The organism is Arthrospira sp. PCC 9901 (assembly GCF_059013425.1).
This window is the reverse complement of sequence record NZ_CP102296.1, coordinates 3,594,433-3,652,103: the sequence shown is the minus strand read 5'-3', so window position 1 is coordinate 3,652,103 and position 57,671 is coordinate 3,594,433. Positions and strand designations below refer to the sequence as shown.

At 43.8% G+C, this 57,671-nt stretch carries 46 protein-coding genes, 4 pseudogenes and 1 other annotated feature (2 of these 51 only partly in view); of the genes and pseudogenes, 28 read left to right on the top strand and 22 right to left on the bottom strand.

The features are described 5' to 3' along the window. The 5 genes from nusG to rplL all read left to right on the top strand — a co-directional run. A protein-coding gene (gene nusG / locus NLZ44_RS16030) for a transcription termination/antitermination protein NusG (protein WP_493750450.1) crosses the window boundary here: on the top strand, positions 1-108 show its final stretch. The gene continues 564 nt to the left of window position 1, outside the view; the window shows 108 of its 672 coding nt (coding positions 565-672); its start codon lies beyond the left edge, outside the window; it ends in the stop codon at positions 106-108. Between the two features lie 3 nt (positions 109-111). After that, on the top strand, positions 112-537 hold the full coding sequence (gene rplK / locus NLZ44_RS16025; RefSeq protein WP_006622643.1) for a 50S ribosomal protein L11: 426 nt from the start codon (positions 112-114) through the stop codon (positions 535-537). 96 nt (positions 538-633) lie between these two features. Beyond that, positions 634-1,350: a 50S ribosomal protein L1 gene (rplA, locus tag NLZ44_RS16020; RefSeq protein WP_111892340.1), complete on the top strand. Its 717-nt coding sequence runs from the start codon at positions 634-636 to the stop codon at positions 1,348-1,350. Positions 1,351-1,536: 186 nt separating this feature from the next. Next, positions 1,537-1,709 (top strand) — a sequence feature (ribosomal protein L10 leader region). Positions 1,710-1,769: 60 nt separating this feature from the next. Continuing rightward, positions 1,770-2,339, top strand: a complete 570-nt coding sequence (gene rplJ, locus NLZ44_RS16015) for a 50S ribosomal protein L10 (RefSeq protein WP_493750449.1) — start codon at positions 1,770-1,772, stop codon at positions 2,337-2,339. A 47-nt stretch (positions 2,340-2,386) separates the two neighbouring features. After that, the gene (gene rplL / locus NLZ44_RS16010; protein ID WP_493750448.1) at positions 2,387-2,791 is read left to right on the top strand and encodes a 50S ribosomal protein L7/L12; all 405 of its coding nucleotides are present in this window, start codon (positions 2,387-2,389) and stop codon (positions 2,789-2,791) included. Between the two features lie 27 nt (positions 2,792-2,818). On the opposite strand, the gene NLZ44_RS16005 is transcribed toward rplL, so the two are convergent. From NLZ44_RS16005 to gcvP, 3 genes are all read right to left on the bottom strand, one after another. Continuing rightward, positions 2,819-3,802: a serine hydrolase gene (locus NLZ44_RS16005; RefSeq protein ID WP_493750447.1), complete on the bottom strand. Its 984-nt coding sequence runs from the start codon at positions 3,800-3,802 to the stop codon at positions 2,819-2,821. Positions 3,803-4,357: 555 nt separating this feature from the next. Beyond that, the gene (locus NLZ44_RS16000) at positions 4,358-5,530 is read right to left on the bottom strand and encodes a WecB/TagA/CpsF family glycosyltransferase (protein WP_493750446.1); all 1,173 of its coding nucleotides are present in this window, start codon (positions 5,528-5,530) and stop codon (positions 4,358-4,360) included. 515 nt (positions 5,531-6,045) lie between these two features. Then, positions 6,046-8,985: an aminomethyl-transferring glycine dehydrogenase gene (gcvP, locus tag NLZ44_RS15995; protein WP_493750445.1), complete on the bottom strand. Its 2,940-nt coding sequence runs from the start codon at positions 8,983-8,985 to the stop codon at positions 6,046-6,048. 89 nt (positions 8,986-9,074) lie between these two features. On the opposite strand from gcvP, the gene mtnA reads away from it, so the two are divergent. Then, entirely contained in the window at positions 9,075-10,181 is a 1,107-nt protein-coding gene (gene mtnA / locus NLZ44_RS15990; RefSeq protein WP_008056181.1) for an S-methyl-5-thioribose-1-phosphate isomerase, read from the top strand. A gap of 4 nt (positions 10,182-10,185) precedes the next feature. On the opposite strand, the gene NLZ44_RS15985 is transcribed toward mtnA, so the two are convergent. Then, a complete protein-coding gene (locus NLZ44_RS15985; RefSeq protein WP_493750444.1) occupies positions 10,186-10,569 on the bottom strand; it encodes a sll0565 family protein in 384 nt (127 codons plus the stop codon). Positions 10,570-10,610: 41 nt separating this feature from the next. Here NLZ44_RS15985 and NLZ44_RS15980 point away from each other — a divergent pair. Beyond that, positions 10,611-10,876 (top strand): annotated as a pseudogene (locus tag NLZ44_RS15980) (DUF6439 family protein). A gap of 42 nt (positions 10,877-10,918) precedes the next feature. Here NLZ44_RS15980 and NLZ44_RS15975 read toward each other — a convergent pair. From NLZ44_RS15975 to NLZ44_RS15950, 6 genes are all read right to left on the bottom strand, one after another. Then, positions 10,919-11,398: an ATP-binding protein gene (locus tag NLZ44_RS15975; RefSeq protein ID WP_493750443.1), complete on the bottom strand. Its 480-nt coding sequence runs from the start codon at positions 11,396-11,398 to the stop codon at positions 10,919-10,921. A 631-nt stretch (positions 11,399-12,029) separates the two neighbouring features. Further along, positions 12,030-12,974 (bottom strand): DNA cytosine methyltransferase, encoded by a 945-nt coding sequence (locus NLZ44_RS15970; protein ID WP_008056173.1) that lies wholly within the window; start codon positions 12,972-12,974, stop codon positions 12,030-12,032. A 17-nt stretch (positions 12,975-12,991) separates the two neighbouring features. Next, positions 12,992-14,065, bottom strand: a complete 1,074-nt coding sequence (locus tag NLZ44_RS15965; RefSeq protein WP_493750442.1) for a HindVP family restriction endonuclease — start codon at positions 14,063-14,065, stop codon at positions 12,992-12,994. A gap of 85 nt (positions 14,066-14,150) precedes the next feature. After that, complete coding sequence (gene recO / locus NLZ44_RS15960) at positions 14,151-15,047, bottom strand: DNA repair protein RecO (protein ID WP_493750441.1); 897 nt, start codon at positions 15,045-15,047, stop codon at positions 14,151-14,153. Then, positions 15,047-15,739: a deoxyribose-phosphate aldolase gene (deoC, locus tag NLZ44_RS15955; RefSeq protein WP_008056169.1), complete on the bottom strand. Its 693-nt coding sequence runs from the start codon at positions 15,737-15,739 to the stop codon at positions 15,047-15,049. Before deoC ends, recO begins: the two co-directional genes overlap by 1 nt. A gap of 84 nt (positions 15,740-15,823) precedes the next feature. Next, positions 15,824-17,413 (bottom strand): B12-binding domain-containing radical SAM protein, encoded by a 1,590-nt coding sequence (locus NLZ44_RS15950; protein ID WP_046318911.1) that lies wholly within the window; start codon positions 17,411-17,413, stop codon positions 15,824-15,826. A gap of 189 nt (positions 17,414-17,602) precedes the next feature. Between NLZ44_RS15950 and NLZ44_RS15945 the strand changes: the two genes are divergently transcribed. Together NLZ44_RS15945 and NLZ44_RS15940 are read left to right on the top strand one after the other, a co-directional pair. Further along, the gene (locus NLZ44_RS15945; protein ID WP_006622625.1) at positions 17,603-18,064 is read left to right on the top strand and encodes a peroxiredoxin; all 462 of its coding nucleotides are present in this window, start codon (positions 17,603-17,605) and stop codon (positions 18,062-18,064) included. A 124-nt stretch (positions 18,065-18,188) separates the two neighbouring features. Further along, complete coding sequence (locus NLZ44_RS15940; protein ID WP_493750440.1) at positions 18,189-19,358, top strand: AbrB family transcriptional regulator; 1,170 nt, start codon at positions 18,189-18,191, stop codon at positions 19,356-19,358. 367 nt (positions 19,359-19,725) lie between these two features. Here the strand turns inward: NLZ44_RS15940 and NLZ44_RS15935 are convergent, their stop codons facing one another. Beyond that, positions 19,726-21,711 (bottom strand): 4-Cys prefix domain-containing protein, encoded by a 1,986-nt coding sequence (locus tag NLZ44_RS15935; protein WP_493750439.1) that lies wholly within the window; start codon positions 21,709-21,711, stop codon positions 19,726-19,728. A 145-nt stretch (positions 21,712-21,856) separates the two neighbouring features. On the opposite strand from NLZ44_RS15935, the pseudogene NLZ44_RS15930 reads away from it, so the two are divergent. The 3 genes and pseudogenes from NLZ44_RS15930 (at position 21,857) to NLZ44_RS15920 (ending at position 24,371) form a co-directional block, all read left to right on the top strand. Next, positions 21,857-22,286 (top strand): annotated as a pseudogene (locus NLZ44_RS15930) (NfeD family protein). A gap of 81 nt (positions 22,287-22,367) precedes the next feature. After that, complete coding sequence (locus tag NLZ44_RS15925; protein WP_493750438.1) at positions 22,368-23,291, top strand: SPFH domain-containing protein; 924 nt, start codon at positions 22,368-22,370, stop codon at positions 23,289-23,291. 405 nt (positions 23,292-23,696) lie between these two features. Then, a complete protein-coding gene (locus NLZ44_RS15920; RefSeq protein WP_006622617.1) occupies positions 23,697-24,371 on the top strand; it encodes an SDR family oxidoreductase in 675 nt (224 codons plus the stop codon). Between the two features lie 13 nt (positions 24,372-24,384). On the opposite strand, the gene NLZ44_RS15915 is transcribed toward NLZ44_RS15920, so the two are convergent. The 3 genes from NLZ44_RS15915 to glgA form a co-directional block, all read right to left on the bottom strand. Further along, positions 24,385-25,530 (bottom strand): ATP-binding protein, encoded by a 1,146-nt coding sequence (locus NLZ44_RS15915; RefSeq protein WP_493750437.1) that lies wholly within the window; start codon positions 25,528-25,530, stop codon positions 24,385-24,387. Positions 25,531-25,689: 159 nt separating this feature from the next. After that, the gene (locus tag NLZ44_RS15910) at positions 25,690-26,493 is read right to left on the bottom strand and encodes a sulfotransferase domain-containing protein (RefSeq protein WP_493750436.1); all 804 of its coding nucleotides are present in this window, start codon (positions 26,491-26,493) and stop codon (positions 25,690-25,692) included. A 114-nt stretch (positions 26,494-26,607) separates the two neighbouring features. Continuing rightward, entirely contained in the window at positions 26,608-28,083 is a 1,476-nt protein-coding gene (glgA, locus tag NLZ44_RS15905; RefSeq protein WP_493750435.1) for a glycogen synthase GlgA, read from the bottom strand. Between the two features lie 459 nt (positions 28,084-28,542). Here glgA and NLZ44_RS15900 point away from each other — a divergent pair, with 459 nt between their 5' ends. The 4 genes from NLZ44_RS15900 to NLZ44_RS15885 all read left to right on the top strand — a co-directional run bounded on the left by NLZ44_RS15900 (position 28,543) and on the right by NLZ44_RS15885 (position 36,620). Beyond that, positions 28,543-28,944 (top strand): hypothetical protein, encoded by a 402-nt coding sequence (locus NLZ44_RS15900; RefSeq protein ID WP_493750434.1) that lies wholly within the window; start codon positions 28,543-28,545, stop codon positions 28,942-28,944. Between the two features lie 376 nt (positions 28,945-29,320). Continuing rightward, entirely contained in the window at positions 29,321-31,411 is a 2,091-nt protein-coding gene (locus NLZ44_RS15895) for a GAF domain-containing sensor histidine kinase (protein WP_493750433.1), read from the top strand. 18 nt (positions 31,412-31,429) lie between these two features. Beyond that, positions 31,430-35,563 carry a PAS domain S-box protein gene (locus NLZ44_RS15890; RefSeq protein WP_493750432.1) on the top strand — a complete coding sequence of 1,378 codons (4,134 nt, stop codon included), beginning with the start codon at positions 31,430-31,432 and terminating at the stop codon, positions 35,561-35,563. A gap of 112 nt (positions 35,564-35,675) precedes the next feature. Beyond that, a complete protein-coding gene (locus tag NLZ44_RS15885; protein ID WP_493750431.1) occupies positions 35,676-36,620 on the top strand; it encodes a GGDEF domain-containing response regulator in 945 nt (314 codons plus the stop codon). Here the strand turns inward: NLZ44_RS15885 and NLZ44_RS15880 are convergent. After that, on the bottom strand, positions 36,617-38,104 hold the full coding sequence (locus NLZ44_RS15880; RefSeq protein WP_493750430.1) for an adenylate/guanylate cyclase domain-containing protein: 1,488 nt from the start codon (positions 38,102-38,104) through the stop codon (positions 36,617-36,619). The genes NLZ44_RS15885 and NLZ44_RS15880 overlap by 4 nt on opposite strands. Before the next feature lie 592 nt (positions 38,105-38,696). Between NLZ44_RS15880 and NLZ44_RS15875 the strand changes: the two genes are divergently transcribed. Then, positions 38,697-39,995 carry a pentapeptide repeat-containing protein gene (locus NLZ44_RS15875; RefSeq protein ID WP_006670267.1) on the top strand — a complete coding sequence of 433 codons (1,299 nt, stop codon included), beginning with the start codon at positions 38,697-38,699 and terminating at the stop codon, positions 39,993-39,995. Positions 39,996-40,016: 21 nt separating this feature from the next. Next, positions 40,017-41,408, top strand: a complete 1,392-nt coding sequence (locus NLZ44_RS15870; protein WP_493750429.1) for a DUF1800 domain-containing protein — start codon at positions 40,017-40,019, stop codon at positions 41,406-41,408. Between the two features lie 2 nt (positions 41,409-41,410). Here the strand turns inward: NLZ44_RS15870 and modB are convergent, their stop codons facing one another. Further along, positions 41,411-43,345 carry a molybdate ABC transporter permease subunit gene (gene modB, locus NLZ44_RS15865; protein WP_493750428.1) on the bottom strand — a complete coding sequence of 645 codons (1,935 nt, stop codon included), beginning with the start codon at positions 43,343-43,345 and terminating at the stop codon, positions 41,411-41,413. Positions 43,346-43,475: 130 nt separating this feature from the next. Here modB and ndk point away from each other — a divergent pair, with 130 nt between their 5' ends. The 3 genes from ndk to NLZ44_RS15850 all read left to right on the top strand — a co-directional run bounded on the left by ndk (position 43,476) and on the right by NLZ44_RS15850 (position 44,938). After that, complete coding sequence (ndk, locus tag NLZ44_RS15860) at positions 43,476-43,925, top strand: nucleoside-diphosphate kinase (protein WP_006622600.1); 450 nt, start codon at positions 43,476-43,478, stop codon at positions 43,923-43,925. 192 nt (positions 43,926-44,117) lie between these two features. Next, positions 44,118-44,213 carry a photosystem I reaction center subunit XII gene (gene psaM / locus NLZ44_RS15855; RefSeq protein ID WP_006618726.1) on the top strand — a complete coding sequence of 32 codons (96 nt, stop codon included), beginning with the start codon at positions 44,118-44,120 and terminating at the stop codon, positions 44,211-44,213. A 275-nt stretch (positions 44,214-44,488) separates the two neighbouring features. Continuing rightward, complete coding sequence (locus NLZ44_RS15850) at positions 44,489-44,938, top strand: slr1601 family putative cell division protein (protein WP_493750427.1); 450 nt, start codon at positions 44,489-44,491, stop codon at positions 44,936-44,938. Positions 44,939-45,217: 279 nt separating this feature from the next. On the opposite strand, the gene NLZ44_RS15845 is transcribed toward NLZ44_RS15850, so the two are convergent. Beyond that, positions 45,218-45,565 (bottom strand): Mo-dependent nitrogenase C-terminal domain-containing protein, encoded by a 348-nt coding sequence (locus NLZ44_RS15845; RefSeq protein WP_006618724.1) that lies wholly within the window; start codon positions 45,563-45,565, stop codon positions 45,218-45,220. Between the two features lie 533 nt (positions 45,566-46,098). On the opposite strand from NLZ44_RS15845, the gene NLZ44_RS15840 reads away from it, so the two are divergent. The 4 genes and pseudogenes from NLZ44_RS15840 to NLZ44_RS15825 all read left to right on the top strand — a co-directional run bounded on the left by NLZ44_RS15840 (position 46,099) and on the right by NLZ44_RS15825 (position 50,020). After that, positions 46,099-47,844: a tetratricopeptide repeat protein gene (locus tag NLZ44_RS15840; RefSeq protein WP_493750426.1), complete on the top strand. Its 1,746-nt coding sequence runs from the start codon at positions 46,099-46,101 to the stop codon at positions 47,842-47,844. Between the two features lie 19 nt (positions 47,845-47,863). Continuing rightward, positions 47,864-48,229 (top strand): annotated as a pseudogene (locus NLZ44_RS15835) (type II secretion system F family protein); the annotation flags it as partial. A 279-nt stretch (positions 48,230-48,508) separates the two neighbouring features. Beyond that, positions 48,509-48,808, top strand: a pseudogene (locus NLZ44_RS15830) (type II secretion system F family protein); the annotation flags it as partial. Positions 48,809-49,270: 462 nt separating this feature from the next. Continuing rightward, positions 49,271-50,020: an alpha/beta hydrolase gene (locus tag NLZ44_RS15825; protein ID WP_493750425.1), complete on the top strand. Its 750-nt coding sequence runs from the start codon at positions 49,271-49,273 to the stop codon at positions 50,018-50,020. Positions 50,021-50,049: 29 nt separating this feature from the next. Here NLZ44_RS15825 and sipA read toward each other — a convergent pair whose 3' ends face one another. Then, positions 50,050-50,304 (bottom strand): regulatory protein SipA, encoded by a 255-nt coding sequence (gene sipA, locus NLZ44_RS15820; protein WP_006670270.1) that lies wholly within the window; start codon positions 50,302-50,304, stop codon positions 50,050-50,052. 935 nt (positions 50,305-51,239) lie between these two features. On the opposite strand from sipA, the gene NLZ44_RS15815 reads away from it, so the two are divergent. The 3 genes from NLZ44_RS15815 to NLZ44_RS15805 are packed head-to-tail and all read left to right on the top strand — an operon-like array spanning position 51,240 to position 53,217. Further along, entirely contained in the window at positions 51,240-51,851 is a 612-nt protein-coding gene (locus NLZ44_RS15815) for an IS607 family transposase (protein ID WP_493753014.1), read from the top strand. Further along, positions 51,808-52,923 (top strand): RNA-guided endonuclease InsQ/TnpB family protein, encoded by a 1,116-nt coding sequence (locus tag NLZ44_RS15810; RefSeq protein WP_493753013.1) that lies wholly within the window; start codon positions 51,808-51,810, stop codon positions 52,921-52,923. The genes NLZ44_RS15815 and NLZ44_RS15810 overlap by 44 nt, the downstream gene beginning before the upstream one ends. Continuing rightward, on the top strand, positions 52,924-53,217 hold the full coding sequence (locus NLZ44_RS15805) for a hypothetical protein (protein ID WP_493750424.1): 294 nt from the start codon (positions 52,924-52,926) through the stop codon (positions 53,215-53,217). A gap of 49 nt (positions 53,218-53,266) precedes the next feature. On the opposite strand, the gene NLZ44_RS15800 is transcribed toward NLZ44_RS15805, so the two are convergent. From NLZ44_RS15800 to glgB, 4 genes are all read right to left on the bottom strand, one after another. Continuing rightward, positions 53,267-54,382 carry an RNA-guided endonuclease InsQ/TnpB family protein gene (locus NLZ44_RS15800; RefSeq protein WP_493753012.1) on the bottom strand — a complete coding sequence of 372 codons (1,116 nt, stop codon included), beginning with the start codon at positions 54,380-54,382 and terminating at the stop codon, positions 53,267-53,269. A gap of 117 nt (positions 54,383-54,499) precedes the next feature. Further along, the gene (locus tag NLZ44_RS15795) at positions 54,500-56,818 is read right to left on the bottom strand and encodes a GUN4 domain-containing protein (RefSeq protein ID WP_493750423.1); all 2,319 of its coding nucleotides are present in this window, start codon (positions 56,816-56,818) and stop codon (positions 54,500-54,502) included. A 76-nt stretch (positions 56,819-56,894) separates the two neighbouring features. Further along, a complete protein-coding gene (locus tag NLZ44_RS15790) occupies positions 56,895-57,038 on the bottom strand; it encodes a hypothetical protein (protein ID WP_493750422.1) in 144 nt (47 codons plus the stop codon). A 16-nt stretch (positions 57,039-57,054) separates the two neighbouring features. Beyond that, a protein-coding gene (gene glgB / locus NLZ44_RS15785) for a 1,4-alpha-glucan branching enzyme (RefSeq protein ID WP_493753011.1) crosses the window boundary here: on the bottom strand, positions 57,055-57,671 show its final stretch. 1,690 nt of this gene lie beyond the right edge of the window; only the last 617 of its 2,307 coding nucleotides appear in the window; its start codon lies off the right edge, out of view — the gene reads right to left on this strand; its stop codon occupies positions 57,055-57,057.

Genomic DNA, 57,671 nt, shown 5'->3' with positions numbered 1-57,671 from the left:
GTCATTGAAGTGAGCCCGGAACGTAATAAGCTCAAGGCCTTACTGTCGATTTTTGGACGAGACACGCCAGTGGAATTGGAGTTCAATCAGGTTGAAAAGCAGGGCTAACAAATGGCAAAGAAAGTTGTAGCAGTTATCAAGTTAGCAATTAACGCGGGAAAAGCAAACCCGGCTCCCCCCATCGGCCCAGCTTTGGGTCAGCATGGGGTGAACATCATGATGTTTTGCAAGGAGTATAACGCCAAAACTGCGGATAAGGTGGGTTTGGTGATTCCGGTAGAGATTTCGGTTTATGAAGATCGAAGTTTTACTTTTGTCCTCAAAACTCCGCCAGCGTCAGTGCTGATTAAGAAAGCGGCCGGAATTGAAAAAGGTTCAGGTGAACCGAACCGGGTTCGAGTGGGAACAATTAACCGCAGCCAGTTGCGAGAAATCGCAGAGGTGAAAATGCCGGACCTGAATGCGAATGATTTGGAAGCTGCCATGAAAATTGTGGAAGGGACAGCCCGTAATATGGGTATTGCTGTCGCGGATTAATTTAGGTAGCTAAGAAAAAAATTTGAGCCAACCCAATTGTTGAATTGACATATTGGGGGAGAAGTTTAACTTCGTTATTGACCCCAGGAGGAAATCATGCCAAAAAAAGTATCGCGTCGATTAAAAGAACTTCAACAAAAGGTTGAAGATAGACTTTATGAACCCCTAGAGGGCCTGCAACTACTCAAGGAAACGGCAACGGCTAAGTTCTCGGAGTCGGTAGAAGCCCACATTCGTCTTGGTATTGACCCGAAATATACGGATCAGCAACTGAGAACAACGGTGACACTGCCGAAAGGAACGGGACAAGAGGTGCGGGTGGCTGTTCTGGCTAAAGGTGATAAGGTGGCTGAAGCCCAAAGCGCCGGGGCGGACTTGGTGGGGTCAGATGATCTGATCGCAGAAATTCAGAAAGGAATGCTGGATTTTGACAAGTTAATCGCTACACCGGATATGATGCCCCAGGTGGCTAAGTTGGGTCGTTTGTTGGGTCCAAAGGGTTTGATGCCTTCCCCGAAGGGTGGTACGGTGACTATGGATTTAACTCAGGCGATCGCTGAATTTAAGGCAGGAAAACTGGAGTTTCGGAGCGATCGCACCGGGATTGTCCACGTGATGTTTGGAAAGGTATCTTTCTCAGCGGAAGACCTGCTGGTTAACCTGTCGGCGTTACAAGAATGTATTGACCGTAACCGTCCCTCTGGGGCTAAGGGTCGCTATTGGCGGAGTGTTTATGTCTGTAGCACTATGGGTCCAGCGATTCAGTTAGATATCAATGCTTTGCGGGATCTGAAAATCGCGGAAGCTGCATAGGGAAAGGGAATCTGTAGGCTACAGAAACTCCGGGCGAGAAGTGGACAGGGAGGAGGGTTGGTACTCAAATATACTCATCCCTGCTCCCTGCTGCTGATTTCCCCGAAAATAACTTTTTGCTTGACAACATACACGAATAGTGTAATAATGTTTAATTGTGCAATTAAGCACTGTAGCCCACTTATAATTCTAAAGATCTGATAACCGAAGACAGCAGGCGCAACTGGCTTAATATCCTGCCGAGGTTAAGGTATTAAAGATTTTAACGGTGAATTAAAGGCTAATTATGCCTTGAGTTCTAACGGATAATTTTTATTCCTTTACCCGGCTTGGTGAGTTCCGGGTTTTTTAATGCCAATTTGTCTTCTGTTTGACCCATTAGGGATTGGGCGTTCATCAAATACGGAGGTTCAACAGGAATGGGAAGAACCTTAGCCCAAAAGGAAAACATTGTTGTAGATATCCAGAAGCAGTTAAGCTCCGCTCAACTGACTTTGGTGATTGACTACACTGGGCTGTCTGTTTCCCAAATTACTGACTTGCGGAACCGCCTTCGGGAAACGGGTAGTGTCTGCAAAGTCACGAAAAACACCTTGATGCAGAAAGCGGTTGAAGGGGATGAAAACTGGAAACCGATGGAGAAATTCCTCAACGGTAGTTCAGCGTTTATCTTCATTCAAGACGATTTTGGTACTGCGATTAAAGCGTATCAGGCTTTTCAAAAGGAAAGCAAAAAAACTGAGCTACGCGGCGGGGTGATGGAAGGTCGGGCTTTGAGTCCTGATGACATCAAAGCTATTACAGAACTTCCCACCAAGGAAGAACTCATGGCTCGTATCGCGGGAGCGATCAACTCTATTCCTACCAAGGTGGCGGTTGGAGTCAATGCAGTTCCCACGAAGCTGGCGGTTGGTATCAAAGAGGTTCCGGCTTCTCTGGTGCGCGCTATCAAGGCTGTATCCGAAAAAGACGATTCCCAGGCGGCTTAAATCGCTTTTCAATTGTTTGTTATTTATTACTTGTTGAGGGTTAACCCATGTCTGAAAAAACTGATCAAATTTTAGAACAACTCAAATCTTTGAGCCTGTTAGAAGCATCTGAGTTGGTTAAGCAAATTGAGGAGGCTTTTGGCGTTGATGCTTCGGCTTCTGCTGGCGGCGGTATGATGATGATGGCTGCTCCTGGTATGGCGGCTCCTGGTGCGGAAGCGGCGGCGGAAGAAGAAAAAACTGAGTTTGATGTGATTCTGAGTGAGTTCCCCGCTGATAAGAAAATCGCGGTTCTGAAAGTAGTTCGTAGCATTACCGGTTTGGGTCTGAAGGAAGCTAAAGACTTGGTAGAAAGTGCTCCTAAAGCTATTAAGGAAGCTACCACCAAAGAAGATGCGGAAAGCATTAAGAAACAACTAGAAGAAGCTGGCGCTAAAGTGGAAGTTAAGTAATTCTCTGAATGCGAACAGGACCCTCCCCTAATTCAGGGAGGGTTTTTTTAGTTGACTGGGTTCGGTGGTGGAGTTAAAAACGCTGACTTCTTTGGGGGTCAGGTTTTGGGAGGCTCTATTGAGGCGATCGAAAATGTGGCGGGACATTTGAGGAAAGATGTCTTGATCTTGAGAGTAGGCGGGATCATTGGCGAAAATTGCCAGAATATAAATGGTCTGATCATCTAGGGTTCTTACAAAAATCACTTCTTGGCGTGAGTGGCTGGTATAACCAACTTTGGAACCAAAATAAATGTCTGTGGGTAATGATTGACCTAAAAATCCTTCGATAAAGTGGCGATCGCTTTCATCCCAAGTCTCGGAATTTAGATCTCGGGTGAGAAGGTAAGCCATTTTGGTGCTGGCTATGGGAGAAACGGCTTGCTGGGTGTAAATTTCATACATTAGCCGCGCCGCCTGGTCTGTGGTGATCTGGTTTCCATTAACTAGGTCTCGAGTTTGCTTTAATTGCAGATCTCTACCTGTGGGTGTTTCTTGTGAGTTGTCGATGGGATAATTTTTCATGCTGAGAATAATTCCAGCATAACCCGCTTGTTCAAAGAATTTGTTAATCTGACTCCGTTGGTTTAGCCAGGTTGTTAAGTCTTTTCCGGTTAAGGCTTCCCCGGAAGTGCTTTGGGTAATAGCATCTACAATTTCACTGGCTGATTGATTATCGGAAATGCGAATCATTTGGTTGAGGTGGTCATGAAATTTAGATTCATCCCTAATTGACCCACGTTCAACTTGATCAAAAAAGCCGACTAACCAAAATAGTTTGGCAACGCTGGCGGGAAACCTTAAAATTTGGTTGTTGTATCCAGCTTTGTAGTGCTTGCCGGAATCGCTAACATCTACTAAGGTGATCGACAGTGCTTCGGTGGGGAATCCTTTGTTTTTGGCGATCGCTACTGTTTCATTGACGATCGCCTGTAGTTGTGCTTTACTATCCCAGTTGGGTGCTGACTGCACATTATACCCGGTTTTTATTGGTTCTGTTGATGAGATTTGATCTACTTTGGCGGTTGAGAGTTTCAACACTAGGGACCTGACTATCGACAGCATACCCCACCCCAAAGCGATCGTTACTATCATTAGCAATAACAGCCGATCATACCGTAACCTTGGCAGAGGCTTTACATTACCCATAATCCGATTTTTTTTATAGGAGTGTCCCCGTCGGCGAATATAAACCATTTTCTCAGCATTGACCTGCATACATACCATACCTTAACCCAAGGCGATCGCTACCATAGAAAAAGAAAATTCTAAGTTGATTTTTTCATCAATTTTAAAAAATGGCCCTCGTAATTTAGCGTCGAGGGTTGACAAGTCCTGGGAACTCATGATACTATTAAGGTAGTAAGTTATATAATCGGAATCTTTGCAACAAATTTAAAATTATCACTATTCCCATTATATAAAATTATACCACAAGCTCCCGCGAAACGCAACCCCCCTCCCGCAGAAGAAATTTTTTGTAACATTTCTTAACTTTTCGTTACAAAACTTAACATTGGGGTAGATTCAAAGCAGCATTTCGGTCTGTGGGCGGGTGAGATAGGACAAAATAGAATCAACAGTTTGTTGCTTGAGCCATTTTTTCTGGACGGCAAGTTCGCCAAACCTGAGATGTTTTTGCTGTTGTTCAAGCAAAATCAAGTTAATTTGTTGATCATCCAAAAGCATAGCCTGTTTGAGGTAATAACCCAAAGGTTGCCTTTGTTGACTCCCCCCAATTTGAGGTAGCTGCTCGGCAAAAAAGTCCACAGTTTCTTGACGTAGCCAACCCAAATCTGTGACAATTTCACCAAAGCGGAGATTGTGTCTTTGCTCTTGAATTTGAAGCACCCGTTGCACCTGGAGTGCATCTAATAAACCTGCATCCTCAAGCATTTGTCCCAATAAAGGCATTTGCCAATGAGGGATAGCCATGTCTCCCAAAGAGCTAAAGGGGGAATGATAAAGGTTAAGTTTTTGTTGCATGAGTAGCATGAAAAACGGCATATCTTCAATGAGATAGCGCTTCCAGAGGCGCTGTGGTTCAGATACGAGTCTGTGTAACCACTCCAGACCTGCTTCACTTATCCACTGAGGTGAACGGGGTTTTTCTCCTGCTTCAAAATCAATAGTCGCGCCAATAGCTAAGAAGATTTTGGCATGGGTGAGTTTATCCTTATGTTTCATAATCCACTTTTCTTGTTTAGGAGCGCCGACCCCAACAGCAAGAACAGAGGCTTTTGAGTGATTAATGCGATCGACAATGCGTTGACATTCCAGCTCGTCTTTTTCAAAACCAAAGGGTGGAGAGTAGCAGTCAACGACCATTTCACGACCGACTTTTTCGTTGATTTTAACTTTCGCCCTAGCGGCTACACCTTCAGCAGCACCGAGCAAAAATATCTGAATCGCTTCACAATCTCGGTAGTAATTATAGAAGGCGGGAAATAGGTCAGAGCCGGATATTTTTTCAGCAATAGGCTGGTTTAAAAGCCGAGAAGCATAGTAGACAATCTGACTATCGCAGACGCGGTAATCCGACTTACTATAGATATCGTAAAAATCTTTGTCTTTCTGCAATCGCATCAAGTGATCGACATTAGGAGTGAAAACAATACCGCCACGTCTCCCAAGTTCTTCTAGGAGTTGTTCGGTGGTAATATTGTCAATACATATATTGAATAACTTAACTTCGTTCATGATAGATGTACCGTGTTTTTACAGTTGTACGAAAAACCAGATAATAGATGGTTGTGATGGAGTTTTTGTTAAGTGTCAGTGAGCTGACTTGTCTGTAACACTTAATGAATTAAACTCAGCACGAATACCTCGGCATATTTTGGTCAACTAAGTTGCACTGAACTACTGCGAATTTTGATTTTGCTAAAAAGAAGGATATAGTAGGAAAATGGCTGGTTTAGTGAAAAGTAAATCAAACTATCATGGGGATTTCACGCTGGAGGTGAAACGATAAAAACCACCCAGCAGCCAGTGCGGTGCTAAAACCGAATCCCTTGGCTGAGGCAGTCAACCACATCATAAGGGTGAATGGCTGGGAAAATCAATAAAATTATGTAAAGAATTAACAAACCATTGTAAAGGATCAGTTAAGACGGAGGGTAAAATTTCGATCGCTTTTAATTTAATAACACAGAAGCAGGGGCTGTATCAGGTAGATAAGCCCCATGACTGAATGGGAGAGAGAGGGTTATGGCTTAATCCTGATAAGCGGTCATAGGCGCACAGGAACAGACAAAATTGCGATCGCCAAAGGCATTATCAATGCGACCCACAGGCGGCCAATATTTATAGTCGCGAGTCCAAGCGGCGGGATAAGCGGCTACTTCCCGGGAGTAGGGACGATTCCACTCACCCACAATCAGAGATTCTGCGGTGTGGGGGGCTTGTTTAAGGGGGTTATTTTCCCGGTCAAACTCCCCGGACTCAATGGCAGCAATTTCCTGACGAATAGCAATCATAGAGGCACAGAAACGATCCAACTCATCGAGGGACTCACTTTCTGTAGGTTCCACCATCATAGTCCCCGCCACTGGCCAAGAAATAGTAGGGGCGTGGAAACCGTAATCCATGAGTCGTTTAGCGATATCATCCACATCAATATTAGCAGACTTTTTGAGCGATCGCAGATCCAAAATACACTCATGGGCAACTGTACCATTGTTACCCTTGTAGAGAATCGGATAAACCCCCTGTAGACGACGCGCCATATAATTAGCATTGAGAATGGCGACCTCGGTAGCTTTTTTCAAGCCAGAAGCCCCCATCATAGCAATATACATCCAGGAGATGACCAGAATACTAGCGCTACCCCAAGGCGCAGCCGAAACCGCGCCGCCTGAGTAAGTTTCCCCCATATCCACGACACAATGACCGGGTAAAAACGGTAATAGGTGTGGCATCACCCCAATGGGACCCATTCCCGGACCCCCGCCGCCGTGGGGTATACAGAAAGTTTTGTGCAAATTCAGGTGGCAGACATCAGCGCCAAAATCTCCGGGACGACATAACCCTACCTGTGCATTCATATTAGCACCATCCATATAGACCTGACCCCCGCAGCGGTGGATGATGTCACAAATATGGCGAATACCGTCTTCAAACACGCCATGAGTGGAGGGATAAGTTACCATCAAAGCAGCGAGTTGGTCTTGATGCTGTTCAGCTTTTTGCTGCAAATCATCAATATCAATATTACCCTGGCTGTCACATTTAACAGGTACAACTTTCATGCCACACATAACGGCACTAGCGGGATTAGTACCGTGTGCAGATTCAGGAATTAGACAAATATGGCGTTGATTTTCTCCTCGGCTTTGATGATAACCACGAATTGCTAATAAACCAGCATATTCCCCTTGAGAACCTGCATTAGGCTGTAGAGAAATGCCAGCAAATCCGGTAATTTCTGCCAACCATTCCTCAAGTTGTTGAAACAATACCTGATAACCTTGAGTTTGAGATTTGGGTGCGAAGGGGTGCAACTTACCAAACTCCGGCCAAGTGACGGGAATCATCTCGGCGGTAGCGTTAAGTTTCATGGTACAGGAACCCAGAGGAATCATAGAGGTAGTCAGGGATAAATCCCGACTTTCTAAGCGGTGTAAATACCGCAATAATTCGGTTTCTGAGTGATGGCTATTAAAAACGGGGTGAGTGAGGTAAGCAGAAGTGCGAGTTAAATGGGGGGGAATGGCGGATTTGATGGCAAGTTCTTCTAAGCCAAAGTTGAGGGGTTTACCCAGGGCAAAAATTTCCAGCAGATTAATAATATCTGCGGTGGTGGTAGTTTCATCTAGGCTGATACCAATAGAGTTATCGGCTATTGGTCGTAGGTTAATCTGGCGGAGTTGGGCGAGGGAGATAATTTCTGATGAGGATATATGACCCAATTCAACTTGTAGGGTATCAAAAAAGTGATGATTGGCGATCGCATATCCCAACTTTTGCAAACCCGTAGCCAACATCATAGTTAACTCGTGGATATTCTCAGCAATCTGTTTTAAGCCTTGTGGTCCATGATACACCCCATACATACTAGCAATGACAGCTAACAGAACCTGGGCGGTACAGATATTACTGGTAGCCTTATCGCGGCGAATATGTTGTTCTCTGGTTTGGAGGGCGAGTCGGAGGGCGGGTTGACCCTGGCTATCAATGGAAACCCCGACCATACGACCAGGACAGGAGCGTTTAAAGGCTTCCCTGGTGGCAAAATAAGCCGCGTGGGGTCCCCCATAACCTAGGGGAACACCGAGGCGCTGGGTGCTTCCTACGGCGATATCAGCGCCTAATTCTCCTGGGGGTGTCAGTAGGGTAAGGCTGAGGATATCTGCAGCCATGGTAATAATGGCTTTATGGTTATGGGCGGTTTGGATAAATTCCCGATAGTCGTAAATTGCGCCATTAGTGGCGGGGTATTGCAATAAAGCCCCAAAAATTGGATCGCTAAAGTCGAAGGTGCGGAAATCTCCAATAATGATTTCAATACCTAGGGGTTTAGCCCTAGTTTGTAGGACCTCTATGGTTTGAGGGTGACAGTCTTGGGAGACAAAAAAGTGATGGGCTTTGGCTTTGCTAATTCCATAACTCATGGTCATGGCTTCGGCGGCGGCGGTCCCTTCATCAAGAAGGGAGGCGTTAGCGATTTCTAGCCCGGTTAGGTCGATAACGAGTGTTTGAAAGTTTAGTAGGGCTTCCAAGCGTCCCTGGGCGATTTCGGCTTGGTAGGGAGTATATGCGGTGTACCATCCCGGATTTTCTAGGATGTTCCGTTGGATAACGGGGGGGGTGATACAGTCGGAGTAACCCATACCGATAAAGGAACGGTAAATTTGATTTTTACTGGCAATTTCGCGGAGTTTGGCTAAAGCCTGATGTTCGGTAAGGGGGGCGGGTAGGTTCAGGGGGCGGTTTAAACGAATGCCTTGGGGAATGGTATTATCAATCAGGCTTTCTATACTGTTGTATCCGATCGCTGACAGCATTTGTTGAATTTCAGCGTCATTGGGGCCGATATGTCGGTTGAGGAATTGATCGGCGGGGGTTCTATTGATGTGACCATCACGGGGATGGCTGAGATTCGATGTACTATGGTTTGGGGATTTTGTGGGACCGGGTAAATTGATATCCAGCATGAAACTCCGACTGATTCAACAAAGATCATTTAAAACAGAATCATCAAATTGTAGTCCCTAAATCCCTGAATGGGTACAATGGCGGCTTGATGGGAAGTGTACAACAGATGATCGCTGGTGTTCCCTATGATAAAGTGACAATCTCTATGGAAACTAAGGTTTATCCGGTTATTTGGCACGAGGATCGAGTTTTACTCATTGACCAAACTCGCCTCAGTCATGAGTATGCGATCGTGGAAATTAAGCGCTATGAAGATATGGCTAGGGCGATCGCTACTATGATTGTCCGAGGGGCTCCGGCTATTGGTATTGCGGCCGCTTATGGTATGTATTTGGGGGCGCGGGATATTCAAAAAAGCGATCGCGATGGGTTTTTGGCGGAACTTAAAGGGGTGGCTGAGATTTTGGGGAATACTCGCCCCACGGCGGTAAATTTGTTTTGGGCTATTGAAAGAATGCTGAAAACCGCTAGGGAAACTTCGGTTTCTGTGTCGGAAATTCCCCAGGTGCTATTGGCTGCGGCTCAACAAATTCAAGCTGAGGACTTGAATACTTGTCAGGCGATCGGAGATCACGGACTGGCGGTTTTACCGAAAACTCCCGAACAGCTTAATATTTTGACTCACTGTAACACGGGATCTTTGGCTACGGCGGGTTATGGTACGGCTTTGGGGGTCATTCGATCCTGTAAGGCGGCGCAACGCTTGGGGCGGGTCTATGCTGATGAAACTCGCCCCCGTCTACAGGGAGCCAAATTAACTACTTGGGAATGTGTACAGGATCAGATCCCGGTGACTTTGATTGCGGATAATATGGCGGCTCACTGTATGAAGTTGGGGTTAATTCATGCGGCGATCGTTGGTGCCGATCGCATTGCGGCTAATGGAGATACCGCTAATAAAATTGGCACTTATAATGTGGCTTTGGTGGCTCGCGCCCACAATATCCCCTTTTTTGTAGCTGCTCCCCTGTCTACGGTAGACTTTCGATTACAGAGCGGGGAAGGTATCCCTATTGAGGAAAGAGACCCGAAAGAAGTTTATCAAATTGGCTCGACTGCTATTTGTCCCCCAGGTGTGGAGTTTTATAATCCGGCTTTTGATGTGACTCCGGCTGAGTTAATTACGGCAATTATTACTGAACATGGGGCTGTAGCACCTGGGGATCTCAAAAATCTTATGGTTCATCAATGCTGAATGTCTAACCAGAACAGGATTTCAGCAGCCAACCAATTACTACCCCTAGTCCCCCAAAACGGACGGCTTGCCAAAAGGGTTCTTTGAGGCTACCCCAGGTAAACAGGCTGCTTTCTAAGTTTAATTCTACGGCTTCTAGTTCCTGGGTAAGCTGTTTTAATTCTTGCTTGAGTTGTTGGGATTTGACCTGCTGGAGTTGGGGGATCACTTGGTCAATACGGTTTTTCAGCTCGGCTTGACGTTGGCGATCGCGCTGAATTTGAGCTATCCTCTCTTGTATGGTGGCGATCGCTTTCGAGGCAGATTCGAGGGCTTCTTCGATTTCCTCTTGGTCCCGATTCAGTTGAGAATCATTGGGGGTTGGTTGGGATGAGGTATTTCTTGGCATAATGATTAGAAAATGCTCCCAACTTCAAATATAGAATCACCATGACTCATTCTAGTTCAACCAAAATTGATAATGCCGAGACTTTGCAACTAGCCCAGAAACTGGCTGAACATCTGGCTATTTCTGAACGGGACTGGCATCGTCTCAAATCTAATCGTAATGCTCGGGTCGGGAACAGGTGGCCGCGGCTTTGATTTTTTTGCTCAAGGATGAACCATCTGAGGCTATCCCTAGATTACAACAGGCGATCGGTTGGTTAGATCGGTCTATCTCTGCACCTCCATGTCCTACTCATGGCTCTAAATGATCCCCCAAATGGGTTGTTTCATCAAATATCCCACAGATAGCCCTACCAGCCTCGACTAGACTGTGAGAGAACCGGGATTTCTTTACTTAGGATTAGTTCGGTTCCATCTGGGTTCCACTCCACGCGATCGAATATTTGCTCAAGAATATACAATCCTCGTCCGCATTCATGTTCATCATGGGGTAGTTCTGGGTCATCCCAGCAGTTATCATTAGTTTCCACTGCTGACAAGCTACAGCCACAGGATGGGGTTTTAAATCCCCCTCCTTGGTCTGAGATCAACCACCAGAACTGATTATTGATGATCGCAAAACGAACGACAACCGTTTTACTGGGATCTAGCTTATTGCCGTGTTTGGCAGCATTGACTAGGGCTTCTTGTAGTCCTAGTCTGATTTCATCTTGGCACTCCGAGGGGATTTCGGCGAGAAGTAAATCCAAAATCGATCCCAGATAGAGTGTAGAAGCAAAGCTAATTGTGACCCAGTTACGTTTAACCGGACGTGATGATATGGCAATCACTTAGAAAACTCCCAGGCTTTCAGGTGAACTATTTTCACCAACTGCATAGTTGTGAATACTCCACTTATGTTGAATCAAGCTGTTGTTTAAGTTTAAGTACCCGTCCCTAAATTAATATTAGCAAAAAAATCCGCCAAATGTACATTTCCTCAAAAATAATCTGCAATTGTCTTTAAATCTAATGATAGTAACAAGGACTCATTGCCGGGTTTGGCCAATGTGGTGCTTTTGACCCCACCCCCGAATATGTTTTGCATTAGGGTATTGTCTATTCCTTAGTTATCATTATTAATTATCTTCGGAGATCACCCTTTTCATAAATCAGTGATTGGGGAGCAACATTCCCACTGCTGGCAGCCCCTGAGAATTGATATCCTACATAGAACTGATCCGCCATAATCTACTGTATCATCAGATACTAAATTGCCGATTTTAGCGATCGCCTCACTGCATAAATCTAGTATTTTGTCAACCCCATGCACGGAATAACTAGGATTTTCAAGACGGGCAAAGATTATACCATAGTTAATGACAAGTTAATCATAATTTTGTCCCCCCCCCACATTTATGATATAACTTCCCGTTAATTTATTGACACCAATTAGTAGGGGAACAATTCAATAGCCAACTGTCAATTAAAGAGGCTAAGTTGTATATAGGAATCGTGAGACCCAACGTGATTATAACCATCTTCAATATATTTAAGAAGAGAACCTGCCACATATTCAGCTAATTTGACGGGAACCGCATTGCCAATCATCTGTTCCAAGTCAGATTTACTCCCCTCAAATTTGAAAGACTTAGGAAAGGTTTGGATATAACTTCTTTCCATAGTAGTTAGTGGTCGTAGAGAGGGATTGAGGTCACAGGCATCGCCTTGATGTTTTTGATAAGTTTTAGGGATAGGTCGATTTACACCTCGCACTGTGGGACTAGGTTCATAGATACTAAAAATTCCTCGCCTTTGATAACTTCTTGGGTGACGATAAAAATACTCAATTCCCAAACTCAAACCTAGATAATCAAAAACTGTCATCGGCTTAGAGGCATAATTTTTGAACAAATAAGGTTCTAAAAAATTGTCTTTTCCTTCTAGTTCACCGATGAGAAAATATCGTTTTCTGGCTTGTGGAACCCCACAATAACTAGCATCCAAAACTGAGCCAGTCAAACCATAGCCACTGTTTTTTAAGATTTGCCAAGTCACTTTAAGAGTTTGACTCTTGGTGATTCTGGAAACATTTTCCATCATAAAAAAGCGAGGCTTAATAGAAGCAATAATGCGAGCAAAATTGATAGTTAAGTTAGCACGTCCTAAACTTTCATCCCTTTTACCCGCGCTGGAAAAATCTTGGCATGGGGGACCACCAATAATGACTTCTGGTTTACACTCTCGCAGAGTATGTATCACGCTTTCTTCAGATAAATCAACTTGAAAAATGGGATGTCTGAAGTTACGTTGATAAACTTTAATGGCTGGCTGCCATATCTCGAATGCGGCTTTAATATCAAATCCAGCATTTTCAAATCCCAAAGATAATCCACCACATCCAGCAAACAAATCTATAGTTCTCATAGTTCACAAATTTATAGTCAAAATAAATCTGGTGAGTTGTATATTATAGCATCAAACCTTCTTTCGGGACTCAGTAAATTTTGACCATCTCCTAAAATAATATTTTTGATTTCCTGCTTAGGGATTCTTGGTTGTCGCCAAGACTCTGAGTTCATATATTCGTGAGTTATTTTTCCATTGACTGCAAATGCTTTATCATTTTTGGTGTTGTATGAGCAGGAATCAATAATGCTTACATAGTCAAATAATCCGCGATCGCCAAAATCACTTAACATTTTAAATAGCCAAATTACTGTTCGTGTATATCTGGAAATTTTGATGATTTGACCAAAGTTTTCTATTTCTTGTTTAGCCAAATTGATAAATAATCGACTCAAGGAAATATCACTCCAAATAAATACATCTAAACAGTTAGTAGACAATTGGGGAGACTTTCCCTGAGTTTTCCAAATTGGCTGCATTAAAAATGGTTTTTGAACTGAAACAATGTGGCTCATTAAGTTATCGATCGCTTCTATCATAGTTGAGACATAAGGAATTACTGATAGGGGTTCTGTCCAATCTAAATCCTGTGGAAATGTTAATTGTAGTAATTCCGCCATATTAGTTCCTTGTTGCCGAAGATTAGAGGCTATGCTACAGGCTAAATAAACAATAGTATCGGGTCGTACTACAATTTCACATCCGTACTGATTTTCAGGTAGTTCGCAAGTTGTATTATCTGGTAATGCGGTCAGTTTAATTTCCATAGCACGCAAACAAAGTCCGTTAGTTTGCGTAACTAAATCAACTCTGGGAAGGGTACCAATTAAATATTGTTGATAGGGTGTAAATTGTGATTCAAAAGCATAAAATGCTAGATCCGATTGAGGATTAATACCAAAAACATCTTCGGTGGCAATAGTTGTATGCTCAATCTCTAAGTTAGAATTTACTTTAATATAGATATTTTCAAGATTGATCTCATGCAAATAGCAACATAAAGCTGTCGGAAAAGATGAATTAAAACAATTTTTACCCCAGGATTTTTTTTGTAAGAAATCGCGATTAGAATATCTTATCCCAAATAAGCTAGGCTGCTTTTTAACCATTTTTATTATGATTGAATCGTTTATCCAAAATATAACCAAAATCGACCAGCTACCGAAACCATGATTAATCAATCATCAGTCCTAGTTATTGACACCAATTAGTAGGGGAACAATTCAATAGCCAACTGTCAATTAAAGAGGCAGATTGAATCGAGCGAGCAAACTGATATTCAGCATAGCGGCGTAGTATTTTTTCCACGGTTATCCAAGCTGATGGTTGATAGGTATTCCAGAGATTAGTTAATTCTGATTGGGCTAAATGTTGAAGAATTGCCAAGGGTTCTGCTGCTAGACGCGCATCAATTTTGATGGAGATTTCCTCAGTTAGATAACGCCCACCTGCTTCGGAAACTGAGGATGATTGATGGTCATTATGTTGGCTGGTAATGCGGGATAATTCGGCTAAATTAATGATACCCCCAGCCGCTAAACTGAACCCTACCAACCAATTAGGGTCGCTAAAATTAGGGTTTAAAGGATGTTGAGTTAGACAACATAACTGGACTTGGGGAGCAATTCCCGCCCAAGCTAAGAGGTGAAAAATTCCATGAGTTAAACGGGCGACTATACCGATCGCATTTTCCTCTGTAGAGGTATTAGGAAGTCCTTCTAGGCGGTCTAAATGTTCTGACAATAGCAAAAAGAGTTCCGGTTGAGGTTGTTCACTCAAGGCTTGACTAAGAACCAATTCAGCCAAATATTGACCAGCGGCTAATTTACCCAAATTTTTAGCGAGTCCACTATGGGAGTTGATAATTTCCGCCTGAGTAATTTTATCAAGCGATCGCCCTTTGGCAATTAACCACTGATTAACCACAAATAAACCCGTAGTCCCCCCCAGACGCGATCGCGATTTTCTCGCCCCCGGTGCTACCACTCGCATCAGACCAAATTCTGGTGTTAAAATAGTTAATAGGCGATCGGACTCTCCCAGAGGTATCGCCTTTAAAATAATCCCAGTAGCTTTATAAGTACGACTCATTAATCCTGATTTTCTTGGTTGAGTTGATGGCGCGGGTTGCGGATAATATGTACCCCTCCAGAAGTACCTAAACGGGTCGCCCCCGCCTCCCAAAGTGCGATCGCCTGATCATAAGTGCGAATACCTCCAGAAGCCTTAATTCCCACCTGAGACCGCGCTACTTGCTTGAGTAACCTAACATCCTCGACCGTCGCACCTCCATAATATCCCGTGCTAGTTTTGAGATAAGTAACCCCCGCATCAATAGCCAATTCCGCGGCCAGACGTTTTTCTGCGTCTGTCAAAACGGCTGTTTCCAAAATGGCTTTAACCACCACTCCGGTTTCCTCGCAAATTTCGGCTAATTCCCGGTTCAACTCATTAGTTTTTCCCGACTTTAACCAACTTAAATTAATCACCACATCCAACTCAGTCGCCCCATTTTCGACCGCTTCTAAGGCTTCATACAGTTTCACGGCGGAAGTATTCGCACCACAGGGAAACCCAATTACCGTACAAACTTTAGGGCTTTTATTTTGCAGGAGTTCCCGCGCCAGTTTGACAAAACCAGGGAAGATACAAACGGAAGCGAAATTATATCGATCCGCTTCTTCACAACACTTTTGGATTTGTTCATCAGAAGCCATCTGATTTAATAAAGTATGGTCAATTAGGGGCGCAATATCAAGATCATCGTAGGATTCTCTCATCATAGGATGCTATGGTTAAGGATAATAGATTTGACAGAATTTTAAGTTAATCATAGGGAGCAAATTTGCTCCCTATAACTAATCAATTCAAGCTGTAACTTCTGATAAAAGTTCAGCGGGCGGCAATTCCGCCGACTCCACTTTTTTAAAAGTCTCTAGTTGTTGAGTAATTTCAGCAGTTACGATGTCGCGATATTCGAGGAAATGTTCATTGTGGGCGCAGACCGTTAAATAATGTTCCCAAACCGCCGGGTTATGGCGAATAATACCAAATAAATGATGCCAGAATTTCCACCGAGTCGATCGCTTAATTCCTTGTCGCCAAATAATAATTGCCAAAGCCCGTAAATCCACCAATTCAGGAGTTTTAAAAGGGGTTTTACTGCGAGGTGCGCCTAATTTCAGGAAACAGTTATAGGTTCTGTCCAAATAGCGATCGGGTTCATAGAGAGTCCGAAAAGCCTGGATATATTCGGCGGCAATTTCTTCAACCGGACGAGTCGGAATAAAGTTCATTAACATAGTTTGGTTAGTAGCGTGTTGGCTAATATTTTCCCGATCCGCTAGTAAGCGTCCTTCTTTCTCCAACCGATGCCATAATCCGGTATTGGGGAGGGCTTGCAACATCCCCAACATGGCAGTAGGAATACCAGCCTGATCTACAAACTCAATCACCCGGGAAGCCGCCCCAGATTTTTCGCCATCAAAACCGATAATAAATCCCGCCATTGGTCGCAAGCCAGCCCGGATAATTTTATCGACAGATTCGCTTAAAGAACTACGGGTATTTTGGAATTTTTTAGTTAAAGCCAAACTAGCTTCGTCCGGGGTTTCAATACCCAAAAATACCGCATCAAAATTACAGTCAACCATCATATCCATGAGTTCTTCATCGGCGGCTAAATCCACTGATGCCTCTGTATTAAATCGGAAAGGATATTGATGTTCAATTTGCCAAGTCTTGAGGGCTTTTAGCAATAACTTAACATTGCGCTTATTGCCGATAAAATTATCATCGACCATAAACACTCCCCGCCGCCATCCTAATTCATACAGATAATCTAATTCTTTGAGGAGTTGTTCAGGATTTTTGGTGCGGGGTTTGCGCCCGTAGAGTACAATGATATCGCAAAATTCGCATTGGAAGGGGCAGCCACGGGAAAACTGTACGGACATAGAGTCATAAGCATCCAATTCCAGCAGATCATAACGGGGAACTGGAGTAGTGCTAACATCAGCTTTTTCTGGCGATCGGAAAGTGCCGCTGGTTTCTCCCCGGTTAATGGCTTCGACAAATTGGGGTAAGGTGATTTCGCCTTCGTCCAGGATTAAATAATCTGCTTCGGCTGCAACTTCACCAGGGACTGAGGTGGCATAAGGTCCACCAACAGCGACGGGTTTACCTCGGCGTTTGGCTTCCTGAATTTGTGCCAGCAGATCGACTTTTTGGACGATCATGGCGGTGAGAATGACTAGATCCGCCCATTCCCATTCGGCTTCGGTGACGGGTCGGATATTGCGATCGACTAACTTAAATTCCCATTCTTGGGGTAAAATCGCCGCTACGGTGATCAGCCCTAGGGGAGGTAACAGGACTTTGCGATCGACCAGTTCCAGAATTTTGTCGTAGGACCAGAAAGTTCTAGGAAACACTGGATAAATTAGTAAAACTCGCATTTAATCAATACCTCATTGTTTAATATGGCGATCGCTTTTGGGCGCGGAACTATAGAATCGTGCAGCATGGAACCTGGGGGAATAGGTTTCCATTAATTAGGTTTCCGCAGGATAGATTCCGCGATATCATAACAAAGGCACACAAAATTTAACATTTTTGCTAAAGTTAAGTTACAGGATATCGCAAATATGCCAGTTCAAGTTGGAGACCTCGCCCCCGATTTTACTTTAACCTCCCAGACCGGGGAATCGGTTAGCCTCAAAGACTTTCGGGGTAACAAAGCAGTAGTGCTTTATTTTTACCCTAAAGATGATACCCCAGGATGCACGGCCGAAGCCTGTGCCTTTCGGGACAGTTACACGATTTTTCAGGAAACTGGGGCGGAAGTTATCGGAGTCAGTGCGGACTCCCCCGATGAACATCAGAAATTTGTCGGTAAGTATAATTTGCCTTTTACTCTGTTAAGTGATAAGGGAAATCAGGTGCGGAAATTATACGGAGTTCCAGCCACCTTATGGATACTTCCCGGTCGGGTGACTTATGTAATCGATAATCAAGGGGTAGTCCGTCACATTTTTGATTCCATGTTGGATTTTAAAGGTCATGTGGATGAAGCCTTAAAAACTTTGCGTTCTATGTCTGCTGTCTAGGTGGACTTTGGGCCAAATTCTAGCGGGCTATAATGCCCGCCCTGGTATGATTAGTATTTATTAAAATCTTTATCCTCCGCTTTCTCAGAATTACATTTAACCATTATATATAGATAGTCATGAAATGAAAATTAATAGCTCTGCTTTTATTCCCATGCAATTGACAGCAAAATATCTTGATTTTTCTAGGCATCAAAGACCGTTAAAAACGTTACTATTAAATGGGGAAAAAGTGGGAGTTATCCTAATTGAGATGACGATCGCTATCATGGCAGGATGGCTTTTGGCTTCCTTAAATATGCCAGTAGGATGGCTGATAGGTCCGATGATTGTCGGGATTTTATTGGCTCTAATTTGGCAGAAGTCTACACCTTTACCCAAGTCTTTTAACCTGGTCGGACAGGCGATCGTTGCTTTAACTACTGCTACTCGATTTTCCCCCGAAACTTTGATACTCGGTAAAACCTACGCTTTACCCCTATTAGGTTGTATTGTAGTAACAGGTGCCATGAGTGTCTGTAATGGCTATCTATTATGGCGGTGGGCGAAAATCGATCGCACTACCGGATTTTTAGGTTGCATTCCCGGTGCTGGTCCTAGTTTAGTAGCTATCAGTGAACAAATGGGTGCTGATGCGATCGCCGTCGCCGTCCTCCAATATATCCGCATTCTCCTAGTCGCTTTAATTATCCCCACCCTAGCTAGTTTCTGGTTTGCTTCCCCTGGACTTCCAGAAATGCCATTAGTCTTATCTTCCCCTACTTCCCTATCTAGTCCCCCCCACGCCCCAGCTTTCCTTAACTGGCTAATTATCAGCGTCTGCGGCGGTTTGGGAGTGTGGCTAGGACCTTTGCTGCGGCTTCCTTCTTCCCTATTTCTCGGCCCTTTTTTGGCGGGATTAATTGGCTTTTGGAGTTTACCTTATACCTTTGAAATGCCACCCCTCGGCTTTACTGTCGGGTTGGTATTCGTCGGACTCGGTACCGGTCTTAAATTTGATGGGAACACCGCCAAAAAGTTAATCAAAGCCGTATTAATTGAGGTAATCTTAGTCATAGTTTTAATTTTCAGCTGTTTAGGGGTTGGATATATATTCCATCTAATTACTAAAGTTGACACCATGACCGCTATTTTAGGCTCAACCCCCGGCGGAATTACCGCTATGATCGCCACAGTCCTACAACTAGGGGGAGATTCCGGTTTGGTCATGGCTATGCAGATGACCAGAATGCTATTAATTCTGCTAATTGTACCCTGGATTTTACAGCAGATGATGATTGACAAAAAAGAATAACCAACTCTCCACCAGATCTCATGTAGGGGCGGGTTCGCCTATATCCTTCCCTCCTAGGGATAAGATAAATCAACCCGCCCTCTGAGGGTTCGCCTATATCCTCCCCTTCTAGGGATAAGATAAATAAACCCGCCCTCTGAGGGTTCGCCTATATCCTCCCCTCCTAGGGATAAGATAAATCAACCCGCCCTCTGAGGGTTCGCCTATATCCTCCCCTCCTAGGAATAAGATAAATCAACCCGCCCTCTGAGGGTTCGCCTATATCCTCCCCTCCTAGGGATAAGATAAATCAACCCGCCCTCTGAGGGTTCGCCTATATCCTCCCCTCCTAGGGAAAGATAAATAAACCCGCCCTCTGAGGGTTCGCCTAGGAAATGTAACTGGTAGCGGAATCAACTTCTGTGGTTGAGGGTTCCGTGGGTGTTTCCGTGGGTGTTTCTGTGGGGGAGTCTGTGGGTGTTTCCGTGGGGGAGTCTTGGTAGACTAACCGCCAAACTAAATAACCACCTGCGATCGCCAAAATCAATAAAGCCAGAATCAATACAGCCTGTTTCAATCGCTGGAGACGAGTAGCCCTCTTGTCAACAGAAGTCACAGCTTCTTCTTCCATCAAGGCGCGTGATGCTGCTGTAAATTCCGACTCTAAGGGTGGCGACTCTTGAGTGGTCGCAGTGGGTTCGACCAGAACCAATTTTTGAGGAGAAACCCCAAAATAAGTTAGAACCACCGAAACATTATCCCGACCATTTTGGGTATTAGCCACCTCAATCAAATCCCGAACCGCTGATTCTAAGGATTTTTCGCCCCGTAAAACCAAAGGCGCATAGTCCGCCCAAGTTTTCTCAACCCATTGGTTGTCACTGAGTCCATCAGAACACAACAAAAGTAGACCATCAGACTCAATGATAAACCGTTGAACTGCCGGGCGCAAAAATTCCGCCTCTCGGGTTCCCAAGGCTTGAGTTAAAGCGCGGCCATCCCGGCGTTGTTTAGCATCCCAGTATACAGCACGACCCAGACGCACTTCCCGGATGGTAACATCATCATCAATGGTCAACTGTTGACAAGACTCCGGCGTTATCCAATAGGCGCGACTATCACCGACATTAACAATATAAAGTTCATGGGCATTGTTAAAATCGAAACCAGAGCCACGTCTAGCGTGTTGTGGGAGTTGTAGTGCCATAACTAGGGTAGTTCCCATGCGCTGCTTAGATGAGCGTTCCTGCTCATCATTTTGGGCGGCAATGACATTATTAACAACTCTGGTAATTTCCTGAAGTTGATGGGCGATCATCAGGGGGGAAAGTAGGGTTTCCTGTTGCTCAACTTCCATGATGAAACTGTGAATCAAGGGCTTAATCGATTGGACAGCCAACTGACTAGCAATTTCGCCACCTTCATGACCCGCCACCCCATCACAAACTAAACTTATGTAGGGGATGAGTCTGTCATTGGGGTAAATATCGGTTTGCTTGAGATCGGTAGCTGTGGGGTAGCAACAATCTTCATTATGCGATCGCATCATACCCACATCTGTTTGACCTGCTACTGCTATATGTAAGGGCAACTCAGATGCTTGTTCTAGTAAGATCTGGTTAAGTTGAGTGGCGATCGCTTCTATGGCATCCTCTGGGCTATGGCGTAGGACTTGCACAATATCCTGTAAAGGCTGGCGGATTCTCTGATGGGCAGTTTCAATCAAAACTGACCAAGACTCAGCCAGATCTCGTAGGGTTGGTTGTATCTTACCCTGCTGATGTAACTCCCGCAATCGTACCCGCCACCCAGTTACTCGCAGGTTATGCTTAATTAGTAAACTATAGGTAGCTCCCTGCTCACACAGAGGAATCCACAATTGTAGAATCTGCCATAGCCAGTAAACTTGACGGACTGCTGTGGCTTCCGGCCATGCTTCTACCAACGAGGGGTATAAATTGCCGCGATCATCAACCGGGATATTATCCAGAAGCACAATCTCAACCATATCCTCAGCAGCAGTCAAGTTGTAAACCCCATAGACGCTGGGAATATGGAGGTGGTAAGGATACAGATACAAATAGGATGCGATCGCATCAGATAAGCGATCGGGAAGCACCGGAGGGACTCCTGGCTTAGTATCCAACCAAATTTGGGGCGCCGTCACATAGTAGCGGTTTCCAACTATTTGTCCCGATTGCATGGACTGAGCCGCAGAACCCACCGCCCACAAATAGCGATAGGTTAACGGTGTCTCACAGGTAGCACAGATTTGCTCTCCCAAGACATTGCTAGGTTTGGGACAGACCGGGTTCGTGCAGTAGATCGGGGGTGGTGATGAACTGCTGATTTGCAATAGTTTATGTAAAGACACTCTGAAGATATGTTGCCGATAGGACTCAACCAGGAAAATCAAATATAAAATAATTGTAGCTCCTGTTGATCATAGCAATCCATTAATCATCAAATTTGCGCTATCAACTCTAGCGCCCTAAATTACCGGGAGGCTTGTTAAATCGATGTTTGCCAATCCTACACTCGTTTGGTTGCTGGCCGGGGCCGTGTTATGTTTGATGGAGTTATTTCTTCCTACGGCCTTTGTCGAGTTTATGATGGGCGTGAGTGCCTTGGTAGTGGCTGCGATCTCTTTGATCTTGCCTAATGTTCCCATACAAATAGCTCTCTGGATGATATTATCCGTGGCATCTATAATGGTAATGCGCCGTTTATTGCCACACCGTCGGGTTGCTATCCTGGAAGAAGCAACGGAGGCTGAAACTTTGACGGAAATTTTGCCGGGACAAACCGGACGGGTAATTTATGATGGGATTTCTTGGCGGGCACGTTCGGAGGGAGAATATGCGATCGCTCCTGGACAAAAGCGTCCTGGTTGTCAATCGAGAAGGAAATACCTTAATTGTCGTTCCTGAAAAGTTAATCAATTCCTAACTACTTGATTGGTCAGAAGTCTATCCTGGTCAAGCTGTAGAAATATGCTCATCCGAATTTAACACTAGAGGAAAATCAACCATGGAACAGCTATTTTTGATCATTATTTTACTCTTCGGTGGCTCGACACTGGCAGGTTCTGTCAAAATTATTAATCAGGGCGATAAAGCCTTAGTCGAAACCCTCGGTAAGTATAATGGCCGTACCTTAGATCCGGGTTTAAACTTTCTTGTCCCTTTCTTGGATCGGGTGGCTTATCGGGAAACTGTCCGGGAACAAGTCCTTGATATTCCTCCCCAAAAATGTATTACCCGCGATAATGTTTCCATTAGCGTTGATGCTGTCGTTTATTGGCGGATTATGGATTTGGAAAAAGCCTGCTATAAGGTGAATAACCTACAGGCTGCTATGGAAAATATGGTGCGAACCCAGATCCGTTCCGAAATGGGAAAACTAGAACTTGATCAAACTTTCACCGCGCGCACAGAAGTTAATGAAATGCTATTGCGGGAATTGGATATCGCTACTGACCCCTGGGGTGTGAAAGTTACACGGGTGGAATTGCGCGATATTTGCCCTACTAAGGCGGTAATGGATGCTATGGAATTGCAGATGTCTGCGGAACGACAAAAACGGGCTGCTATTCTGGCTTCCGAAGGAGAACGAGAATCTGCTGTTAACTCCGCTAAAGGTCGGGCTGAGGCGCAAGTGTTAGCTGCTGAAGCTCAACAAAAGGCTGTGGTACTCGAGGCTCAAGCACAACGTCAATCTCAGGTTCTCAAAGCCCATGCGACGGCGGAAGCTATCCAAATTCTAACTAAGACTCTCCAAAGTGACCCGGAAGCACGGGAAGCCTTGCAATATCTGTTAGCCCAAAACTATATTGAGATGGGAGCTACTATCGGTAATAGTGATAGCAGCAAGGTCATGTTTATGGACCCGCGATCTATCCCCGCCACTCTCGAAGGTATGAGATCTCTGATTTCTGATACCCCTAGTTCTTAATTCACTCATCCCCATCGACGATTCAGATATGCACACAATGTGGTTTTTGTCAAGACTCCTAAAAATGGCGATCGCCTTAGTCCCCCAAAACTCGTGCATCGTGAATTTTTAATTTTGGTCGTAGAATAATCCTAACCCCGACATAATCGGGGCTTTAGGCTCTTTTTTTGCGCCTAGACACAAGAAGCCCTTGGTAACGATTTATCCGATGATACCATAACCCCTATAATCTCGTCAACTATTTGCGAGATATTTTCAATTAAATTGTATTAATTCTTAACAATATTTTGAAATTTAAATCCATTGAGTCGTAAAAATTAGCAAAAATTATATTTGGGGGTATTTGAGGACAAGGGATAATGGATAATTGATAATGGATAATTGATAAACGATTTTAGTAAATAGATGAATTCTGAATCTTGTATTTTTCTCGCGGGTGCGAGTCGGGGTGTAGGTCGGGAAATTGCCAATTGTCTGAGGGGAGGACAAGTAAAGGTTAGGGCATTATTACGATCGCCATCCAGCGGACCAGAACTCGAAAGAATGGGGATTGAAATTGTCATGGGAGATGCTCTCGATCTGGCGGCCGTTGAACAGGCTGTGACAGACGGGCCGGCTATTTCTGCCATGATTAGCACCATTGGCGGTTTACCGAAAGACGGTCAAAGGGCTGATTATTTGGGGAATCGTAACCTGATTGATGCAGCCGTGAAAGCTAATGTAGGAAAATTTATCCTAATTTCCTCCATTGGTAGCGGTCAAAGTGCTGTAGCTCTCCCTCCCCAGGCTATGGAAACCCTGAAATCAGTCTTGATAGAAAAGGAAAAAGCCGAGGAACATCTGATTAATAGTGGCCTCACCTATACTATTATCCGTCCGGGAGGGTTAAAGTCCGAACCAGCGACGGGAAATGGTGTGCTAACCGAGGATTACCGAGTGGCGGGAACTATCCACCGCGCTGATGTGGCGGCTTTGGCTTGCGCCTGCTTGCACTCGGATCAGGCTAATAATAAAATTCTCTCAGCTATCGATCGCCAAATGGCCTATGGTCAAACAGATTTTGAGGTTTTGGATATATAATCATCCCTGAAAATCAACAAATCTTTACTTCTTGGAGGGTTGGGAACTGCATATTAGGATCGCGATTATTTAAAGGTAGACGAATCCAAAATGTAGTTCCTACTCCGGCGGTTGATTCAAAGCTAATCGCGCCGCCATGAGCTTCGACAATGGATTTGGCGATCGCTGTTCCTAAACCTGTTCCTCCCTGTTTTCCATAGGTGACAAAGGCATCAAATAGGTGTTCTTGAATAGCTTTGGGGATACCCGGTCCGTTATCTTTAACCATAATCACCCCCCAATTACCTTGAGTCGTAGCAGTGATGATAATCTTTCCCTGTGAATTAGGAAAGGCCTCCACTGCATTGCTGACCAAGTTCTGTAGGACTCGTATAATCTTGTTAAGGTCAGCTAGGACGTAGATTCCGTCAGGAATATCAATGACCAATTCTACATCAGAGGAGTGTAAATAGACTCGGTTTAACTTTTCAAACTGCTGTATAATCTCCCCTATAGCCACTGGCTTTAATACCAGGCTGGTGCTTCCCCGACTAAATTCTAGGACTTCTTCAGCCATTCCTAACATCCGTTGAATTTGCATGGAAATTAGATCGCACCATTCCTCGGTTTCTTCGTCCGGGTGTAGTTCCCGAATCATGGAACTAGAAAGCTGAATACCTGTGAAGGGGCTGCGAAAATCGTGTACAATGGTGTTGACCATTTCCCCCAATAGTTCCATTTTCTGCTTGTGAACCATTTGGTTGACATACTCGTTGGTGGTGTTTCGCAGTTGTTGGGTAATATAGCCGAATAGCTTGAGGACTACTTGACCCTTTGCGTCTTGGAGAATGGTCATCAGGTTATCGCGTGAGATTTTAGCTAGGGTAGCTCCCCCTAGTGTAGCGATCGCTCTCGCACTGCGTGGCTGTCCGTCTAACACCCCAAATTCACCAAAAAAGCTATCGGGTCTAGCTACTGTTACCACCTGATAGCGATCGCCTCCTGTGGACTTACTAAACTCTACTTCCCCCGTTAGCACTAAATATAAGTAGTCGGGAACTTCGCCTTCTTCAAAAATTAGGCTTCCTTCTGGGTAGTATTCGACAATAGCCAACTGACAAAGTTTATCCGCCTGTTCTGGCTCAAAATAGCTGATAAACTGATGGGATAGTAAATCCATGAGTGTATACCTGCTCTGCCATTGATATAATAATATGGTTATCCATTTTGATCTACTCAAACAATTTATGCACTTTTCGTCAATCCTGTTTCAGTTGTCACCTATCTCGGTTAGGCTTTTCTCTGATTAATTATGACATGGGTAGCAGGTGATCAAGTCTTAATTACTATTAATATTTGTGACTTTTGGTGACTCCAGTTCCCTCATTTCATTGTAAATATTCTGGGATTTTTGGCTGATAATCTTGCGGGTATGTTCCGACAATTCTTGTGCCGACGAGTTGATTTGACCACGCCGAAAGAAATTTTGATATCCGCCATTTTCAGCAAATCCTAGAGTTTGGCTATCTCCCCGCTGACTGAGAGTTTTAACTTGTGGGAATTGTTGATTGGTGACGGCAATTTTAGCCTGAGATTCTGTGATATCTAAATCCAGAAAATTGCAGGCATTTTTGAGAGATTCAACCGGGTTATTATTTAGGGATTCATAGCTAATAAATAAAAGGCGATCGTTGTCAGTTTTTGCCGCTTCTAAATAACTGTTAATATGACCACACCATTGATTAATTAAATTCAGACAAAACCCATCTATACCCGAGTTATTTTCGTGAAACTTAGGCGACCTTAGTTGATAGTGATAGTAGGAACAAAGACAATCAGCAGGATGTCGAAATAGGTAGATAATTCGATAATCTGAAATTAGATCATAAGATTCATGGGTTTTAATAATCCGAAACGGAATTTTAATCCGAGGGTGGCGATACCAGTCTTCAATATCAACCTTATAAACATCTGGGATCACATTACCCCCTGGCTGTGTTGTTTCCCCCCCCAACTGTTGAATTACATCACTAAGTAACAATCGCATCCAAGTATTACCAGAACGTGGATAGGAGGCTAGAAATACATCTGTCGGTCGAAAATACCATTGATTTACTTGGTATTTATATGCTGAGGAAAACATGATATCCGATTAGATAGATTAACCGATGTAACCGATATGGTTTGAGGTTTCAGGTGTGAGGTTTGGGATATTCCCGCCACCAAAAACCCCAGATCCATGGGAATTTTTCCCAACTTATTTATGTCGAATATACTCGTAAATCGACAAATACTGAGTAGCTGGATTTGACCATGAGTAGTCATATTCCATCCCTTGAATTGCCAACTTTTGAAACTCTTTGGGATAGTGATACCACAAGCCGATCGCTCTATCTAAAGCCGATTCTAGCGCCTGACTATCAGTTTGGAAAAACACATAGCCATTGCGTTTTTCCGGTTCATGATAGTTGTCATAGTCCCGGTCAAACACTGTATTTAGTAACCCGCCAACCCCCCGCACCACTGGAACTGTCCCATATTGCAACCCAATCATCTGAGTTAAGCCACAAGGTTCATAATTGCTGGGAACAATAATAATATCAGCCCCGGCATAAATGAGATGGGAAAGTTCTTCATTAAAACCAATTTCGATATGGCAATCAGGGTTATGATTTAGATGATTTTTTTCATGCCAAAACCAGTTATTAATTCCGGTTTCTGTTGCCGAACCTAACAACACAAATTGAGCTTGGCGATAGAGGGCATAATAAATAGCATGGTGGACGAGATGAACGCCTTTTTGTTGGTCTAAACGCCCCACATAAGCAATTAAAGGTTTATCCCCGTGACCCAGCCATAATCGCTCTCGGAGTGCTTTTTTGTTTTTGGCTTTTTCGGTAAAGGTGTCGGCATCATAATGATGGGGAATATAGCGATCGACTTCGGGATTCCATACTTCATAGTCAATGCCATTGAGTACCCCCCCGAATTTATGTTGATGTTCATGAATGGTATGGCCTAAACCATAACCAAAATCGCCATAGTGTGCTTCCCAAGCATGGTGGGGGGAAACTGTGGTGATGAAATTAGAATAGACGATTCCGCCTTTCATCAAATTGAGAGCAAAGGGATTAAAGGGATCTTGAAGGCGATCGTCAGCGAAATAGTAAGATTCCTTATTCAGACCCGTAGCCCACAAAACATTACATCCCGCCTGGCCCTGATGTTTAAAGTTATGAATGGTATAACAAACCCGTTGATATTCCATGCCATGATACTTGTAAATCTCGAACAGTAGCACCGGAACTAGGCCAGTTTGCCAGTCATGACAGTGGATCACATCGGGCCGTTTGTTAGTCAGCAACAGAAACTCTAAGGCTGCCTTACTGAAAAAGGCAAACCGCATATTGTCATCATTGCAACCGTAGTAGCAGCCTCGATTGAAAAATAAGTCATCCGAATGGGGGTCTATGAAAAAGCATAATCTGCCATAAACCCAGCCACAGTATACATCACAGTATATCGCTGCACCATACCAAGGGACAACTAAATCTCGATAGGCTTCGTGTAGTCCCCAAATATGGTCATAACGCATACAATCATATTTGGGTAGAATGATCTCTACTGCATGGCCCCGCAGTTCCAACTCTCGGCTGAGTCCGTAGACTACATCGCCCAAACCTCCCGCCTTGATTACAGGGGCGCACTCAGAGGCAATCTGTACAATGTACATCTTCACTCCTCTCGTAACAAAAGTTTATGTTCTATGTTTCCTATTGAATCAGGAAAAAGCACCGATCGCTCACCAATGTAGTTTATGACTCCTATTTTCTCTGGTTCTAGGAGTATATGGCAATTGAGGGTCTCAAAGAAATTATTTCCAGGATCAACGGCAAAATGGCTATTCTCAATGAACTTTGATAGATTTGGTGCGCTTGCCCAAGACTTGATGTATAGTCTGAGAGTACAATATCCCCGAACTCAAAAAACCAGTTCTGTTCTCAAAGGCATTCCCTTGGGGAATTGTCCTTTTAACCAGGTTGGGTGATAGATTAGAGAACCTGTGTCCCTCCAGATACTGCTGGCAGATTCTGAGGATGATCCTGGGATCGCTTGAGTATCAGGTAGGTGGGGCTAAATGGTCCGGTCTGTTCACAACCTTAGTGAGTTAAACTTCCGTTTAGGAGGAACCATGGCTAAGAATGGTCTGTATGGGTATATAGGGGTTGTAGTTTCCCTTGGGATTTTGATTGGTCAACTTCCCGCAGAAGCGCAACCGCCAACTGTGTTGAGCGCTTCCCATATCATCTCTCGTTACCGAAGTATGGTTGAGGAGTCCGAACAACCTGATCTACATAAACGTATGTTGCTGCTTTCGGCTCAAAATGATTTGAAGTCTATTGTTGAGGATGTCGGAGATACCTGTCAAGCCTTGGCTGCTGGGGGGTTGACTTGGCGACAACGCCAGGCTATTCAGGAAGAGTCTCTTCGTCAAGATATAACTTTGGACGCGCAAATGCGGGAAATTTTACGCGCTGATCAAAGTATTCGCAATAATTTGGTTAAGCAGATGTGTCCACAATACATTCGTTAATCGTCAGTAGCAACCGATAAAAGCTGCGTCAGTTAAACTTGGGGGACTCGTTTCTATTTACCGGGTCTGACGTACCCGAGGGGAGGTGCGTCAGTTTCAATCATCTACTCTGAGGTCGCCAACCAGAGATGCGTCAGTTTTAATTATCTACTCTGAGGTCGCCGACCAGAGATGCGTCAGTTTTAATTATCCACCCTGAGGTCGCTGACCAGAGTCGCGGACCAGAGGTGCGTCAGTTTCAATTATCCGGTTATTATTGCTACTTACCGGGTCTGACGCACCCTACAAGGGAGGTTAGATGTAGCCGACCGAGTGCGTCAGTCTCCAATTATCAGGTTATTATTGCTTATAGGGTCTGACGCAACCGGCGAGTCTTATGATGCAAAAATTGCTGAATTTAAATCAAAAATCAGACTGGATTAATGCCTCGGTATGGAAGGATATAGAACAGGAAATGTTATTGCTATTAAATCCGGTTGATAGCAGTTCAACTTTATTTGATGTGCACTGCTTTCAATTGATGCTGTGCTATCTGTTTCGAGATTATCAATCAGCTTTAGATGCGGCGGAGTTAGTTAGTAATTATATTGATGATAGTTTAAGTGTTTTTAACCGAGGGGAATATTTGTTTTATTATTCCCTAACTTTGGTGGCACAAGCTGAAACTTTGTCGGAGTCAAAGGGGGATGCTATTATCGAGAAAATCCGCCAAAATCAGGTGTTAATGTCATCCTGGGATCATCATATTTATGCGAGTTTTCAACATCGGTATCTTTTGGTAGAGGCTGAGTTAGAACGCCTGTCTAATCAGATATTATCAGCACAGCAAAAGTACGAACAAGCGGTTTCTGAGGCGATTAAAAATGGTGCGATTCAAGAAATAGCGATCGCCTATGAATTGGCGGCAGAATTTTATCGACAACAAAATTTAGAGAGATTTTTTGTGATTTATATAAAGGCGGCTCATGGCACTTATAGCCGCTGGGAAGCTACCGCAAAAGTTAAAGATATTAAGTATCGATATCCTGATATTTTTTCTCCGGCTAACTGGTGGAAAAGTTCAATATCTCAGAGTCGAGAATACCCAAGCAATGCCAAAATTTTTAATCTGGGTCATGTTCTACAGGCTTATCAAACCTTGTCTGGAGAAACTGTTTTAGCCAGTCTGTTGGCTAAAACCATGAAAATTATTATTGAGAATACAGATGCAGAAATAGGTTACTTAATTTTACCATGTGACCATAAATCCAGTCAAGAAATATCTCAAGAATGGATGATTGAAGCTATAGCAGAGATGGATATTGATGAGGTGACTGTTTTGCGGTCAATTCCCCTTAATACACTGTCAGACAAATCTTTTCCTAAGTCAATCATTAACTATGTGGCGCGCACTTATGAATATGTGTTGCTTAATAATGCTTATAATGACCAACATTTTCGGGATGATGAATATATAAAAAATCATCAACCTAAGTCAATTCTGGGGATTCCTTTAATTCGGCAAAAAAGGCTAATTGGCATTTTTTACCTGGAAAATAATATGACAACTGGCAGTTTTGGAGATGAACAAATAGAAATTGTCAGTTTACTCTCGGTTCAGGTAGCAATTTGCTTGGAAAATGCTTTCCTTTATCGCACTCTGCAACAGAAAGTCACTGAACAAAATGCGGAACTTTCCCAGACATCGCAACGGCTAAAAACGGTGCAAAAACGACTAATTGAAGCGGAAAAAATGGCGACTTTAGGGGGGTTGGTAGCGGGGGTGGCTCATGAAATTAACACTCCGGTTGGTACGGGAATTATGGCGGCTTCGTTTTTGGTGAGTGAAACTCAAAAGTTTATGAGTCTTTGTCAATCACAACCGTTAAAGCGATCGGCTTTAAATACCTATCTTGGTATGGTATCGGAAAGCAGTAAACTGATTTTCAGTAACCTCCAGCGTTCAGCAGAATTAGTCCAGAGTTTTCAGCAAGTAGCCGTTGACCAAACATCCCTAGAAAGGCGGACTTTTGCTCTCAAACCCTATTTAGAGGAAATTCTGTTGAACATTCGTCCTAAACTGAAACAGGCCCATCATCGCATTGTAGTTGAGGGAGACGACACCATAGAGGTAGATAGCTATCCTGGTGCGATTTCTCAGGTGATCACCAATTTGGTGATTAATTCTCTGATTCATGCTTACCAACCATTTGAGTCAGGTCAGTTATATTTAAAGATAGCTGAGGTGAGCGATAATCACTTTTTGATTGAATACAGTGATGATGGTTGTGGTATTTCTCCTGAAAACCTGGAGCATATTTTTGACCCTTTTTTTACTACCACCCGTAATCAGGGGGGTAATGGCTTGGGTTTACATATTGTGTATAATTTGGTAACTAAAACTTTGAAAGGTACAATTGATTGCGAGAGTCAGGTGGGAGTAGGATCTAAATTTATCATCAACTGTCCCCGCTATCCTCAAAAATAAATTTATAGGGATTAAGATATGAATAGTCAAAACCATTCGGGTGATGTTACTAAAGATGAAGATATTTTAATGATTATTGAGGATGAGGAAGAAGGCAAGGAGTCTTCTGTTTTATCTGAAAGCGATGGGATGGAGTCCGGTCAACCCTGGAAAATTATGCTGGTCGATGATGATAAAGAAGTGCATCAAGTGACACGAATGGTTTTAAAAAGTTTGACTTTTCAAGATAGACCTTTAACTTTTATTTCGGCTTATTCGGGGGGGGAAGCCAAAGAAGCGATCGCCGCTAATGCTGACACGGCTGTTTTATTGTTAGATGTGGTGATGGAAACTAATAATGCGGGTCTGGATTTGGTTAAATATATCCGCACACAGCTTAATAATTCCTGGGTGAGAATTATCCTCAAAACTGGATATCCGGGGGAAGCGCCGGAAGATTCTGTAATTATTGATTATGATATTAATGATTATAAAACTAAGGTAGAAATGACTCAGCAAAAATTGATTACAACTATTATTGCTGCTTTGCGTTCCTATCGAGATATTATGGAATTAGAGAAGAGTCGTAAAGCCTTAAATAAACTCAATCAGAATTTGCAGTATTTAGTCCAACAACGTACTCAAACATTAACCGAGAAAAATTTGATATTACAACAAGAAATTGATAAAAGTCGCCGATTAGAGGAAGCATTAATTGAGAGTAATCAAAAGTTTAGGGGAATTTTAGATATTGCGGAAGAGGCGATTATTTCTGTGGGAGCAGACCAACGGATCACTTTATTTAATCAGGGAGCAGAAAGAATTTTTGGCTATACTATTGATGAAGTAATCGGACAACATCTGAATATTCTGTTACCCAAAAATATCCACAAAATACATGAAAAACATATCCAAAATTTTGGCAAACAGGAAATGGTCAGTTCTCCTATGCAGGGAAAGGGAAGGCGAGAGATTGCCGGATTGCGTAAAAATGGGGAAGTTTTTCCGGCTGAGGCTTCTATATCTAGGTTGCAATTGCCTGATAAGGTGATTTATACGGCTATGTTACAAGATATTAGCGATCGCAAACAAGCTGAACAGGAGCGTCAGCGGCTTAATCAGGATTTAGAAACTAGGGTTAAACAGAGAACTCAGCAACTACAAAACCAAATTGAACAACAAAAACAAACTGAACGGGCTTTGCGGGAAAGCGAGGAAAAGTTCCGTCAATTTGCTGAGGCAATTTCCGAAGCATTTTTTATAGTTTCTCGCAGTGGAGAAGTCCTATATATTAGTCCGGCTTATGAGCAAATTTGGGGCAGAACTTGTGAGAGTTTATATCAAGAACCTGAGTCTTGGTTTGATTCGATAGATGTGAATTATAGACCGAAAGTAATTAGTGGAATGAAACACCAATTTCTGAGAAAAAAGGAATTAGAGTTAGAGTATCCTATTTTTCGCCCAGATGGTGAAAGACGCTGGATTCGTGCTTGTTCTTTTCCGATTTATGATCAGGACGGAAATATTTACCGCTTTGCTGGTATTGCTGAGGATATTACAGTTCGGAAAGAAGCAGAAGAAGAGTTACAAGCTAGAGAAGTTGCTCTCCGAGAATTATATCAGATTGCTGTGGCTCCTAATCTGAATTTTAATCAGAGACTAGAATCTTTACTGTCTATGGGACGACTACAATTTGGCTTAGAAATTGGGATGCTTTCTCATATTCAGGGCGATCGCTATCAGGTGGTAGCGGTACAAACTCCCCCAGGACTGACACCACCTATTGAAAAAGGCGATTTATTCCGATTAAAAAATACCTTTTGTGAAGCCACTTTTAACAGTTCGGAAATTGTCTGTATTACCTCGGCGGCACAGTCGGAATATAAAAACCATCCAGCCTATCATAACCTAGGACTCCAAGCCTATATTGGGGTGAGGATTATAGTAGGACAATATGTATATGGAACTATTAACTTTTGTAGTCCCCATCCTCGCCATACTCCCTTTCGCAATAGTGAACGGCAATTGTTGCAATTAATTGCCATGTGGATTGGTAATGAAATCGAACGTCAACAGGCTAAAAAAGTTCTGGAACAGGCTTTTCAAAATACTTTACTACAACAACAGATAACAGACGAAATTCGCCAAAGTCTCGACAGCCAACACATTGTTCAAGCTACAGTTAGTTTAGTGGGGGAAGCCTTTCATGTGAATCGCTGTTTAATTCATCGTTATTCCGCCGCCACTTCTGAACCGCAAATAACTATGGTAGCAGAATATTTAAGGGGTGAGTATCAGTCTTTTTTGGGGGTAGAAATACCCATTAAAAAGAATCGACATCTTGCCATATTATTAAATCAGGATCAGGCTATAGCTTCTGATGATGTCTATCAAGATCCCCTGTTATTTCCCCATTATGATCTCTGTCGCCAAATTCATTTAAAATCCATGTTAAGCGTTCGGACTTCCTACAAAGGCGAACCTAATGGAGTCATTAGTTTGCAACAGTGCGATCGGTTTCGCCATTGGACTCACGAAGAAATTGAACTAATAGAAGCTATCGCTCAACAAGTAGGAATTGCTTTAGCACAGGCGCAACTTTTGGAACAGGAAAAGTTACACAAACTAGAACTAGAACACAAAAATCAAGCCCTGAAAGAAGCCACACGCCACGCCCAAGCTGCTAACCGTGCTAAGAGTGAATTTTTAGCTAATATGAGTCACGAAATCCGTACCCCTATGAATGCGATTCTAGGATTTTGCGATCTCCTACAGAGTTTGGTGTCGGAACCTCGTCAACAGCAATATGTTAAATCCATTGCAGCTAGTGGGAAAACTTTACTTTCTTTGATTAATGATATTCTGGATTTATCAAAAATTGAAGCGGGGAAAATGGAACTCCATCAGGAACCGATTGATTTACGGGTTATGCTAGAAGAAATCTATCAAATTTTTTGCCAAAAAGCAGCCGAAAAAAAGGTGGAATTGATTAGAGAAATTAACGATAATTTGCCGAAAGCGATTATGTTTGATGAAGTCAGGTTACGACAGATTTTGTTAAATATGGTGGGAAATGCTTTGAAATTTACTGATGAAGGCTGGGTGAAAATTTCGGTGGTGACTAACAGGAATACTCCCCTAAATGTGGAGAATCCCGAATCTACTATATCCCTAGAAATTGCGATCGCTGATACCGGAATTGGTATCGCCCCAGAACAACAGGAACGCATTTTTGATAGTTTTATTCAAAGTGAAGGACAAAGTACCCGCAAATATGGTGGTTCAGGACTAGGGTTAGCAATTACTAAACGACTCACCCAAATGCTTGGGGGAACTATCAGCCTAGAAAGTCAACTGGGTAAAGGTAGTCAATTTACTTTAATTTTCCCAAATGTTACACCCCTAGACTGGCAACTTGATGATAAAATAGTCGAATTAAATGATGATTTAAACGAGATTAAAAGTAGTAAAATATTAGTAGTTGATGATGTGCAATCTAACTTAGATTTAATTCAGGGATATTTTGTTAATTCTCATCATCATCTGGTGCTGGCACATAACGGCATCGAGGCTATTCAAATAGCGGAACTAGAGCAACCCGATTTAATTATGATGGATTTGCGAATGCCAGAATTAGATGGGGTGGAAGCGACTAAACAGTTAAAAGAAAATCCAGCAACTAAGCAGATTCCCATTATTATTTTAACCGCTTCATCTCTCGATCGCGACCACCAAGAACTATCTTCTCTCCAGGATGGTTTTTTGCATAAACCTGTCAGTCGTTCACAGTTAGTTTTAGCCTTAAAACAACTACTTCCCCTAGACACTGTAAATACTGTGGCTCAAGTTGATGATGATACCTCACCAGCACCCCCTGATATTCCTGGTTCCCCAGAACCCCCCCATGGTTCCATTGATGAATTACTCGAAAAACTCCAGCAACTGGAAGACAGATTTTGGCCAGAACTAGGACAAACTCTCAAAATGAGGGATTTACAGGCTTTTTCGGAGCAGTTGGTTCAATGGTCCCAGCAGTACCCCTATCCGGCTTTTGTGGAATATGCTTCTACCCTGAGTTCCCAACTCGAACAATTTGACTGGGACAAAATCCCTGGGACTGTCAGAGGGTTTCCAGACCTGCGACGATCGCTTATAGATATTTATGGTGAATAAGTTATGGTGATTATTACTAATTGAGCGGGTAGTGAATTTTGTCCCTATTGTCATTGGTTAACAATTGGTATAGGATCAATGTATAGTCTTGGAATTAATAGCCCAGTGTGTAGTGAACTGTTTTCAACCAGAAAATTTTTTGATTTTGATTGTTGATGATGTCAGCAAAAATTTGCAGGTCGTTGGAGCGATGCTTGATGATGTCGGTTACGCCACCACTTTCGCCACCAGCGGTAAACAAGCGATCGAAAGAGTCAAAACTGCTAATCCTGACTTGATTTTACTTGATTTAATGATGCCGGAAATTAACGGTTTGCAGGTGTGTGAGCATTTGAAGGCTGACCCACTTTATGCAGAAATTCCGATTATTTTCCTCACCGCTAGTAATGAATCTGAACATTTACTTCAGGCTTTTAGTCAAGGGGCTGTCGATTATGTTACTAAACCCTATAAGGCTCCTGAACTACTGGCTCGCGTTAAAACTCATTTAGAGTTAAAATATACTCGCGATGAATTGAAACAAGCATTAGTTGAGTTAGAAAAGTTAGCCACGACAGACCCTTTAACAGGTATTGCTAATCGTCGCCATCTCTTAACTTTGGCGGAGCGAGAATTTCAACGCACCCACCGCTATAATAACCCCTTTTCTGTGTTAATGATAGATATTGATCATTTTAAGTTAATTAATGATAATTATGGTCATAATATCGGAGATGAAGCACTAAAAATTATGGCAGATGTCACGGTTAATGCTTTAAGAAAAGTGGATATTTTTGGCAGGTTTGGAGGGGAAGAATTTGTGGTATTTTTGCCAGAAACTCAAGCCGATCAAGCCTTGGTGGTAGCGGAAAGGATTAGAGAGGCGATCGCCACAACTCCCATATACGTTGATGACCAGACTATTCATATAACTGTGAGTATTGGTGTGACCATTTATGAATCATCAGAAATTAGTCTCGATGGCTTACTTATGGAGGCAGATAAAGCACTTTATGACGCTAAAAAACAAGGTCGTAATCAAGTGGTAATTTATCCCAAATTTAACCAAGTTAATTAATCCACAGATTTTGACCGTTTACTAATTAACCAGTAAGTGGTCATATTGCCTTTACCTTTCACGGAAACAACCCCTCGTTTTTCTAATATATATTGTGGTTTTAAATGCCAGTATACCGTCTGACTGACTTGGATTTTTCCGGGTTCACCTTGTGACTCCATACGACTAGCAGTATTGACCGCATCTCCCCATAAATCATAGGTAAACTTTTTTAAACCAATAACCCCAGCCACCACCGGACCCATATTAATACCAATACGGATATTAAGTTGGTGGCTAATTTCCCCCTGTTTATGATCATCTGTAGACCCTTCTCCTAAACCAGATGCTTCACTAACCGGAAGCCTAACGCAGTGGAATTGTTGGACAACTTGTTGCATTTCTAGCGCCATATCAGCCACGGCTTGAGGGTGATCATCACGGGGGTTAGGAATTCCCCCAACCACCATATAAGCATCACCAATAGTTTTAATTTTTTCCAAACCATACTTATCTGTAAGGCGGTCAAAAGCGGAAAAAAGTTGATTAAGTAAATCCACCAATTCTGTGGGTGTTAATTGCGAAGCAAGTTCGGTAAAATTAGTTATATCTGCAAATAAAATAGTCGCCTGTTCAAATCTATTCGCAATACAAGTGTGGGTATTTTTTAACTGATAGGCTATGGTTTCCGGCAGAATATTTAACAATAATTCCTCGGATTTTTCCTTTTCTTGGCGTAAGGCTTCCTCGGCTTGTTTTTGTTGCGCGATCGCCTCCGAAATTTGATTGTACATATCCATAAATGCGCTAATTACATCCCCTAGTTCATCCCGACTTTGGACAGAAGCAGCATAAAACTGAGGGGGTAACTGATGATTAGTAATAGCTGAACCCGCCTTGATTAAATCCTGGCGTAAATTCAAAATCGGCAAAATCACTAAATAGTTAAGCACCACCATAGTCGCACCAGTGACAAACACAGAAATAATCAAAACCAGTCCCGCAATTCGTACAATAAAATACCAGACTTCCCGATGAATAGGAGAGGCATCATAGCGGAGGATAATGATATAATCATCTAGGCGGGGAAAACTATCACAGGTAAGATCATAGCGATCGCCTTTGGGAGTGTTTACATACAGTATTTGTACGTCCCTGGCTTCCGCAAAGGATAAAGTCGGAGTTTCCCCAAAACTGCCAATTAGTTGTCCGTCGGAACTATAGAGAGACCCTCCCATAAGATCAGAGTTCATATAATGTAAATTTTGCAGTTGTTTGAGAAAATCCTCCGGCGTTTTATGGGGGTAAGTTTCTACTATCCAAGCGATTTTTTGAGAGGTTAGGCGCTGCAATTGAGATAACAACTCTTGGCGACGACGATACACTGATGGCACCAAAATAATTAATTCAATCACCACTATGCTAGTGGCAACCCAAAAGGCAATCCGCCTAGACAGGCGCGCATTTAGACATCTAGTAATTCCTATGGGGAGTAGTGATTTCATCGATTTTGGGGTCGTTTATATACTTTAATTGGCGAAAATAAATAAGTTAGCAAATGCCCAGACTTGCCCGTTGTTTATTGTAGTTGTTATTGCATTTTAGCCATCTCATCCAAAATCTCGATACTATTCTGATTATATGGAGTTAATATTTGGCAGAATTCCGCGGTATTATTATTAACCGATACTCTCATTTATGGAGCGATCGCATATTCACTTAACCTGTCGGCTGGGAAGTCTAAATAACCAGATTTTGCCGCTGATGTAACCATGGGACAAATTGCCTAACTATTTTCGCAGAAGGGGCTAAACTGTGGGCGTGAAAATCAACCATAATCTGGCGGGTAACAGTCTGTTTAGTGGTATGGGGTAGCTGTTTAGACTTCCAGCAAAGCGCTGGAGTGGGGTAGCTAACTCCTAATTTTTTGGTATAGTCAGATAACTTTAAGTTCATGGATATAATATAGCAAACTTGATTATATCTGAATTATCAGTCAATTTTTATAATACATTTACGATACCCGATCTGCCGGAACTTTAGATACAATAGATCCAGAGAAGAGCATTAAATCTTTCCTAGCCTTTATCAATCAGTATGACAGAACCCAATTTATCCGCACCGCAACAGCCTAACCAGGATATTGATAGCCCCAATGGAAAGAGTCCTAACACCATTACCCTGAGTCCCTCAGTGTCTGAGAATCAAGTTTTCTCCTATAGCGATCATGGGGAGGTGTATCACCTAGAAGAGTCCCCCACCCAAAAAGGGAAAGCCGAGCCGGAAAATCCTAGACCCAGTAACTTTTTGGCTTCTGTGTTGACCCTGGGGGCGATCGCCGTCATGATTTTAGGGTTAGCGATCGATAACGTCTGGGTCGGCTATCTCAGCGCCGTTGTGGCTATTGCCGCATCACTGTTAATTATTTGGCCGAGTTGGGGTAAAATTTGGACAACCCTGATTCCTCCTATCTGGCGTAGTTTAATCGTCGCTAGTTTCGGGATTTTATCGGCAATTACCGGGCTGTTGATGCTGAGTGGTTCCAACACAGACGCAGCCCGTAATATTGTCATCAACTGGGATGCGATCGGCGCGCTGGGGGAATTGATCGGCGCTTTGGGTCAAATTATGATCGCCATTTTAGCCGTATATGTGGCTTGGCGACAATATGTAATCTCCCGGGATTTAACCATTCAGCAAAACCGCATTACCCAACAACAGACCATCGATGCTTATTTTCAGGGAGTCTCTGATTTAGCCTTAGGGGAACAGGGACTATTAGAAGATTGGCCCCAGGAAAGGGTAATCGCAGAAGGACGAACCGCGGCGATTATTCGTAGTGTAGACGCAGATGGAAAAGCGAAAATTCTCCGGTTTCTGTCCCAGGCGCGGTTAATTACTCCCCTTAAACGCGATCGCCATTTGGGTCGCCCTATATTAGATGGTAATGGTAGTTATGCCGAAGATAGGGCCGAAGGTATCCGAGTTATTGATTTAGGAGCCATGTTAGCCGGGACCGACTTAAAAAATACCGATCTGCGGCGCACAGACCTGGGAGAGGCGAACCTAGTCCGCGCTAATTTAACGAATTGTGACCTGGTGCGTGCTAATTTATCTCGCGCTATTCTCTATGAAGCCAACCTCACCCATAGTAATCTGCGATCGACTAAATTCTTTTATGGTTCAGTGGAAACCGCCAGCCCCCGGACTCGGACCTTAATTCCTGACTACTCTACTGGCGCTAATACTGGCGCTGTCCTAGAAAATGCTGATTTTACTGCGGTTTTGAACCTGTCCGAGGAGAATCGTTATTATTGCTGTGCTTGGTCGGGGTCAAAATCTCGAAATACTATCCCCGGCGGCTGTGACGGTATTCCTAATAAATTAGGGCGTTAACATTTTCAGGAGTATAGAATTATGGGCGATCGCCAAATTATTCATCTGGTTAACCGACTGAGTTTAGGGTTAATTAACGGTCAGATTAATCAAATTAACAAGACCGGGATGGCTGGATATATTAACTCGCAACTTAACCCCAATTCTTTAGCTATTCCCGCAACTCTCACCCAGGAACTTCAGCCCTTAGATACCCTCCCCTGGCGACCAGGAAGGCTAGTTAGAGAACAAAATCGAGAGGTTAATGAAGCCCAAAAACTGGGGTTAGCACAGCCTCAACTCGCACAAGTTAGGCGGCAATTTCAACAGAGAGTAATTAACCAAATTCGTCGCGCCAGAATGATTCGGGCTTTACATAGTCCCCGCCAATTAGAAGAAGTGATCGTCGATTTTTGGTTTAACCATTTTAACGTATTTGGATTGCAAGGACTGAGTAGAATTTGGATTGGGTCCTATGAGGAACACGCCATTAGACCTCATGTTTGGGGTAAATTCCGAACCCTACTAGGCGCAACCGCTAGGCATCCCGCCATGTTATTCTATTTGGATAATTGGCAAAATACCGCCCCAAATAGTCCCGGTGCGACCGGAAGATTTAAGGGGTTGAATGAGAATTATGCGCGGGAATTATTGGAGTTACATACCTTGGGAGTTGAGGGGGGATATACACAAAATGACGTGATGGAATTAGCCCGAATTTTGACAGGTTGGGGACTACCAAAACCAAGCGATCGCCCCCGAAATCAGGAAGGATTTTATTTTGATGAAACTCGACATGATTTTAATGATAAAATATTCTTGGGTAGAACTATTAAAGGCAGAGGTATCGAGGAGGTTGAGGAAGCATTAGATATCTTAGCTAGTCACCCCGCCACCGCCAAACATATTGGTTATAAATTAGCCCAAGCATTTGTCGCTGACGAACCCCCATCATCTTTAGTTAAGGCTTTAGGCGATCGCTTTATGGAAACCCAAGGCGATATCACCGAAGTTCTCAAAACCTTATTTAACAGCACCGAATTTTGGGACGAAAATCACTACAATAGTAAATTCAAAAACCCCTATCGTTATATAACATCAGTCATGCGCGCCGTCGGAGAAGTGACTAATTATGACCCCATTAACGGCATTTTAAACCAGTTGGGAATGCCTCTTTATGGCTGTCCTTCTCCTGATGGATATAAAAACACTCAACAGGCTTGGTTAAACCCAGATACCATGGTGCGTCGCAGTAGTTTAGCCGTCCCCTTGGCGGGGGGATTACTCCATAAAGGAAACCCAGTTGATGTCAAGCAGCTAGAAGAAACTTTAGGAGTTTTATTATCTCCCCAAACTCGCCAAATTTTAGCCGAAAGTCCCCCCAATTTACAGGGTGCAATTTTCTTGGGTAGTCCCGAATTTATGCGGTATTAATATCAGCTTAATCCTCTGTTATTCAGCATATCCCCTGATAACATGACATCATAATCATCAGGGGTTACCAGTGGCAAAAGTTGGTCAGCCGCCAGGGTAATTTGCCAAGGAAATTCATGGTTATTAAGTTGCTGCCATTTAGCCTTAGAAATATCAGCTTGCAGGTGATAATCTTGGGCGTGATTTGGGGGACTATTTAACTTAAGATAAAGGCTAATTTGTTTCGGGGATTTTATCGTAAAAACTACCCAGCAAGGAAAGATATTTTTTTCTCCTGGTGGGTCGGTTTCTGACCATAAACTCAGGTTTTCCCCAACCTGATAAGCCCTAATTCCCACATGAGTTAATCCCTGGGGAAGCGGCTTTGATAATTCTAAGTTACACCCCCAGTCAAGGGTTTTTATCACCCGTTCAGAAATTCTCACCACCCGTGAAAAATTTTTGCATCCTGTCAGTTGCGCGCTTGATAAAGTAGGGGGGTGATCAAAAATATCTTGGGTGGAACCAAATGCTTCCACCCGTCCCTGATTAATTACTAATAACCGAGGACAAATACGATAGGCTTCTGAACGGTTATGGGTCACAAATAATGTCACCCCCGCATAGGTTTCTAGTATTTGGATAAGTTCCTGTTCCATTTGATATCGAATGTGGCTATCTAGGGCAGAAAATGGTTCATCTAACAGTAAAATTTCTGGTTCCACTACTAAAGCCCTTGCTAAGGCGACTCGCTGTTGTTGTCCCCCTGAGAGTTGATGAGGATAACGGTTCCCTATACCAGGAAGTTTCACCCTGATTAATTGTTCCTCAACCTTCATCTTTATTTGAGTCTGGGAGAGTTGGTCTGATAAACCAAAGGCGATATTTTCCGCTACAGTTAAATGGGGAAATAGGGCGTAATTTTGAGCCAAAAAACCCACCCGGCGATCGCTACTCGGAATATTGATTTGCTGGGTAGAATCAAATAGCACTTTCCCGTTTAAAACTATCGTGCCACTCCTGGGAGTTTCCACCCCGACAATACATCTTAAAATCATACTTTTGCCCGTACCAGATGCACCCAAAATCCCTAGGGGTTCTTCGCGATAGCCAGAAAATTTTACCTGTAATCCAAAATCCGGAAGTTGTTGATAAATATTGACTTGTAAACCCGTGCCTTCTGCCGGATATATGCTAAAATTAGTGGCTCGTTTAATCTGGAGATGAGGAGGATTAACCCCCGGAGATTTTTGAGGCGATCGCTGCCATTTAATCCCTAAATTAGCCAAAGTAATTGCCGACAAAGAAATCGATAAAATCACCCCTGACCACATCCAGGCTTCCTGAATTTCCCCAGCTTGTACCGCTGAATAAATCGCCAAAGGAATAGTTTGAGTAACTCCCGGAATATTGCCAGCCAACATCATAGTTGCCCCAAACTCTCCCAGTCCCCTAGCAAAAGCTAAAGTCGCCCCAGAAATAATACCAGGAAAAGCCAGAGGAAAGGCTACTCGTACAAAAACCTTGAGTTCCGAAGCCCCTAAAATGCGGGCGGAAACTAACAAATTGCTATCTATTTGCTCAAAAGCCCCACAGGAAGTTTTATAAATGAGGGGAAAAGTCACAACAGTAGCCGCAATAATGCCCGCATACCAAGTAAATACAATATTGATATTGAGGATAGCTAACAACCCGCTTAATAAGCCTCTATCCCCGAAAATTCGCAGCAAAATAAATCCCACCACTGTCGGAGGCAAAATCAGCGGAGAAATTAAAATACTTTCAATTAAGGATTTCCCTTTACCTTGATAACTATGCAATTTATAAGCCGCCCAAACTCCCCCGATCAAAGTTATAGCTGTAGCCAGTATCGAGATTTTTAAGGAAATCCAAATAGGAGATAAGTCCGATCGCATTTGGGGAGTTATAGATTCAGGGACAATGGCACTATACACCATTGACAGGAACTATGCCAACGATTACCTCCCCCTAGCTTCAGTAAATTGAACAGCCAATTAAATCATGGCAGTGACTCAAAATGAGTTAATCTGATTCCTGTAGACATTTGCTAACAACAGGAGATTAGGCTTGGAACGCACATTTCTAGCTATTAAGCCTGATGGTGTTCAACGGGGACTCATCGGCGAGATTATCAAACGCTTTGAAGCCAAAGGCTTTACCCTCGTGGGTTTAAAAATTATGAAAGCCAGCCGCCAACTGGCTGAACAACATTATGATGTCCACAAAGAAAGACCATTTTTCAATGATCTGGTTTCTTTCATCATTTCCGGTCCTTTAGTAGCAATGGTCTGGGAAGGGGAAGGTGTCATCGCCTCTGCTAGGAAGATTATCGGCGCTACTAACCCCCTGAATGCTGAACCGGGAACCCTGCGGGGAGATTTTGGGATTAGTGTTGGTCGCAACTTAATTCATGGGTCAGACGCACCAGAAACCGCGCAAAAAGAAATCGCTCTCTGGTTTAAGGACGAGGAATTGGTAAGTTGGGAACCTAGCCTCAAGTCCTGGCTGGTAGAATAGCATCGGTGTTGGGGACATCAATGGCGATCGCCAGCGCCTGTGGGTAGTACCGATCGCGATCGGTTGTCCCCAGCTTCCCGAAAAACCGTAACATTTTGTTTAAACTTGTTACAAACTCTTCCCAACCGACCCAGATTAGTTCAAATTAGTCAACAATCAAGATCAAATTCAGATCCAAGGAGTTTCTTTATTATGTCTCTAACCGATACCCAAGTTTTTGTCGCTTTGGTAATTGCCTTGATCCCCGGTATTTTGGCATTCCGTCTTTCCACCGAACTTTATAAATAGAATCGATCCCTATATTCCTTGTCTCTAGGGACAATAGCCGGACTTCGACAGAAAAGCGATCGTAATGGAGACAATTGCTGCATAATGCAGTAAATTAGTCTCTATCACTAGGCTTAACTGTCGGGGTCTTTTTATTTATAGTGCTGCGGGTTAAGTTTCGCAGCAAAGGATTGCATAACTCCACAGATGATGCAGGGACGCATCAACCGGGCTACCAGCCTGACAACTTGCCTTCGCATAAGACTCGATGATAAAAATATACTGAGACGACGATCATGTACGCGATTAAACCTCCTACACCACCTCAAAAACCACAGCAGTCTCCCCGTCCCTTGCGTCGTCGTCGTTCTCAAGTTCGAGTCCGACCTCGCGCCAATCGACATCATCGGGCGATCGCATTAGAAACTACGGCGAAAATCTTGACAAATTTCACCTTGTCTGCATTTGCCATAGCCGCACTGGTCCAAATTGTGCCTAATCAACGCATCGTCCATGAGAAATGGCGGGAAATTGAGGCCGAAGTAAATATCACCGAAGCCAGGGTTCAACAACACCAAGAAGACTTTAGCCGCTATTTTGACCCTCAACAAGCCCAAAATATTATGCAGGAAAATGGCAACCGAGTAGACCCCCGCCAGCGTCAAATTGTCTGGTTACACCCTAACCATAGGACCGCAGATCAACCTGAATTATCAGAGTCTCACTATGCCGAATTAGATCAGTAAAGTAGAGACAATTGGTTAACTACCACTGCCAATGAATCGCGCTTATGGCGTTGCGTAGTTCACCTTTCCACTTGATAATTTGCTCAACCTGCCCATTTGCCGTTTTCTGAAAACTGAGGCTGATTTTAGTTCATTAACACCATGGTTTTTGCCCATCTTTTTGGGGGTTTCATTTCGATTAACAATACCCCATCTCCTCAAACCTAGGGGGTGTAGGGGGATGGGGGTTAATCGTAAACCATTAAACTCTGATCTGGCGGTTCACCATTTCATCGGATTTTAGCCTCCGAGATAAGCGGTGATATCCTCGCCACATTCATCAGCCAGATAGCATAAAGCGCGAAAACGTAAACTGACTAATTCTTCATAAACCGGATTGAGTTTGCATAAGGGCGGAATGTGAAAAATAGTGCGATCGCCAAATTTAATATCTCGCTCAAAGGGGCATTGAGTCGGAATTAAACTACATAGCAATCGGGCGGTTTTCGGATTTTTGACTTGTATCTGGTTCAGCCACTGTCGCAGAGGTTGAAGGGGCGAAAATGATGGGTGAAAATGGTGGTGTGAATGATTTTTAACCCAACTAGCAAGGTGCAGACGGGGCATAGTATGGTTTGCCCAATTCATGATTAAATCCCTCAAATAGGAATACAGATGGCGATCGCCACCAGTTAGCATACTTTTTGCTGTACACTCGATCTTCAATTTTGCTGACAATTAATCCGCAATGGTTAGCGATCGCATTTCCTAGCTTGATCAGTCCAACTAGGGCTATTTCAAGCCCCCACTAGAATCGGTACTCCCATTTAGTGGTGGGTTATTGACGGTTAAATATTGCCATTGGCTTTGGATATCCTCCGTTCTCCCATCAATGATCTTGCCTTACATTTTCAGATTTTGGCTATGATTTTAGATCACAACTATAAATCAAGTCTATAAACAATATAACTTTTACTGATAATTTAGGTATTGACAAGGAAACTTTTTTGTGCATTAAAGACCAAGTATGGCGATCTAACCTGGGAAAACTTGGTTGATGATGTTTGGTTCACCGCCGGAGTATCAATTCTGGTAAACTGGCAAGATATCTGAAAGTCAAAAAAGCCCTGTCTAACCGGGGTGGGTAAAGTCAAAATCAAGCCACGGTGAGGAAAGAGACGTTGCTGAACACAGATGAACAGTTAAACCAGCAGCCTGCGCCTGTAACTACCCCTGCTGAAACATCTCAGACATCCGCTGGTGAGGGTGATTCTGTTGGGGTGGAACAAGATCAAGCCGGGAACTGGGGGATATTCAATATATTTAAAGCATTTCGGGAGTATAACCAGGGGAATCGTTTATATAAACGGGAGCGATATGATCAGGCTCTGATACATTATCAGATCGCGGTTAAGTTAAAGCCTGATTCGTGGGCGGCTTGGTTGCGCCTCGGTAATACATTACGAAAGTTGAAACAGTATAAACAGGCACTGGCAGCCTATGATAGGGCTATTAAATTGCGTCCGAGAAATTATTGGCCGTGGACGTTTAGAGGTATGACTCTATCGAAGTTAGAACGCTATGAAGAAGCGATCGCCTCTTTTGACAAGGCTTTAACTATGGAACCCAATAACTTTGAAGCCTGGTATGAGAGGGGTTTGGCTTTGGAAGCATCCCTACAATTTGAGGCGGCGGCCGCTTCCTATAAACGGGCGATCGAAATTAAACCAAATATTTCGGCTCTATGGTATCACCAGGGTAATGCTTTGATGAATGACGATCGCTATAGTGAAGCCGTGGCATCATTAGATCGGGCGGTCAAACTGGAACCGGCTAACTATGAAGCCTGGTTTCATCGTGGGGAAATGCTGATGAGTCAGCATCGTTATGTCGATGCGATCGCTTCCTACGATAAAGCCTTAGAACTGCAACCAGCGAGCTTCAAGGCTATTTTTAATCGGGGGATTGCCTTACAAAAATTACATCGCTACAATGATGCGATCGCCTGTTATGACCAAGTGATCCAACTGCAACCCAACGATTACGAAGCCTGGTTTTATAAAGGTATGGCTCTGAAATCGGGGTGGCCGAAAACTGCTTTACTTAGCCTAGATCGGGCTTTGGAAATTAACCCGGAGTCCCCAGCTATTTGGATAGGTCGGGGTCAAACTTTACTGGATTTAAAAGAATATAAATCCGCGATCGCTTCTTTTGACCGCGCTACTCAACTCAATTCTAACTTTCCCGAAGCCTGGTTAGGTCGCGCAGTCGCTTTATTTCAGTTGCGGCGTTACCCAGAAGCCATAATTGCCTGCGATAATGCTCTGCAAGTACAACCGAACTTCCTGGAGGCTTGGAACCAGCGGGGATTAACCTTAGAAAGATTAGGACGCTATGAGGATGCGCTCAAGGCTTACGATAAAGTAATTCAAACTACTGTTTTAACCCTCGAACTAGCAGACCAAGTGGGACTACAGCGGGGTATGGCATTGGAACTACTTAAACGAGATGAAGAAGCAGTCATGGCTTACCGGAAATTGGTTCGCCAAAAACCTGATAACTTTCAAGCCTGGGTGAAACTGGGACAGGTTTTAGCTCGTTTGGGACAATATGTGCAGGCGGTGGATGCTTTTTCTGAGGCGATCGCTATTTGGCCAGACAATTACCAAATTTGGTTAGAACAAGGGGCGATCTTGGAAAAACTCGATCGCTATCAAGATGCGATCGCTGCTTATGACCGACTCATTAAAATCAAACCCGACTACTGGGAAGCATGGGTCAGACGCGGCCAAGCCTTCGAGCAAATTGCCCTATATCAAGAGGCTTTTAATTCCTATGGGATCGCCCTAGAACTCAGCGAACAACCCCAACCATCACCAATTATCGCTCACCGAGAACGAGTCAGGCGCAAACTCGTAGATATGTAACCCTCAACGAGCCACCCCCATGGGCGAAATTAATGGCTCAGTTCCTAATTCCTTGCACCCATGCCCTATGACTCCCCAGGAAAAGGCCCAACTATATACTAAACTGGCAGTGCTGTTGGAATCTGGTTTAACAGTCTATCAAAGTTTGATAGTAATCGCCAAAAAAAGCAATCCTCGGCTTGGTCGTTACCTGGGGAAAGTGATTAAATCTCTCGGTCGTGGGGAAGATTTATCTGTCGCTTTCAGACGAGCCCCTCGGATATTTGACTGGTGGACTGCTAGTTTGCTGGATATAGCAGCCACCAGCGGCGCACTACCGGAAATGTTGTTACAACTGGCTGAAATTGAAAAACAGCAGACCCACCGACAAAATTTTTATCGTTCTGTGACCATAGCTGCTGCGACTACTGCTTTCAGTCTTCTGTTGCTACTGGCGACTATCTTATACACCCATGAGGCTAACCTAAATGATTGGCTGTTGTGGATGTTTATAGCCGGCGTTGTCGGGTTTATGGTCTACAAACTTATCCCCAGACTGCCTTTGATCCGTCGTATTCAAACCGCCCGTTCTATGCTATATCTAGCTGAGTTGGAATTGCCCATTAGATGTGGCTTGCCAATTCTCATGGCGATCGAATTGGTGCGCGATCGCATTCCCTGTCCGCAGATGAAAGGAACTTTAACTGTAGCCTTGGGACAAATTCCCGCCGGCAAAAATCTCAGCCAATGTCTGCGGGAACGACTCCCGGCGATCGCTATCAATTTGATTCGCACTGGCGAAGAAACCGGACATCTGGATGGTGCCCTGTATAATGTTCAACAATACTATGAACAGGAACTAATGCGATCGCTGCGTCTACTACAGAGGATTCTGATTCCCATGACTCTCCTATCAGCGGGAGGAGTAGTAGCCATTCTCAGCCTAGAAGCCATGAAATCACTCTTCATTTTGCTACCTAGTTAACCCCTCAAATCCTGGGAACTAGGAACAGATTGGCAAAAATTAATGTTTTCGCTCTTGTGAAATTTGGCAACTAGATTTAAGCTGACTATAACCGCAACCGGATCCGAAATTGTGGTGCATAAGGCCTGCCGACTGCTAGTTTATTATTGGGAAATTCTTACCCAAATGCTTGACATTATACCCAACTATTGATACACTCGGAACCGTCAAGGCCTATAGCAGCATAGCTGTTCTGTAGTAGACGTAAAGTGCATCGCCTGTAAATTTTGGCTGAAAAAAGGCGATTTGTACATGAGAATAGTCCGCTTTCAACCTAATGTTGAAAGCATTAAGAGACACCTCCACGTCTGCTTTTTAAGATTGTGCAATACTCAGATACTTCCGACTATTGCCCAATTTTTGGGGGTTAAGTGTATCTGTTATGAGAAATGGCAGTTTTCATTCTTTTAAGTGAGGTTTTACATGAAACTACCAAGTGTGAAGAATTTGCGTCCGGGATGGTTTTTCGGAGCGATCGCTGGTGTGATTTGTGCTCAAAGTGGTGCGATCGCCGCCGAGCGAGTGATTCTCACCTATGGACCTTTCCAAGCTCCCATCAACATCAGTGATTTAGAGGCATTTACCAGAGATGGAGTGACCACTAAAACTATTCGCCAGATTGTCGGTGCTTCCGGGATTCAGGCAGACACCCTGCGGGGATTGATGGGCTTAGAAATTGGCTTTGACCTAGTACCATTTTCCTGTATGATTTACACTCCCACAGGTCAAGAACTAACTGATGAAATTGGTGCAACTGTACGCACCCATCGACGAGTTGCTAATGGCAAAGCTATTCGCGCTGGACTGATTAACGCCCTCAGCAACGATGGCAAAATCTCTTTCTTGGAGTTTCTGAAATACTATCCTGTGCCGGGAATGTATGTCGATGTCGCCAATATTCCGGCAACAGTCGCTAAAATGCAGAGCGTAAGTACCGAATTGGGCTCTCTGTTTAGACAGGGTTCACAGTTTGGGACTCAGTTCTCCGATGGTACAAGAATTGTCGGTGGCTGTTCTGCTCAATCAGTTGATTTACCTGGTGCTGGTGCTGGTGTTGTGCAACCACGGCCCACACCCACGCCACGGCCTGCACCTGCACCAGTGCCACGGCCTGTACCCGCACCAGCGCCGGCACCAGCGCCGGCTCCTGGTCCCATTAGAGGCCTGTGGTAATTTGACTTTTGGTTTAACTCGCCAGGGTGTCAGTCAGACACCCTGCTTTCTGGCTCTGGGTTTTCCACTGCCTCAATATATTGGCTCTCTATTAAAAATGAACCTTTGGTGAATCTAACGCCCCAGTAACCACCAGGACGGCGATCGAGAACTACCCCCACTTCACCTAACTTGATCACGTTCGGAGGCCGTAGAATCGGCATGGGTTCCGCTGTTTTGATATATGGCGGTAGAGCAATCACTCTAACTTGTTGATGAACGGCAAATTCTTTATCTTTTTCCATCAGATCTGGGAATGCTTCCACTGAGCAATCACCCTATTGTAAACGATCGCAGCCATTCTCATTATAGAAATTCGACTGCTATTGGGTAGAATGTCTAACTCTAAACCTTGCAGGATAAACGTCAGTAGGCCCTCCCAACTGTCTAAGTACAGGTAACAGGTTAACGCCCGTAAATCACCAAAAAAAGTCTTGCGGGTCCTAGCAACTTGTACTTATCATCCAGCAACTCCAGCCAGGTATGCAATAGTACCGACAGGATGTTTCGGGTCTTGAGGGTGTTGTTATGCGAACAGCACTGGAGCATGAAAACCTTGTCTCAAGAGAGCAAGGATGAAAGGCGACACGGGTACTTTAGTGCCCGTCAGCCCAAGACCTGATCAACTCTCGAACAACATCGCTGTTTGACTTGACACGCTTACTAGATAAATGCTACACCGATTGAGCGTGGATAAAGGTAACCAACCACTTAAAAAACCTTGTTGCCTCAAGGCGTACACTGAACCTTGACCATTGAATCTATGGGGTTTGGCTGCATTGTTCTAGCTTCCTCCTGGCAGCAGGTAAAAGATTCACAGGAACTAGACAAATCAGTTTTTGAGGTATATTTGCTTCAATCTAAACAGGATTGGCAGAAATGCAACTACGGTAGGGCATACCGAAAGTAACGCTTGGGGAGAGTCCCACCTCTGGGCTAGACGACGCAAGGAATCTAGTTTAAGTGGTCTCGGTGAGCCAAGAATCCCCGTCTCTTCAGAGCGGGGAGTGTCAAGCTGATTTTCCACCTTCCACCCCGGCCATAACAATTTCTCCGACATTTTCATCCCTCATGGGATAACTGGTAGCCCAGGAATTTTTAGAGCATGATTTAATCTCAAATTAGGTTAACATTTTAGGGCAATACGGTATAATAAGCGAGAAGAGTTGAGGATAAACCTATTGCCAGATATGTCAAACCCAAGGAAGCGGCCCAAATCCTTGGAGTCCATGAAAGAACACTCCGCAGATGGGACGAAAATGGCTCAATCGAGACCATCAGAACCCCCGCTGGGCAACGACGATACAACGTTGAGTCATATACTGCCAAATCAGGCAGTGACAAACGCAAAGTCGTTATCTATGCCAGAGTTAGTAGCCGCGCCCAGCAGTCCGACCTCAACCGACAGGTGGCCGCACTGTCCAACCTCTACCCCGAAGCAGAAGTCGTCTCAGAAATCGGAGGCGGGCTCAACTTCAAGGGAAAGGGAAAGAAAATGCTGGCCTTACTGGGACAAGTCTTGTCAGGAGATGTCCGCATGGTTGTCGTTGCCCATAAAGACCGACTGGCAAGGTTTGGATTTGACTTGTTTCGATGGCTCTGTGAGCAAAACAGGTGCTCACTCATGGTTCTCAACGAGACAAGTCTCAGTCCAGAACCAGAAATGGTTGAGGACATCCTCGCCATCCTCCACTGCTTCAGTTCCCGATTATACCGACGGAGTAAATACAAAACTCAGGTCAAAGAAGATCCGGATTTACCCCAGCCCCGAGCTAAATCAAGTCTGGCGTAAATGGCTGGCTGCTTGTCGGTATTGCTACAACCAAGCAATTGCATTATCTAGGAGTGGTAAACAACTAAGCAAACTGAAATTACGCAACGAAGTGATGCAGAGTGACTTACCCGAATGGGTCAAAGAAACACCCTGCCACATTCGGCAGAATGCTATCTTTGATGCCTATCTCGCCTTTTCAGCCAGTCCTGGCGCAAGGTTTAGGAGCTGTCGGGATAGTTCTCAAGCCATCAAGTTTAACGATGCTAATTTCTCTTCAGGGAGTTGGTATCCAAGACTCACGAAAGGATTAACTTTCATGGTTTCCTCAGCTATCCCTAAAACTTGTGTTCAAGGGACCCAATTAGTCTTGGCCAAGGGGCGGTGGTTTGCGGTGTTTCCTGAACCTGTGGCCATCACTCCGACTGACGCTACTGGCGTAATTGCATTAGACCCGGGTGTGCGAACTTTCATAACTGGGTTTGATGGCTCTCGGTTTCTGGAATTGGGCTCCGGGGATATAGGACGCATTACTAGGCTATGTCAACATTTGGATGATTTGATGAGCCGAATCGCCAAGGAACCCTGTCGTTCAAGAAGGCGACGGATGAGGCAAGCGGCTCAACGAATGAGAACCAAAATCCGCAATCTAGTTGATGAAGCCCACAAACAAATTGCTCACTACTTGACTCACAACTACAGCATAATTTTTTTGCCCACCTTCGAGACTTCCGATATGGCCAGTCAGGTGAAGCGTCTAATCAGGTCTAAGACTGCCCGCGCCATGCTGACATGGGCGCATTATCGATTCAAACTAACCCTGAGACATCAAGGGGAAATAACTGGAACCACAGTTGTAGATGTGACCGAAGAATACACCAGCAAAACCTGTACTCACTGTGGTCATGTGCATTCCCAGCTAGGTGGCTCAAAACTGTTCCGATGTCCGGAGTGTGGGTTCACTCTACCCAGGGACTGGAACGGTGCTTTTGGAATCTTTCTAAAAGCTTTGCGGGATACCGCCTCTGTTACCTTAACGGGTAATAGTGCTATCGTCGCATTGTCAGGCAATAGCCGGATAAATGTCGCGTAAATGTATCAGACCGAGGAATCTTATTCGTCTCAAGCCAGCTTTGTGGATGAGCATTCAGTGCCAACTTACCGTGCGAAACCCAACCACTGGATCCTATCAGGGAAGCCCATTAAGCGTGGGTTATATCCCACGGCGGCGGCGCATCTCGTAAATGCCGAGGCCAATGGTGCGGCAAATATCATCAAAAAAGTAGCCGTCAGGTTGGGGTTAAACCTTGACCGACTGGGTAGCGGCGTTTGGACTTCCCCTCCCGTAGTGGCGGCATCTAGCAATCATCCTCTATCTGCTCTATAAAACTTAAACAAAACCGGACATAGCCGGATATTGATGTTTATTTCTGGCTTCATCCGGGACTGTCGGCAGCACCCCGTCCACAAGTGTAATCGTCGGAACCAGGCGATTTTTCTAAATTTATACTGGCGTTCAAATCTCTATCAATCTTCAGCCCACAGTTCTGACATTCAAAAGTCCGACGGACTAGGGGCATTTTTTGACGATGGCCACAGTTAGAACAAAGTTGACTGGATGGATAAAATCTATCGGCAATAATCAACTTTGAACCATAACGTTCTGCCTTGTAACCTAGTTGACGACGGAACTCATAAAATGAAGCATCAGCGATAGAACCCGCCAAACAATGATTTTTCAGCATACCTGACACATTCAAATCTTCAATGACTACTTGGCTGTGGTTTTTAGCCAAAAAAGTAGTTATTTTATGAATTGTGTCACGGCGAATATTAGCTACTCTTTGATGTAGCTTTTGAACTTTTAAGAGACATTTAGCCCGATTTTTCGAGCCTTTGACTTTGCGACTTAAATGACGTTGTAATCGAGCTAGTTTTTTGGTCGCTGCTTTATAAGCCTTGGGATTAGAGAATTGGGTCCCATCGGAGCAAGTCGCCAAATTGTTAATTCCTAGGTCAACCCCGATTCTCTCTCGATATTTAGGTGTGATTTCTGGTGTGATTTCTACGAAAAAGCTAATATACCAGTCCCCTGCTTGGCGGGCTATAGTGACTTTCTTAACCCAACTTTCGGGTAGAGCCTCAAATGTAGAAACCCAGCCCACAAAAGGCAGCTTATGGCGAGTTCCTGACAACTTGAATGGCTTTCCGGAATTGTCAAGGGTAAAGCTATCATGGTAGCCTTTCTTCTTAAATTTAGGATAACTACTTATTCCCTTGAAGAAGCGCTTAAAGGCATCCCCTAGATTAATGAAGGCATATTGATAAACTTTAGAAGACAATTCGGACATCCAAGGATATTGAGGTTTCACATAATTCGTAAAAACCTTTTTGATGGAGTTGACGTTAGGCTTGAGTCCCTCTTCATAAGCTGACATCCATAAGTGTAATCCCCAATTGAACACAAATCGAGCATACCCCGCGTGTTTGGCCATCAAGGTGCGATGACGGTCATTGAGTTTTAGTTTGGTACGGAAGGCTTTGTAAACCATCATTGCATTTTACCATAAATCCTGCTTTTATTATTAGGTGGTGAGCAAAATTCGCCATTGTCCGGGGTTTAACCGTATATCAATTATTGAGTTGCGAATCTTCTGAAGTATTATACGCTATTGTCGTAAGATGTCCTGCAAATCTACGACTAAATCATGGCTCCCACTAGCCAGCGTTTGACCATCCCGCCTGAATGCTACAGACCAAACCCACCCAGAATGTCCAGTCAGCGTGTGGCTGAGTCCACCTGTCCTCACATCCCACAGTTTGATAGTCTTGTCAAAACTGGCACTAGCCAGCGTTTTACCATCCCGGCTGAATGCTACAGACCTAACCCAGTCAGAATGTCCAGTCAGCGTGTGGTGGAGTTTACCTGTCCTCACATCCCACAGTTTGATAGTCTTGTCAAAACTGGCACTAGCCAGCGTTTTACCATCCCGGCTGAATGCTACAGACCTAACCCAGTCAGAATGTCCAGTCAGCGTGTGGTGGAGTTTACCTGTCCTCACATCCCACAGTTTGATAGTCTTGTCAGAACTGCCACTAGCCAGAGTTTGACCATCCCGGCTGAATGTTACAGAATAAACCCTGTCAGAATGCCCAGTCAGCGTGTGGCGAACCTTACCTGTCCTCACATCCCACAGTTTGATAGTCTTGTCAAAACTGGCACTAGCCAGCGTTTTACCATCCCGACTGAATGCTACAGACCTAACCCAGTCAGAATTGCCAGTCAGCGTGTGGCAGAGCTTACCTGTTTTCACATCCCACAGTTTGATAGTCTTGTCAGAACTGCCACTAGCCAGAGTTTGACCATCCCGGCTGAATGTTACAGAATAAACCCTGTCAGAATGCCCAGTCAGCGTGTGGCGAACCTTACCTGTCCTCACATCCCACAGTTTGATAGTCTTGTCAGAACTGCCACTAGCCAGCGTTTGATTATCCGGGCTGAATGCTACAGAATAAACCGAGTTAGAATGTCCAATCAGGGTTTTTTGTAGATAGGGGGTGTTAGGGGGAAAAACAGGATGGACAATATTTTTGACTTGTGGAACACAGAGTTGACAACTATCCACACGAGAGAAAAGATGTCCTACCCATCCACCACCGACATTTCCAATAGTCCACGAACCAACAACACCTAAAGGAAGGTGTCCTTCTGGTGCAGTAATATCAAAAATAATATCTTTCCAACCCAACCAATTTTTTCCTTTTGTCCATCCTACCCTTTCTCCAAAAGATTCCCAAACTGTTGAATTAAACTGTTGGCTTCCCCCCAAACTTTGATAGATGCGTTTTTGTACAGAAAAACCAAAGCGCCCATGGCTATATTTGAGCCACAATTGGTCAATAGTGCGGAGGTCTTCACAGGGAAATTTATCAGCAGTTGTACTATCTAACCAACCTTTGTCTTCCCGCTTCGCCACAGCTAAAATAATACGCCTTGTTTCCTCGTCTGCTTCTTTCCACTTTCCCCCAGCGAGTAAGTCACGCAACTTCCCGTAGTCCATCCCCACATCTGAATTTAACTCCCCTTCTTCCCTTACCGGCTTAGGGGGAAGAGGGGGACTCAAAACATTAATCACCTCTTCCACAGACTGATAACGGTGTTTGGGTATAGGATTTGCTAACTTATCCAAAATATTAGCAAATTCATCACTGACAACATTCCCATTCAAGAAATTTCGCCACATCCATTCTCCATTCATCGGATCATATAAATCCAAGGGGCTAACTCCTGTTAATAAATGCAGACAAGTTACCCCTAAACTATATAAATCACTCATAAATACAGCTTTCCCCATAGACTGCTCAGGGGAGCAATATTCCGCTGAACCGATAATTGTTCCGGTAGCTGTGCGCTGCTGTGTTTGGACTACCTTAGCTGCGCCAAAATCTACTAAAAATAACTGGTAGTCACTCCGGCAGCGAATAATATTATCCGGTTTAATATCTCTGTGAATTACCTGCTGACCATGAACAAACTTTAAGATCTGCAACAGTCCTATTAATAATCCTCTCACTTGGGTTGGTGAAAAAAAACCGTTTTTATCTAACTCAGCTTGTAGGGTTTCCCCTTCGACAAACTCCTGAACCAAATATTGACGATTATCTGTGGTAAAATAAGCCATTAATTCGGGAATTTGGGGATGTTTACCTAGTTCTTCTAAACGTTGTGCTTCTTGTGCAAATAATTGGGAAGCCTTTTCTATACTGTCTGTTCCTTGAGCTTGGGGGAGAAATTGCTTAATTACACAATAGGGTTTTGATGGTTTATCTTCGTCAATGGCTAGAAACGTCCGACCAAAACCGCCTTGTCCTAAAATTGACTGGGGTGCATACCTTTCTCGCAGCAGTAACTTGTTACCGCACTTTTGGCAAAATTGGGAAGTATCAAGGTTAGGCTGGAGACAGTCGGGGTTAAGACATTGACGCATATATTCACACTATAGGCTGTTTATTTATCGCTAAAAAAATTCTCTGGCTATTATATCATAAATGATTGATGAACTACTACCCTCTATCTGTATGGGAGAGGGGTTGAGGGTGAGGGTTGAGAGTATGGTTGAGTAGGAAAGATGGACGCACTGGTTGATATCCTATGACCAAAAACTGAAAACCCGGCTTCCGCAAAGAAACCAGGTTTTCTGTTGTCACAATGTTTTAATTAGACTTATTCACCATCATCAGTTTCCGACTGCTGAAAAGCCTTAGCAGTTTTCTCTTCATCCAACTTGAGAATCAGCACGCCGAGAGGAGGCAGACACAAATCAAGGGATTGGGGATAATTATGGAACCACCACTCATCAGTCCATTTTCCGCCCAAATTACCCATATTGCTGCCGCCGTATTCACCAGAATCACTATTAAACAACTCGGTATAGAAGCCGACTTCGGGAACACCGACACGGTAATGGCTATGGGGTTGGGGAGTGAAATTACAAACCACTACCACAAACTCACCTGTATCCTTAGAACGGCGGATAAAAGAGACCACACTATGGCGGTTATCGCTACAATCAACCCACTGGAACCCGGCTTCCGCAAAGTCCTGGTCATAGAGAGCAGGTTCACTGCGGTAGAGAGTATTTATATCTTTAAAAAAGCGCTGAATCCCTTTGTGTGCATCAAACTGCAACATTTCCCATTCCAAGGTTCCCCAAGCATTCCACTCCTTCCATTGAGCAAACTCCATCCCCATGAAGATAGTTTTCTTACCAGGGTGAGCAAACATATAGGTAAATAAAGCGCGGACATTAGCAAATTTTTGCCAATCATCCCCTGGCATTT

What these genes read in the sequence shown, in the direction of transcription:
- rplK (WP_006622643.1), top strand. Translation starts at nt 112, where the DNA reads ATGGCAAAGAAAGTTGTAGCAGTTATCAAGTTAGCAATTAACGCGGGA.
- rplA (WP_111892340.1), top strand. Translation starts at nt 634, where the DNA reads ATGCCAAAAAAAGTATCGCGTCGATTAAAAGAACTTCAACAAAAGGTT.
- rplJ (WP_493750449.1), top strand. Translation starts at nt 1,770, where the DNA reads ATGGGAAGAACCTTAGCCCAAAAGGAAAACATTGTTGTAGATATCCAG.
- rplL (WP_493750448.1), top strand. Translation starts at nt 2,387, where the DNA reads ATGTCTGAAAAAACTGATCAAATTTTAGAACAACTCAAATCTTTGAGC.
- NLZ44_RS16000 (WP_493750446.1), bottom strand. Translation starts at nt 5,530, where the DNA reads ATGAACGAAGTTAAGTTATTCAATATATGTATTGACAATATTACCACC.
- gcvP (WP_493750445.1), bottom strand. Translation starts at nt 8,985, where the DNA reads ATGCTGGATATCAATTTACCCGGTCCCACAAAATCCCCAAACCATAGT.
- mtnA (WP_008056181.1), top strand. Translation starts at nt 9,075, where the DNA reads ATGGGAAGTGTACAACAGATGATCGCTGGTGTTCCCTATGATAAAGTG.
- NLZ44_RS15985 (WP_493750444.1), bottom strand. Translation starts at nt 10,569, where the DNA reads ATGCCAAGAAATACCTCATCCCAACCAACCCCCAATGATTCTCAACTG.
- NLZ44_RS15970 (WP_008056173.1), bottom strand. Translation starts at nt 12,974, where the DNA reads ATGAGAACTATAGATTTGTTTGCTGGATGTGGTGGATTATCTTTGGGA.
- NLZ44_RS15965 (WP_493750442.1), bottom strand. Translation starts at nt 14,065, where the DNA reads ATGGTTAAAAAGCAGCCTAGCTTATTTGGGATAAGATATTCTAATCGC.
- recO (WP_493750441.1), bottom strand. Translation starts at nt 15,047, where the DNA reads ATGAGTCGTACTTATAAAGCTACTGGGATTATTTTAAAGGCGATACCT.
- deoC (WP_008056169.1), bottom strand. Translation starts at nt 15,739, where the DNA reads ATGATGAGAGAATCCTACGATGATCTTGATATTGCGCCCCTAATTGAC.
- NLZ44_RS15950 (WP_046318911.1), bottom strand. Translation starts at nt 17,413, where the DNA reads ATGCGAGTTTTACTAATTTATCCAGTGTTTCCTAGAACTTTCTGGTCC.
- NLZ44_RS15945 (WP_006622625.1), top strand. Translation starts at nt 17,603, where the DNA reads ATGCCAGTTCAAGTTGGAGACCTCGCCCCCGATTTTACTTTAACCTCC.
- NLZ44_RS15940 (WP_493750440.1), top strand. Translation starts at nt 18,189, where the DNA reads ATGAAAATTAATAGCTCTGCTTTTATTCCCATGCAATTGACAGCAAAA.
- NLZ44_RS15925 (WP_493750438.1), top strand. Translation starts at nt 22,368, where the DNA reads ATGGAACAGCTATTTTTGATCATTATTTTACTCTTCGGTGGCTCGACA.
- NLZ44_RS15920 (WP_006622617.1), top strand. Translation starts at nt 23,697, where the DNA reads ATGAATTCTGAATCTTGTATTTTTCTCGCGGGTGCGAGTCGGGGTGTA.
- NLZ44_RS15915 (WP_493750437.1), bottom strand. Translation starts at nt 25,530, where the DNA reads ATGGATTTACTATCCCATCAGTTTATCAGCTATTTTGAGCCAGAACAG.
- NLZ44_RS15910 (WP_493750436.1), bottom strand. Translation starts at nt 26,493, where the DNA reads ATGTTTTCCTCAGCATATAAATACCAAGTAAATCAATGGTATTTTCGA.
- glgA (WP_493750435.1), bottom strand. Translation starts at nt 28,083, where the DNA reads ATGTACATTGTACAGATTGCCTCTGAGTGCGCCCCTGTAATCAAGGCG.
- NLZ44_RS15900 (WP_493750434.1), top strand. Translation starts at nt 28,543, where the DNA reads ATGGCTAAGAATGGTCTGTATGGGTATATAGGGGTTGTAGTTTCCCTT.
- NLZ44_RS15895 (WP_493750433.1), top strand. Translation starts at nt 29,321, where the DNA reads ATGATGCAAAAATTGCTGAATTTAAATCAAAAATCAGACTGGATTAAT.
- NLZ44_RS15890 (WP_493750432.1), top strand. Translation starts at nt 31,430, where the DNA reads ATGAATAGTCAAAACCATTCGGGTGATGTTACTAAAGATGAAGATATT.
- NLZ44_RS15880 (WP_493750430.1), bottom strand. Translation starts at nt 38,104, where the DNA reads ATGAAATCACTACTCCCCATAGGAATTACTAGATGTCTAAATGCGCGC.
- NLZ44_RS15875 (WP_006670267.1), top strand. Translation starts at nt 38,697, where the DNA reads ATGACAGAACCCAATTTATCCGCACCGCAACAGCCTAACCAGGATATT.
- NLZ44_RS15870 (WP_493750429.1), top strand. Translation starts at nt 40,017, where the DNA reads ATGGGCGATCGCCAAATTATTCATCTGGTTAACCGACTGAGTTTAGGG.
- modB (WP_493750428.1), bottom strand. Translation starts at nt 43,345, where the DNA reads ATGGTGTATAGTGCCATTGTCCCTGAATCTATAACTCCCCAAATGCGA.
- psaM (WP_006618726.1), top strand. Translation starts at nt 44,118, where the DNA reads ATGTCTCTAACCGATACCCAAGTTTTTGTCGCTTTGGTAATTGCCTTG.
- NLZ44_RS15850 (WP_493750427.1), top strand. Translation starts at nt 44,489, where the DNA reads ATGTACGCGATTAAACCTCCTACACCACCTCAAAAACCACAGCAGTCT.
- NLZ44_RS15845 (WP_006618724.1), bottom strand. Translation starts at nt 45,565, where the DNA reads ATGAATTGGGCAAACCATACTATGCCCCGTCTGCACCTTGCTAGTTGG.
- NLZ44_RS15825 (WP_493750425.1), top strand. Translation starts at nt 49,271, where the DNA reads ATGAAACTACCAAGTGTGAAGAATTTGCGTCCGGGATGGTTTTTCGGA.
- sipA (WP_006670270.1), bottom strand. Translation starts at nt 50,304, where the DNA reads ATGGAAAAAGATAAAGAATTTGCCGTTCATCAACAAGTTAGAGTGATT.
- NLZ44_RS15805 (WP_493750424.1), top strand. Translation starts at nt 52,924, where the DNA reads ATGTATCAGACCGAGGAATCTTATTCGTCTCAAGCCAGCTTTGTGGAT.
- NLZ44_RS15800 (WP_493753012.1), bottom strand. Translation starts at nt 54,382, where the DNA reads ATGGTTTACAAAGCCTTCCGTACCAAACTAAAACTCAATGACCGTCAT.
- NLZ44_RS15795 (WP_493750423.1), bottom strand. Translation starts at nt 56,818, where the DNA reads ATGCGTCAATGTCTTAACCCCGACTGTCTCCAGCCTAACCTTGATACT.